Source organism: Soehngenia sp. (assembly GCF_055108775.1).
Genome location: NZ_JBSQIL010000005.1, coordinates 1 through 47628, shown reverse-complemented (window position 1 = coordinate 47628; position 47628 = coordinate 1). Strand labels below are relative to the sequence as shown.

The following is a 47628-nucleotide window of genomic DNA, read 5'->3' as shown; positions in this document are numbered from 1 at the left end:
GGACTTCATCCTTTCTGGGAGGTATTTGTTTGTTGCAAAAACATTGTACCATAGAGAGTTTGGAGTCCTCAATTTTCATTTAAGTTTACAAAACGTATAAGGATAAAAGGAGGTTTTTATGAAAAGGGTATTTGGATTTGGTACGTTTACTAATAAAACTATATGTTCGGTTTTGCTTGTATTAAGTTTTATACTTTCTTATAGTTTTATATATTTACAAAACTACACCATTGACTCAAACGGTAGCCAACTTGCGATGGATATATACAGCTTTTATTGGACATACTTACTACCTATTGTGCTTTTAGTATGGGTGAAATTCATTTGTGAATTTCTTTATAAACTATTAGAAAAAGAATAAACTCTTTAATGATTTAAATGTTTTGAGTGATAAATTTATTTATAAACATTTAGATAAATCATTATATTCCCCTATTTTTTAATTTAAGCATCTGAAAATACTAGCGTAAGAATAACCATCCTTTTAAGAGATAACATTAATATCTTAAAAGGATGGTTATTTTTCTATCAATCTCAAAGCTTGACATTAGCTGATTTAGAGTAATACTATAAAAATATAAAAGGAGGGAATATTTTGAAAAGTAGAAAAACGTTTTTCTCGATTTTGTTGTCATTGATTCTTGTTTTAAGTGCTTGTACTTCAACACCGGTAGAAGAAAATATAAGTCAGAACAACACTGAAAGCAATACTGAAAATGAAACGACGGCTCCTACTGGTAGCATTATCTTAGCTACAACAACTAGCACACAGGACACAGGATTATTAGATTATTTACTTCCATTATTTACAGAGGAGACAAATATCGAGGTTAAAACAATTGCGGTTGGCTCAGGAAAGGCAATCCAAATGGCTAGAGATGGAGAAGCAGATGTGCTACTAGTCCATGCAAAACCAGATGAATTAAAACTCGTGGAAGAAGGTTTTGCGACTGAAAGAAGAGACGTAATGTACAATGACTTCATTTTAGTTGGACCTGCTGATGGCAAACTGCAAAAAGGAAATGATATTTTAACAGCTTTAAAGGAAATAAATGACAACGAGTATACCTTTGTATCTAGAGGCGATGACTCAGGCACACATAAAAAAGAATTAGCTCTTTGGAAGCTAGTTGGGATAGAACCAACTGGAGAATGGTATATCGAAACTGGCAGTGGTATGGGGGATACACTTAAAGTTGCTGATGAAAAGAGAGCCTATACTATTGCAGATAGAGGTACTTATTTGAGTTTAAAAGACACGTTGGATTTAGATATTATCGTCGAAGGCGACGAGAACTTATTCAACCAATATGGCGTATTGCCAGTAAATCCAGAGAAGTTTGAAACGATAAATTATGAAGGCGCTGTTAAATTTATGGAATGGATTACAAGAGAAGACATTCAAAAGCTAATCGGAGAATATGGCGTAGAGGAATACGGTCAACCATTGTTTATTCCTAATTATAAATAGCAAATAAATGCTAAGAGGTGCAATATGAATTATATCTGGGATGGGTTTTTAAAGGCAATAGAATTATTGATTAGTTTCGATAAAGAGATTTATGAGATAATTGGACTTTCACTTTTTGTTTCAACATCTGCAACATTAATTGCCTCGTTCATATTTGTACCATTAGGTTGTTATTTTGGATTAAAGGATTTCAAACACAAGAGGGGTTTTTCTAGATTAGTTTACACATCTATGAGCATACCATCCGTCATAGTGGGGTTAGTTGTAGCCCTTTTATTTACGAGAAATGGGCCTTTGGGATTTTTGGGTATAATGTACACACCAAAAGCTATGGTACTAGCGCAGACACTTTTAGTATTGCCATTGATATTTGGGCTTACATATAATCTTGCAATGCACAGAGGTATGGACTACAAGCGAGTAGTAAAAACTTTAGGTGGAGGAGATTTTCACTCCACCATTCTTATAATTAGAGAATTGAATTCAGACATCATAGCAAATATCGCGACTTCTTTTTCAAGGGCAATTTCTGAGGTTGGTGCTGTTATGATTGTCGGCGGGAACATAAAAGGGCAAACCAGAGTAATGACTACGACTATATCTATGATGAATTCAAGAGGAGACTATCCAATGGCTATAGCTCTTGGGATTATACTATTGGTGATATCATTTGCCATTCACAGTATAATTTATTCTTTCAACGTGGAGGATTAAATGGAAGTTAAGGTAAGAAACTTAAAGAAGTATTATAAAGAAAATTTAGTTTTAGATATAGCTGATTATACATTTAAAGCAGGGCAAATAATCGGACTAAGAGGGCCAAATGGAGTTGGTAAAAGCACATTATTAAACATCATTGCTGGTTTGGATCCACAATTTGAAGGAGAAGTGCTCTATGACGGGAAACCCTTAGATGAAAAAATACAAAAAGAAATTACAGAAGTTTTTCAAAAACCATTTTTATTTAAGCGAAAAGTCAAAGATAATATTAAGTATCCAATGCTTTTAAGAAAATTAGACAAAGTTGAAATTGAAAGAAGGACTTTAGAATTAGCTAAAGCTTTAGAGATAGAAGATTTGCTAAATAAGAGAGGAAATCAACTATCAGGTGGAGAAGCTCAGAAAGTCGCTTTAGCAAGGGCTTTAGTGATAAGGCCTAAGTTATTGCTACTTGATGAACCCACTTCGAGTATTGATGAAGAAGCTATGATTACTATTGAAAATTGCATACTAGATTTTCACAAACAATCAAATGCTACTATAATCATTGTTACACACGATGCTATTCAATCAGATAGAATCTGTGATGAGGTAGTATTTTTAGAACGAGGGAGGATTTCTTAGTGGAATTTTTTAAAACTATTTTGATTGAAGAAGCAGTAAATATTATAAAAGAGGAGTTTAAAGACTATAAATTGGAATCAGAAATTGTAGATTTAGATGATGCTTACGATAGAGTGCTTTATGAAGATGTAATATCAAATGTGTTTGTACCAGAATTTGATAGATCAACAGTTGATGGATATGCAATAGTAGCAGAAGATAGCTATGGATCAACTGATACTATACCAACGGTGCTGGAAATCATAGGAGAAGTTAAAATGGGGGATAAGACAGAACTAGTGGTTAGCAGTGGAAAATGTGCTTATGTTCCAACTGGGGGAATGATACCCAAAGGAGCCAATGCCGTCATAATGATTGAAAACACTGAAAAGATGGATGAAAAAACTCTCTTGGTCCAAAAACCAGTGAGGATTCAGGAAAACATAATTAAACGAGGGGAAGATATTAAAGAAAATGAAGTTGTAATAGAAAGAGGGAAAAAATTAAATCCTGCTCATATCGGTGCTTTAGCAAGTCTAGGGATATCAAAAGTACAGGTATTTAAAAAACCTAAAGTTTTCATCATATCAACAGGAGATGAGATAATAGGAATAGAAGATAAATTAGAATTTGGGAAAATAAGAGATATCAATTCATATAGTTTAAAAGCCCAATCTAAAAAAGTAGGGTTAGAAGTTGTGGGAAATATAATTGTAAAGGATGATTTTATTCAATTGAAAGAGGCTATATCAGATGGATTAGAAAAAAGTGATATAGTACTACTTTCGGGGGGAAGTTCAGTAGGAGAAAGAGATTACACTAAAGAGGCAATTAATTCTCTGGGAGGAAAAGGCGTGCTTGCTCATGGAATCTCAATAAAACCTGGAAAACCCACACTTATTGCTAGTGCAAAAGGAAAACTTGTCATTGGCCTTCCAGGACATCCAGTATCTGCAATGACTGTATTTATGGCAGTTGTAGAGCCGTTTATAGAACAACTTTACAGCTTAAAAACTATAAAACCCACCATATTTGCAAAGATGACTGCAAATTTTCCATCTGCTCCAGGTAAAGACACATATGTCTTTGTGAACATAAAGAAAGAAAATGGAGAGTACTATGCTACGCCTAAATTTGGGAAATCAGGAATGATAACAAATCTTTCAAAAGCTGACGGATATATTGTTATTAAAATTCATGAAGAAGGCGTAAATAGAGGTGATTTAAGAGAGGTATATCTATTGTAGGAGGAGAAGCGATGAGTAGAAAAACTTATATTGACAATATAGATGTAAATATAGCAATTGATAAGTACTTCAATAAATTAGAGATAAAGCCCAAAGAAGAATCGATAAAGGTAAGAGATGCTTTAAACAGAGTAACTTCAAAAGCGGTGTATGCAAAACTCTCATCGCCGAGCTACAATTCTGCTGCTATGGATGGCATAGCTGTAATATCTGCTAATACTACAGGAGCAACAGAAAGTGAACCTAAGACATTGAAACTAAAACGTGATTTTATCTATATAAACACTGGAAATCCTGTAAAAGAGCCATATGATGCAGTGATAATGATAGAGGATTGCATAATAAAAGATGAAGATACAATCGAAATTTTATCTCCAGCTTATCCTTATCAACACATAAGGCAAATTGGGGAGGATATAGTAGCAACAGAGATGATACTGCCTTCTAAACATAAAATTAGACCAGTGGATATTGGAGCGTTGATATCAGGTGGGATTGATGAGATAAGTGTTTATGAAAAGCCAAAAGTTGCCCTTATCCCTACGGGGAGTGAAATAGTTGAAAATGTGGAGGAAGTAGTAGAAGGAAAGATCATAGATTCAAATTCATATGTATTCGAAAATCTAGTTTTAGAATTAGGTGGAATTCCCAACAAGGGTTCGATAGCAGTAGATGAATACGAAACAATAAAAGCAATGGTTTTAGAAGCTGTTGAAAAAAACGACATAGTATTAGTAAATGCAGGTTCATCAGCAGGTACAATGGACTATACAGTAGATGTAATCGATGAAATTGGAGAAGTGGTAGTGCATGGAGTAGCCATGAAACCGGGGAAACCAACTATTTTAGGAATAGTAAAGGGAAAACCTATCATAGGAATACCGGGATATCCCGTTTCTAGTTATTTAGTGTTTGATGTTTTTGTAAAACCAGTTATATTAAAATTTTTAGGACTTGAAGATGACAAGGATGAAATAGCAAAGGCCACCCTTACTAAAAGAGTAGTTTCATCTCTCAAAAATGAAGAAATAATCAGAGTAACTCTAGGGTTTGTTGATGATAAACTCATTGCAACACCCCTACAATCTGGAGCTGGAGTTATAATGAGCTTAGTAAAAGCAGATGGACTATGCAAAATACCAAGGAATGTAGAAGGTTATGACGTTTCAGATACAGTAGATGTGAAACTACTAAGACCACTCAATCAGATAAAAGAAAGTCTTGTTTCCATAGGAAGCCATGATATATGCATGGATATAGTAGCCGACATGATGAAACTTAAATCCACTCATGTAGGTAGCATGGGAGGTATACTATCTTTAAGACGTAGAGAATGCCATTTAGCACCAATTCATTTATTAGATGCTGATACAGGAGAATACAATATCAGCTATGTAAGAAAGTATTTTAATGGGGAAAAGATGGCACTCATAAAAGGCTTAAATAGAATACAAGGCTTTATAGTAGAAAAGGGAAATCCTCTAAACATACAATCGGTCAACGACTTAGTAAGGGAAGATGTAGTATTTGCAAACAGACAAAGAGGCTCTGGAACAAGAGTGCTATTAGATTACGAGCTGGCGAAAAACAATGTGAACCCAGAGGAAATAAAGGGATATCAAAGAGAATTTTCTACTCATATGGCTGTTGCTGCAGCTGTTAAGAACAAGAGCGCAAATGTAGGCTTGGGTGTATATTCTGCAAGCAAAGCTTTAGATTTGGATTTTTATCCTTTAAAACCTGAGGAGTACGACTTTTTAACTTATGCTAAGAACTTAGAGCTCGACAGGATAAAAGAGTTCATAGAAATACTAAAAAGCGAAGAGTTTAAAAACAGAGTTGAAGCCTTAGGTGGATATGGCTTTGAAAACATTGGCGAAATAATAATAATAGAATGACGGTGATTATATGAAAGATGCGTTTGGAAGAGAGATAGATTATTTGAGAGTTTCACTTACTGATAGATGTAATTTAAGATGTGTTTACTGCATGCCTGAAAAGGGAATAGCAAATAAACTACCCCATGAAGAAATGCTTACTCTAGAGGAAATGTATGAGATAATAAAAGTTTTTGTAAATACTGGGGTAAAAAAGATAAGATTTACAGGTGGAGAACCATTAGTAAGGCTCGGAGCTGTTAACCTGATAGAAAGAGTAAGCAAATTAGAAGGCGTTAAAGAAATCACGATGACTACAAATGGTATATTACTTGAGGATTATATTGAACCCCTTAAAAAAGCAGGACTTAATCGAGTAAACATAAGCCTTGATAGTTTAGACGCAGAAAAGTACAAAGAAATCACAAGAGGTGGAGATATACAGAGGGTAAAAAGGGCTATAAAGAAAGAAATTGAATACGATTTAAACCCTGTAAAAATAAATACAGTATTGATTGGCGGATTCAATGATGATGAAATAGAAGATTTTGTAAATTTAACTATAAATCATCCTATAGATGTTAGATTTATTGAACTTATGCCTATTGGAGAGGCTAAAAACTTTGCTAAAGCTAAATTTATCCCAAACACTACAGTGCTTTCTAGAGTGAGTGCATTAGAAAAAATCGAGAATGATGACATTCACTCGCCTGCACAATACTATAAGCTTCCAAACGCTATTGGCAAAGTTGGCCTTATAAATCCTATAAGTTGCAAATTCTGCAAAGACTGCAATAGAGTAAGGCTAACTTCTACGGGGAAATTAAAATTGTGTTTACACTCGAATAGAGAGATAGATTTAAAAAAATACCTATATGAAGGTGAAAATTTAGAAGAAGTGATTAGAGAGGCTATTTTGTCTAAAGAAAAAGAACATGAACTAGAAAAGGATATCACTATAAATAGAAATATGAATGAAATCGGGGGATAATATGGAATTTACACATTTTAATGCTGAAGGTTTACCTAAGATGGTTGATGTTGGAGATAAAGAAGAAACCGAAAGAGTTGCTATAGCTTATGGGAAAATAACGGCTAAAAAAGAAACCATAGATTTGATTAAAGAAGGAAAGATCAAAAAAGGAGATGTTCTACCCGTAGCACAAGTAGCTGGAATAATGGCTGCTAAAAAGACGAGTGATTTAATTCCAATGTGTCACAATATATTTTTGTCTTCTGTTGACATGACATTTAACTATGGAGAAAATTATATTGAAGTTTATTCTAAAGTAAAGACAACTTCTAAAACAGGGGTTGAGATGGAAGCATTAAATGCAGTCACAACATCATTACTCACTATATATGACATGGCAAAAGCAATCGATAGAGAGATGAGTATAGAAGAAGTAAAATTAATTAAAAAAACAGGAGGAAAATCAGGAACATTTTTGAGAAAATTAAAAGGCGAAGTAGTCTCTGTAAATATTTCTGATAAAAAGGGGGTTGTAAAAACTCCCATAGCAGAGGGCGAATTCATAGAGGACTTTGGACTTAAAAGCGATGCTCACGCAGGGAAATGGCATAGACAAGTGAGCTTGCTTGGAATTGAGAGTATAGAAAAAATGAAAAGAAATGGACTGGATGAACTGCAATTAGGAGATTTTGCAGAAAACATAACTACATCAGGCATACTACTTTATGAACTTCCCATAGGAACTCGATTAAAGGTCGGGGAATGTGAACTCGAAGTTACCCAAATTGGCAAGCAATGTCATGCTGGTTGTGCAATAAAACAAAAGGTCGGGGATTGTGTTATGCCAAGAGAAGGGATTTTCGCTAGAGTGATTAAGGGTGGGAAAATAAAAGCTGGAGATGCCATTGAAATATGTTGACAATATAATACGATTTTGTTAATATAATGACAAAGAATATTTTTCCGTTTTTTCGAGGGTATCCTTGATTGAATGGAATAAAATTTAGCTAATACCTAGGCTTTGAGAGTTGTCTTTAAGCTTTGAGGGATTTAGGGTTTTGTCATGACTTTAACTTCCCTTAGGGGAAGTTTTTTTTAGGGGTGATAATGTGAAAAAAATAGCAATGATTAGTGCTTTACTTGAAGACAGTGCAAATACACAGTATGAGTTTAATAAAATCGTAGCAAATTACAAAGACATAATTAAAGGAAGGATGGGGATTCCTTTCAATGAATATGATGTGGCTGCTATTACTTTAGTTGTTGTTGGAGATATAGACGAAATAAATAGCTTTACTGGCAAACTAGGGAATTTAAAAAATTGCTCAGTAAAGACATCTATATCTAAAAAGGAAGTGTAGCTATGGAGGAAATTTTAGAAAAGCTTTATGAGAATAAAAGCATTACAAAAAGAGAGCTAATTTATTTAATAGACAATGCAGATGAAAAGACAAAAGATAATATTAAAGTAAAGGCAAAAGAATTAAGTCGAAAAATTTATGGAAATAAAATCTACATTAGAGGTCTAATTGAGTTTTCAAACTACTGCAATAAAAATTGCATGTATTGTGGCTTAAGAAAGGATAATGAAAAGGCTGATAGATTTAGACTTACAAAGAATCAGATAGTGGATTCAATCGGGAAAGCTTATGATTTTGGATATAGGTCATTTGTAATGCAAAGTGGAGAAGATGAATATTTCACAAAAGAAATTCTATCGGATATCATAAAGACTTTAAAAGACAACTTCGAAGGGATAGCGATCACTCTATCGATTGGAGAGAGGAGCTTTGAAGAATACGAAGCATTCAAAAAAGCTGGAGCAGATAGATTTTTATTAAGGCATGAAACAGCAAATGAGAAACAGTATGGAAAGCTTCATCCTGGGATGAGCTTTGAAGAAAGAGTGAGGTGTTTACACGATTTAAAATCATTAGGGTATCAAGTTGGAGCAGGTTTTTTAGTAGGACTGCCAAACTCAAATTCTGAGACAATGGCAGAAAATCTCATTTTTCTAAAAAACTTACAGCCACATATGGTAGGCATAGGGCCTTTAATCATACATAATGACACACCACTTAAGAACTATATGAATGGTTCAGTGGAAGATACTATGTTTTTTCTATCACTAACTAGACTTTTATTACCAAAGGCAATGCTCCCAGTTACTACTGCAGTTAACACTTTAGATAAGAATGGGCTGGAGAAGGGAATACTCTCTGGTGGAAATGTACTTATGTTAAATCTTTCACCACCAGAGGTAAAAGAGAAATACAAACTTTATGAAAATCGAGAGACCAAAAGTGTCTACGACTTAGATAAAGTAAATGAAAGGCTAAAAAAGATAGGATATGAAGCTTACATTAAAAGAGGAGACCATATAGACTGGTCAATTTAGGAGGAATATCATGGAAAATAGTAAAAAGGAAGTTAAAGATTTTATCGATGACGAAAAGATATTTTCATTATTAGAGGAAGGTAAAAATTCAACAAGAGAAGAGATATTAAAAATCATACAAAAGTCACTATCAAAACAGAGGCTAAAGCCAATAGAAACTGCTAAACTCATAAATGTAGAAGATAAAGATTTACTTGATGAAATATTTAAGGCAGCTAATATATTAAAAGAAGAAATATATGGAGATAGAATAGTATTCTTTGCACCTCTTTACATTGGTAATAAATGCATAAACAACTGCAAATACTGTGGATTTCAAAGGGATAACACTGCCATAGAGAGAAAAACTCTAACTTTAGATGAGCTTAGAGAGCAAGTAGAAATCCTCGAAAGCAAAGGCCACAAGAGACTGATTTTAGTATATGGGGAGCATCCAGACTACGATGCTGATTTTATCGCTGAGACAATGAGAACTGTTTATGATACTAAAATTAACAATGGCGAAATAAGAAGAGTAAACATAAACGCAGCACCTATGGAAGTCGAAGACTACAAGAAGCTCAAAGAAGCAGGTATAGGCACATTCCAAATATTCCAAGAGACATATCATCACGAAACCTATAGTTATCTTCACCCCGAAGGCGACATGAAAGGAGATTATTCATATAGGCTATATGGGCTTGATAGAGCAATGGAGGCTGGGATAGACGATGTTGGCATAGGAGCACTTTTCGGTTTATATGACTGGAGATTTGAAGTCATGGGGCTTTTGTTTCATGCAATTCATTTGGAAGAAAAATTTGGAGTTGGACCTCATACTATTTCATTTCCTAGAATAGAGCCAGCTTTAAATAATGAATATTACAATCAAACTCAATATAAAGTTTCTGATGAAGACTTTAAAAAGATTGTTGCTATTTTAAGGTTGTCAGTGCCATATACAGGAATGATCTTAACTGCTAGAGAGACAAAAGAGGTTAGAAAAGAGATAATCCCTTATGGCATTTCTCAAATTGATGCTGGTTCAAGGATTGGAATTGGCGGATACACACTGGATACTTTAGCTCCAACAAAAGAGCAATTTCAACTAGGAGATACTAGGGAATTAGACGATGTTGTGCGAGAGATGTCAGAGATGAATTTCTTAAGCTCATTTTGCACAGCTTGTTATAGGTCAGGAAGAACTGGCGAGGACTTTATGTGTATAGCAAAACCCGGAGATATTCAACATTTTTGTGCAGCAAATGGAATACTGACTTTCAAAGAATATCTAATAGACTATGCAAGTCCCGAAACTAGAGTTCTAGGGGAGAAGATGATTGAGAAAGAACTTGAAAGAATTGGAAAAGAAAGTCCTAACAGAAGAAATTTGATAGAGAATAAGATTAAGCTCATAGAACAAGGGCAAAGAGATGTATTCATATAAGAGGGGAAATTATGGAAAAGACGCCAAATTCAAATAGGATTACCATATCAATCTTTGGGAATAGAAATGCAGGTAAGTCATCGATACTAAATTCAATAGCTAATCAAGAGGTTTCTATAGTAAGCGACATAAAGGGAACAACCACAGATCCAGTAAAAAAAGCAATGGAACTTATTCCAGCAGGCCCAGTGCTGTTTATAGATACTGCAGGGATTGACGATGAAGGGGAATTAGGTAGTTTAAGAATAAAGAAGAGCATGGAAATTTTAAGAAGGACTGATATTGCACTTTATATACTGGATGCTTTAGAAATTGATGTTTTGAGCTTAGAAAGACTTGAAAATGAAGCAAGATACTATGAGATTCCGTTATTGAAGGTTATAAATAAAACAGATCTATTAGATGAAGCTAAACTTAGCGAATTAAAAGAAAAACATACCGATGCCATATTTATATCTACAAAAAAAGAAGAGGATATAGAAAAATTAAAAGAAGAACTTATATCAATTATAAAATCAGTAGACGAAGAAAAACCTCTAGTAAGCGATATACTAAAGCCAAATAGCAATGTTATTTTAGTAATTCCGATAGACAAACTAGCTCCAAAGGGAAGGCTTATCTTGCCACAAGTTCAGACATTGAGGGATTTGCTTGACCATGGGATAAAGAGTTTTGTTGTCAGAAATACTGAACTAGAAAGCGCATTGAAAGACATCAATAAAGTGGATTTGGTTATAACAGATTCGCAAGCATTTAAAGAAGTGGATAGAATTGTTCCAAAAGAAATACCTCTCACAAGCTTTTCAATACTTTTTGCAAGACAAAAGGGCGAACTTTTTGAATTTGCAAAAGGGGTTAGTGCCATAGACAAATTAAAAAAAGGCTCTAAAGTATTGATAGCTGAAAACTGTACACATAATACAAATCATGAGGATATTGGCAGAAAGAAAATTCCTAATTTAATAAGGCAAAAGATGGGTTTTGACGTTCAATTTGATTTTAAAAGTGGATTCAACTTTGAAGAAAATTTGAGTCAGTACGACTTAATCATTCACTGCGGTGGATGCATGGTTAATAAAAGAGAGATTTTATCAAGGATAAGATTGGCAAAAGAAGCAAATGTACCAATAACAAACTATGGCATAACACTAGCATATCTCAATGGAATATTAGATAGGAGTATAGAAATATTTAAAGAAAGGGTATAAGGAAGGTCTTATACCCCTCTTTGCCTTTCTCTCAATATATTTTCTGATACTTCTTTTCCAATATCGATTCCATCTTCTTTAGGATTTAGTCCTAAATCCTCCCTTAAATCATCTGGAAGATCATCTACATCATAATTTTCATCTTTTTCTAACACTTCTTTGTCCTCAATTGGATAATACAGACCATCTTCTTTAAGTTCGTATTTGCTTTTGTAATTTGGATCTACCAATAGTATTAGTCTTCCATTTTTTACTTCATCATAATATTTTTCTTTCTCATCTTGAGATAAATCTAATCGGTTTAGGGCATCTATTACAGAGTCTTCTCCGCTTAAAAAACTTTTAAACCTATCCCATATAGATTCATCGTCTTCTTTTATTATCACATCTGTACTTCCTTTAATCATTGAAATATCTTCATCTTTGCTGGCTATAACATACATATCTTTTTCTTCATAGCCAAGAAGTTCAAGTTCAGTAACTCTTTTTAAAAGGCTTATCTCATCATCGAATACTTCGATTTTTTTATCTAACATAATATCACTCTCCTTTTTTTATACATACCCAAAAAAACAAAACTAAAAAAGCCGGTATGTATACCGACTTTTCTAGTAGGAGGAAAAAAGACTACCCATATCATGCATAGGCCTCATCAACTTTTATATAGCTGAGTTCTTTAGTATCTTTTATTATTTCATAACCAATATATCCTTGGTCAATCAGGGATTTTTGTACTTCTAGATTTGCCCATTTTGATAATACCAAATCAACAGGATTATAATATTTTTTATCTAAGTCATTGTGAAGAATAAATCTCCACAATCCATCTGAATCATCTGCTTTTGTTCCGTATTTTTTCTTTAAGGCTTTTATTTTTAATCCACCGCGCATGACATTATACAGACTATAGAAATTGTATGGAGAGACAGTGCACATAAAATGCTTAAAGCCTTCTTCTTTTGCTAGATCTTTTGCTTTTTCCAACGTGATTATCTGCAGACCATTTCCTCTATATAATGGATCAACAACAGTTGTTTCAAGGTGAACAACTTTATCTAGCTCATATTCAGGTAAATTTATATCATAACCTAAGTTTCGTTTTTCTTTTCTAGGGAAAGAAATATATCTATAAGCAATTAATTTATCTTGACTGTTTAATACACCTATAATCTTTGCTCCATTTTCAATATCTCCAAGCATATCCTCATACGAATCCATAAACAATACATCTTTGTTAGGAAGGTTCTCATAGACATAATGTTGAAGTTCAACTACTTCTCTTAATCTATCTTTTCCTATTAATTTCATTTTATATTCTTCTAACTGCATATCGGGTTTATGTTTATTTTTTATTAAAACTCCCTTTCCAAGCATCATACTATTACCTCCTTTTTTAAAAACTATCTATATTAACACATTTAATAGCAACTTACAACTTATATACAAGTTGTAAGTTTATTATACCCTTTTTTTATAAAATTATCAAGTTTTTAAAAAAAATTTATAAAAAAAATAACTTAGAGATTTCTCTAAGTTATTTAAATTTTAAGTAGCAATTTTATCCTAATAGATTAGGGACAGCTAAATGTATTATGAGCAAGACCAAATCGACAAACATCATTCTTTTATGCCATAAATAAAGTGGCTTTTTTTTCGTCTTATAATATGATATTCCTAAAATAGCGGTAATTAATATCCCTGAATATAAAACGAATCCAGTATGCAATCTAAATTCACCTAAAATCAGTCTTCCATGTATAATAGCTATAATTGCAATTAGTACTCCTGCTTGTTTATGGTATTTTCGAATTCTCTTTGACCATTTCATAAGTCCTTGATTTTGGTAATTATAAAAGCGTTTGTTGATGGTGTTTAATACAAAAGGACAAATCAAAAATAAAAATAAAAATGCACTTAGTGAACCCAAAGCTTTATACATAACAATTCCCCCTTTTTATTCATTTTTTATTTTTGTTATTATACCCTTATTTTTTGGGTATTTATCGAAAAGACAGTTTAAAAATTAATATTTTTCAATAATTAGAATTAATTGATTTTTTTTATTATTTGTTGATTTATTGATTTTGTTGTAATAAAATTAAGAATTAGAATGGGTATATTTTTGATATTTTAAGCTGGAGGTGATACAGTGGCAAAAGAGACTATAGAAATGATTAAAAATGCAGAGGATGAAGCTTTAAAATTGATTGAAGATGCTAAAGCATATGCAAAAAAAACTTTAGCTGATGCTCATTTAAAAGTAGAAGAAGAGTATAAAAAAATAATTGAAGAAGCAGAACTTAAGGGAAAAAATATAATTGAAGAAGCAAGAGAAAATGGTGAGTATATTGCTAATCCAATTTTAGAAGAAGGAAATAAGAAAGCTGAAAAGATTAAAAATATAAGTGATGAGAAATTAAAAGAAGCTAGTAATATTATTATCGAGAGGATTGTGAACAGCTATGGCAATAGTTAAAATGAGTGAGTTTAGCTTATTTGCTTTTGATATAAAAAGAGAAGATTTGCTAAAGACTCTTCAAAATTTTGGGTATGTACATTTTAACAATCTCAATGAAGAGCTCGAAGACGAAGCATTAAGCATAGAACCAGTAAGAGATTCACAAAAGATAACAGAAGTTGAAGCAAAATTATCTAAAGTTTCATCTGCTGTCAATATTCTCTCTAGATATGAAAAGAAAGAATCTGGATTAAAAGCTATGATGGATGGCAACAAGACTTATGATTTTAAAGAACTAGAACAGATAGTTGCAGATTCTAAATACATGGAATATGCAGATGAAGTGTTAGATATTTCTAAGAAAAAAGAAAGTTTGCGACAGAATATAGAACATTTAAAAGCAGAGATAGTTGAGTTAACACCTTGGAAAAATCTTGGAGTAAATGTAGATTTGATTTATGACACTCATTTTTCAGATATCTCTATAGGGACCGTACCAAAGAAATTAAAAGATAAGTTCTTAGAAATAATTCGAGATCAAAACAATCTATACTATGAAATTTTAAATGAGGATAAGACAAATCTATATCTATTATTGATAACACATAAATCAGATACAGAAGAAGTGATGGATACTCTAAAAAATGTAAGTTTTTCCAAAGTAAAACTTGATGGAAAACTTACCCCGATAGAAGAGATAAAAATAAGAGAAGAAAAGATACAAGAATATCAGAAGGAAATTGAAAAATTAGAAGAAGAATTAACAGATAAAGTCCGCTATTTAGAGGATTTAAAATTAGCTTTTGATTATCTAAACAATATCAAACTCAGACTTTCTGCAACTGAAAATTTTATAAAGACTGAAAAAGTAGTATATATAAAAGGATATATTCCAACAGAAAGGCTAGAAGAGTTTGAGAAAAGTGTAAGAGATGCATTAGGCAATGTATACTATTTAGAAGTGAAAGATGCTGAAAAGGACAATCCAAAAGTTCCTATATTGTTAAAGAATTCAGCATATGCTGAAACTTTTGAATCTCTCACAGGAATGTATGCTTTGCCAAAATACAACGAAATCGATCCAACTCCTTTCTTAGCGCCATTTTATACGATTTTCTTTGGTATGATGGCTGCGGATGTCGGATATGGTTTGATTATGCTACTTGGCACATTTTTTGTATTGAAAAAGTTTAATCTATCTCCAAGCCAGAGAAAATCAATAAAATTCTTTTATTACCTAAGTTTTTCAGTAATCATATGGGGATTCATCTACGGTTCAATGTTTGGAGATGCTGTCAAAATTCCTGGCCTTGTTGATCCAGCAACCGACTATAATACACTTCTAGTCTTGTCTATCGCATTTGGAGTAATTCATGTCTTTTATGCACTAGGGATCAAAGCATATATGCTTATCAGAGATGGGAAAGCCTTAGATGCAGTATTTGATGTAGGATTATGGTATGCAGCAATAGGTGGAGCTATTTTATTTTTAGTAAGCTCTATTGTTGATATCCCAAGTGTTTTAAGCACGATCGGATTAGTGCTGATGGTTGGAGGGATGGCAGGAATAATATTGACTGGAGGGAGAAGCTCAAAAAGCATAGGAGGTAAAATTGCTGGAGGGCTATATTCACTTTATGGAATTACAGGCTATGTAGGAGATTTTGTATCATACTCTAGACTTATGGCATTGGGATTAGCAGGAGGGTTTATTGCAGGTGCTATAAACATGATTGCTAATATGGTTTCAGGAATGGGAGTAATTGGTTTTGTACTAGCAATACTCATTTTTATAGGTGGGCAAGTGTTCAACCTAGGATTGAGTTTATTGGGAGCCTATGTCCATTCTATAAGATTAACTTTTGTGGAATTCTTTGGTAAGTTCTACGAAGGTGGCGGGCAAAAATTTAATATTTTCAAAGCCAAACCAAAATATATTAACTTAAAATAAGGAGGAAATTATAATGACATTTACAGAGTTTATTGTATCAAATGGTGGAGTATTTTTTGCAGGTTTAGGAATAGCTTTTGCAGTACTTTTTTCAGGTATAGGTTCAGCAAAAGGTATATCAATCGTTGGACAAGCAGCATCCGGATTGATTATCGAAGAACCTGAGAAGTTTGGTAGATCTTTAATTCTTCAATTGTTACCAGGTACACAAGGTTTGTACGGTTTTGTAATTGGACTATTGGTTTTAGGAAGATTAAATGCAGATATGTCTTTAGTTGAAGGAATGTATTTATTTGCTTCATGTTTGCCAGTAGGATTTGTTGGATGGCAATCAGCTATAGCTCAAGGTAAGACTGCTGCAGCAGGTATTTCGATTTTAGCTAAAAATGAAGAACACAGTACAAAGGGTATTATTTACTCAGTAATGGTTGAGACATATGCACTTTTAGCGTTTGTAATCTCACTTATACTTGTAAATTCAGTAAGTTTCTAAACAGTAAGGATGTGAAGATATGTCAAACTTAGAAAACCTTACCCAGAGAATAATAGAAGATGCTAAAAAAGAAGCTGAAGAGATAAGAAAAGAAGCAGATGAAAAAAGCAAAAATATTATCGGTAGTAAGGTATCTTTAGCACAAAACGAAGCTAAAAAAATAATAGATAAGAGCAAACAAGAAGCAGTGCTGATTAAAGAAAGAGCTATTTCGGCAGCCAAGTTAAAATCGAGAGATCAAGAGCTAGAAGCAAAACAATATATTTTAGATAGAGCATTCGAAAAAGCAAAACAACAACTTAAAAATTTAGACGATCAGAGTTTTGAGAAATTATTATCTGAAGCTTTAAAAGACATTAAAGAAGATTCAAGTGTAACCGTCATAATATCTGAGGACAAAAAGAATTTAGTGTCTAAATTCAACAAAAATTTCAACGTAGAAATAGATAATACAATTGATGGTGGTTTTATCATTAAAGAAGATAATGTCTATTATAACTTTACTTTTGATGCAATGATAAACGGATTAAGAGAGGAGCTTGAAACAGAAATAGCCTCTATCCTCTTTAAAGGAGAGGAGTGATGTAATGGACCGCATGGATTTCACACAGAGTGTTACGCGAATAAGGGTCATGGAAAAAAAGCTACTAGACTCTGTGACGATAGATAAATTAGTAGATGCGAAAGACTTAGATGATGTTTTAAGAATACTTCAAGATACTGAATATGCTGATGCCATATCAAAGATTAGCGACAAGAAAGATACTGAGAAAATTCTTTCTTATGAGCTCAATAAAAGCTTTAAAGAAATGCAGGAATTGTCGCCAGATGAAAGCATCATAGACCTTTTAAAATTGAAGTATGATTATCATAATTTAAAAGTGATGCTAAAAGAATACTTTATGAACACTGACCTTTCAAAAATGTATATACCAATTGGCACTGTGGATTTTGAGAAATTAAAAGCTTTTTTCTTAAGCTCAGATTATAAAAACATACCTGAGAAATTCAGGGAAGCTATAAATACAGTCGTAAAAGACTATGAAGAGAAAAAAGATCCTCAAAGAATAGACATTATCCTTGACAAATTCTATTTTGAAGATTTATATGATCTAGCTATAAAAACAGAAATAGAGATGATTGTTAACTATGTAAAAGACAATATAGATTTTATAAACATATTGACAGCTCTTAGACTTAAAAAACTAGACAAGGACATTCAATTTCTGCGAGATATCTTGATTGAAAATGGGAATATTGATCCAGAAGAGATAGCTATCATTTATCTTGAATCTCCTGATAATATGGTTATGAAGTTTAAGAATTCTAGAATAAGCAAATGGTTAAAAAATGGTCTAGAAACATACAACTCATCAGGAAGGATTTCTGCTTTTGAAAAGAGCATGGACAATCACTTGATTAACTTGATTAAAGAGTCTAAAACAGTCGTTTTTGGGCCAGAACCAATCTTTGCTTATCTCGTGGCTAAAGAAATGGAAATAAAGGTTTTGCGCATCATAATGGTATCAAAATTAAACAATATATCACCTCAGGCAATTAGAGAAAGGCTGCGTGAGCTATATGTATAAAATAGGAGTAATAGGAGATAAAGATTCAATATTGGCTTTTAAAGCCCTTGGAGTCGATGTATTTACAGTTTCTGATAGAGACAGTGCTAGAAAAGCTTTAGACAGTGCTGCTAGGGACAAATACGGGATTATATTTATCACAGAACAGATTGCTAGTCTTATTCCAGATACTGTATCTAGATATGACAAAGAGATAGTACCTGCGGTAATCCTCATACCAAGCAATCAAGGCACATTTAATATTGGTATGAATAGAATCAATGAGAATGTTGAAAAAGCCGTAGGCTCAAATATTTTATAGAAAGAGAGGGCTTAACTTGAAAGTAGGAAAGATCATAAAAGTATCCGGACCTCTTGTTGTTGCAGAGGGAATGGATGAAGCGAATGTTTACGATGTTGTTGAAGTTTCTGAAAATAGATTAATTGGTGAAATAATTGAAATGAGAGGCGATAGAGCTTCTATACAAGTTTATGAAGAGACAACAGGAATTGGGCCTGGGGATCCTGTTTATACGACAGGGGAACCTTTATCAGTAGAATTAGGGCCTGGACTATTGGAGACCATGTTTGATGGTATTCAAAGACCACTTGAAGCATTTAGAGATGCTTCGGGGGATTTTCTAGTAAAAGGAACAAAAGTAGACAATCTTGATAGAAATAAGAAATGGCATTTCACACCAACTGTTAAAGTTGGAGATAAAGTTACTGAAGGAGACATAATCGGAACTGTTCAAGAAACCGCATTGATTCTTCATAAGATCATGGTTCCGCCAAATGTCGAAGGAACTGTTACAAAGATTGAAGAAGGAGAATTCACAGTAACAGAAGAAGTTTGCGTATTAGATGATAAAATATCGTTGACAATGATGCAAAAGTGGCCAGTAAGAAGAGCTAGAGGATTTAAAAGAAAATTAAATCCAACAATACCTCTAGTAACAGGACAAAGAGTAATAGATACATTTTTCCCTGTAGCAAAAGGTGGTACTGCAGCTATCCCGGGACCATTCGGTTCAGGAAAAACTGTCGTACAACATCAATTGGCAAAATGGGCTGATACCGAGATAGTTGTTTATGTTGGCTGCGGTGAAAGAGGAAACGAGATGACGGATGTTCTTATGGAATTCCCTGAAATCATTGACCCTACCACAGGTGAGTCTTTGATGAAGAGAACTGTTCTAATTGCGAACACTTCGAACATGCCAGTTGCTGCTAGAGAGGCTTCAATTTATACTGGTATAACTATTGCTGAATACTTTAGAGATATGGGATATTCTGTTGCTCTTATGGCAGACTCTACTTCTAGATGGGCTGAGGCACTAAGAGAGATGTCTGGAAGGCTTGAAGAGATGCCAGGAGATGAAGGATATCCAGCATACCTAGCATCTAGAGCTGCAGAATTTTATGAAAGAGCGGGAAAAGTAATTTGCAAAGGTAGTGACGATAGAGAAGGAGCTATCACTGTAATAGGTGCAGTATCTCCTCCTGGTGGAGATATATCCGAGCCTGTTTCTCAGGCAACTCTAAGAATAGTTAAAGTATTCTGGGGACTAGATCATTCACTATCATATAAAAGACACTTCCCAGCTATAAACTGGCTAAATTCTTACACTCTTTATCAATCAAGCATCGACAAATGGATGAATGATAATATAGATAAAGAATTTGCAAAAAATAGAATTAAAGCGATGTCATTGCTTCAAGAGGAAGCATCATTACAAGAAATAGTTAGGCTTGTAGGTAGAGACTCGCTTTCGCCTGAGGATCAATTAAAGCTTGAAGCATCGAAATCCATCAGAGAAGATTATTTGCAACAAAATGCATTCCATGATGTCGACACTTATTGTTCGCTTGAGAAGCAAAATCTGATGTTAAAAGTAATTCTTAAATTCTATGATTTAAGTCTAGATGCATTAAACAAGGGAGTATATTTAAAGGATATTGAGAATATGGCTGTAAGAGAAAAAATAGCAAGAGCTAAGTATATAGATGAAGAAAGATTAGATGAGATTAAAAATATTGAAAAAGAACTTGAAACAGAGATTGCAAAACTCATTGAGGAAGGAGGCCTTCTAGATGCGTAAAGAATACAATACAGTAAGAGAAGTAGTAGGCCCATTGATGATTGTAGAAGGAGTAGAAGGCGTAAAGTTCGATGAACTAGTTGATATTGAACTAAAAAATGGAGAAAAAAGAAGAGGAAGAGTACTTGAACTAAATGGCGACAGAGCTATGGTTCAGTTATTTGAAGGCTCTGCTGGAATAAATTTAAATTCTACTAAAGTAAGATTTCTAGGAAGACCACTTGAACTAGGTGTATCTGAAGACATGATTGGTAGAATATTTGATGGGCTTGGTAGGCCAAAAGACAATGGCCCAAAGATAATTCCAGAAAAAAGACTTGATATAAATGGTTCTCCGATAAACCCAGTAGCTAGAGATTATCCTGAGGAATTCATTCAGACAGGTATTTCTTGTATAGATGGATTAAATACACTTGTTAGAGGGCAAAAACTTCCTATATTTTCAGGTTCTGGACTACCACATGGAGAAGTAGCAGCACAGATTGCACGACAAGCAAGAGTATTAGGAAGTGGTGAAAAATTCGCCGTTGTATTTGCAGCAATGGGTATAACTTTTGAAGAAGCTCAGTTTTTCATAGATGACTTCACTTCAACAGGCTCAATAGATAGAGCAGTATTGTTTATGAACTTAGCTAATGACCCAGTTATTGAGAGGATTGCTACACCAAGAATGGCACTAACATGTGCAGAGTATTTAGCATATGAAAAAGACATGCATGTATTAGTTATATTAACAGATATGACAAACTACGCAGAGGCTTTGAGAGAGACATCCGCTGCTAGAAAAGAAGTACCTGGCAGAAGAGGATACCCTGGATACCTTTATACAGACCTTTCAACAATTTATGAAAGAGCAGGTAGAATAAGGGGAAGAAAGGGTTCAATCACACAAATCCCTATATTGACAATGCCAGAAGATGACATCACTCACCCTATACCTGACCTTACAGGCTACATCACTGAAGGGCAGATAATACTATCAAGACAACTATATAAAAGAGGTATTGAACCTCCTATAAATATAGTCCCTTCATTGTCAAGACTAAAAGATAAGGGAATTGGCAAAGGAAAAACAAGAGAAGACCATGCGGATACTATGAATCAAATCTATGCGGCATATACCTCTGGTATTGAAGCTAGAGAGTTAGCGACTATACTTGGTGAATCTGCTTTATCAGACGCAGATAAGGCCTTTGCAAAATTTGCAGAAGCTTTTGATGAAAAATATGTAAATCAAGGGTACCACAACAATAGATCCATTGAAGAAACCCTAGACTTAGGGTGGGAGCTATTGAAATTAATTCCAAGAACGGAGCTAAAGAGGATAAGACAGGAATATCTAGACAAATACTTGCCTGTTGAAGAAAAAGGGGATGAGTAGATGGCTGTACTAGAAGTTAACCCTACCCGAATGGAGCTTACTAGGCTCAAAGAGAGATTAAAAACAGCTACTAGAGGCCACAAGCTCCTAAAAGATAAACAAGACGAACTTATGAGGAGATTTATAGAACTCATAAAAGAAAATAAAAGACTTAGAGAAGAAGTGGAAAGAGAATTAAAGGAAGCTTTTGAGTCATTTTTGTTGGCAAGTGCAGTTATGAGTCCTGAAATTTTAGAGGAAGCTGTTGCTTTTCCTAAAGAGAGCATCTCTGTAGATATAAAAAAGAAAAATGTAATGAGCGTTAGAGTCCCTGTGATGAATTTTATAAGAAAATTAGAAAACGACGAGGGAAGCATCTACCCATATGGATTTGCTCAGACTTCTCCAGAGCTAGATGAAGCTATTTCTACACTGTATGGCATAATGCCAAAATTGTTGGAATTAGCTGAAGTAGAGAAAGCTTGTCAGCTTATGGCAGATGAGATTGAAAAAACAAGACGAAGAGTAAATGCTCTAGAATATAGGACAATTCCTGAACTTCAAGAAACAATTAGATTTATAAGGATGAAATTAGATGAAAACGAAAGAAGCACAATAGTAAGACTTATGAAAGTAAAAGATATCATAAATAAAGAAAGTTAAAGCACCTAAAAAGGTGCTTTAACTTTTGGTGGGTGGTATTGGACTCGAACCAACGACCTCCACGATGTCAACGTGGCGCTCTACCAGCTGAACTAACCACCCAAGTACTATTATGATAGCATAAAGATTTGAGTATTTCAATAAATTTGTGGGTATAAATATTTAAAATATTTTAGGAGGCTTCTTATGGGAAAAAATTGTTTAGTTGCTCAATCCGGTGGGCCAACCGCTGTTATAAATGCAAGTGTAAGTGGGGTATTAGATGCTAATCTAAAGCATGAACATTTTCAAAAGGTATATGGAGCAAGAAATGGAATAGAAGGAGTTATGGCTGGGAACCTAATTGACCTTTCTGTTTTAAACAAATATGAGATTGATCTTTTAAAACATACGCCAGCAAGCGCTTTAGGCTCATGTAGGCACAAGATGAAAGATTTTAATGAAGACGATAGCGAATACAGGATGATTTTAGAAACGCTAGAAAAATATGATATAGATACATTTTTTTACATCGGTGGAAACGACTCAATGGACACAGTTCATAAATTGAGCTTATATGTTAAAAACAAGGGAATTGATAAAAAAATAGTTGGAATTCCTAAAACTATAGACAATGATTTAATGGAAACAGATTTTACACCAGGTTTCGGATCGGCTGCTAAATATATTGCCACTACTGTTTTGGAAACCTATTTAGATGCAAGTGTGTACAAAGACAATGGAGTGTTCATTGTCGAGACAATGGGTAGAGATGCTGGCTGGCTTGCAAGTTCAAGTATATTGGCTAAAATCAATGGAAGACCAGTGGTTGATTTTATATATCTGCCTGAAAATGAATTTGATAAAGAAAAATTCTTAACTGATGTCAAAGCATGCTATGAAAACAAAAAACAAGTCTATATCGTTGCTTCAGAAGGTTTAAAAGACATGAATGGAGATTATGTATTTAAATCAAAGACTGTTGAAGTGCATGATAAATTCGCCCATGCTCAATTAGGTGGAGTAGGGAGCTACTTAAAAAGCATAATTGAAGAATCCAACATCACAAAAAGGGTAAAAGTGCTCGAATTGGGAACAGCACAAAGAGCAGCGATGCATTGCGCAAGTTTAACTGATATAAACATTTCTCACCTTTGTGGATATAGGGCATATGAAATGGCGTTAGAAGGAAAATCAGGGTTTATGGCAGGGATAAAAGTGAAATCAAAGAGTCCTTTTGAAACTGAAATCGTAGAGATAGATCCATCTTTAGTAGCTAATAAAGTAAAAGAAATACCAAAAGAGTGGATTACAGACAATTTCGTAAAGGAAGAACTGATAGAATATTTAACTCCTCTAATTCAAGGGCAACCTCAAGGAGTATATGAAAATGGCTTGCCAAAGTACATCAAATTAAGCATTTAATAATAACTCATTAAATGGTTTGCATTTTTTCAAATAGGGTAGTAATAAACTGTACAAAAAAGTTTATGGGAGGTAGTAAGTATGAGTTATAAGTTAAATGCAGAGATAAGAGAAGAAATAGGCAAGAATAAAGCTAAGAAAATAAGAAAGGAAAATGAAATTCCAGCTATAATATATGAAAGGAACAAAAAATCAATCCCATTGAAAGTTGATAGTATAGAATTTATGAAAGTATATAGAGAAGCTGGAACTTCAAACCTTGTTGATTTGAATTTAGGTAATGAAAATATGCCTGTCATAATCAAGTCTATTCAAAAAGATCCAATAAAGGGTAATGTAATTCACGTAGATTTTCAAAAATTAGATATGAAAGAAAAAATAAAAGTTGAAGTTCCTATTATTCTTCACAACAGAGACAAGATTAAAAAGCAGCCATCGGTATTGATGCAAATGATAGAAAACATTGAAATCGAATGTTTACCTAGCGATATACCAGAGGCTATAGAAATCAATGTTGAGGATTTAGATTTTAATGAGCCGATAAAGGTAAAGGATTTAGATATAATAAACAATCCAAATCTAAGGGTAATCACAGACCACGATACGACAATATGCGTACTCAATAGACCAGTTGACTATAAAGAAGAAGAGGAAGAAGAAATTGAAGGGTCTGAACCCGAACTAGTTAAGGATGATAAAGAATAAAAATGGGCAGACCTTCGGGTCTGCTTCTTAATTATGGAGGTGATAAAATGAAAGGTTTGGTAAGTGCATATATCTCCCCTCATCCACCGATAATAGTTGAGAATATAGGTAGAGGTGAGGAGAAAAAATGCATAGATACCATAAATGGATTGATGAAAATAGCAGAAGACATAGAGAATAAAAAACCTGAAACCATAATTGTAATAACTCCCCATGGACCACTATTTTCGGATGCTATAGCAATGTCTATAGGGGAAGAACTCTATGGAGATTTTGGTAATTTTGGACATAGTGAGCTCAAATATCATTTTAAGAACGATTTAGAAATAGTGCAAAACATCTATGACATGGCGAAGAAAGAAGGAATTCAGATTGCTCTGATGAATAAAGAGATGTATGAGATGTATGGGTTAGAAGATACTCTTGATCATGGAGTTTTAGTACCAATGCATTTTGTAACTAAGAAATATACAGATTTTAAGTTGGTGCATATAACATATGGACTTTTATCACCAATAGAATTGTATAAATTCGGAAATATAATAGAAAAAATAGCTAAAGGGAAAAGAAATATATCTATCATAGCTAGCGGAGATTTATCACATAGATTGTTAGACAGTGGGCCTTATAGTTATAGCCCAAAAGGAAAAGAATTTGATGAAAAAATCATATCTCTATTCAAAAACAAAGACTTAGCAGGAGTGATAAGTTTTGACTTGGATTTAGCCAAAGAGGCTGGTGAATGTGGGTTAAGATCTTTTATGATACTTGCAGGAGCATTGAGTCAGCATGATTTTTATCCACATATACTATCCTATGAAGGTCCATTTGGCGTTGGGTATATGACAGCTATATTTGAGATAATGGGAGAAAGTTCAAAAGACTACATCGAGGAAATAAAACAAAAAATAGATGAAAAAATTAAATCAAAGAGAGCCAATGAAGATAAATATCAAAGATTAGCTAGAGAGAGTTTAGAGTATTACATTAAAAATAGGAAATACATGGATATTCCTGAATATGTAGACAGTGAAATGTTGTCTTTGAGAATGCCTGTTTTTGTTTCTATTAAAAAATTTGGAGAGCTTAGAGGATGTATTGGCTCAACTTCGCCAATAAAGAGAAATATAGCAGAGGAAATAATATATTTTGCAGTAGAGGCTGGTACAAAAGACCCTAGATTTTCACCTGTCACAGAAGAGGAGTTACCTTTTTTGTCTTATTCAGTAGATGTTTTATATCCTCCTAAGAAAGTGAAATCAATAGACGAACTCGATCCTAAAAAATATGGAATAATTGTTGAAAGTGGGTTTAAAAAGGGGCTATTGCTTCCTGATATAGAGGGAGTTGACACTGTAAGAGATCAAATAAGAATAGCTTTAAACAAAGCTGGAATAGATGAACATGAGAAATACGAGATATCCAAATTTGAAGTCATCAGACATGGATAGAGGTGTTTTGTATGAAAGAAGCTAAATTCTATGAAAATAAAGGGGAATATGTATTTTGTGTGCTTTGCCCTCATAATTGCAAAATCAAAAACGGCTCAACCGGGATATGCAAAGTCAGAAAGAACATAAACGGAGTATTATATAGCTTAAATTATGAGAAAATAACTTCTGTTGCACTTGATCCTATTGAAAAAAAGCCGCTGTTTCATTTCTATCCCGGTACGAAGATTTTTTCAATAGGAAGTTTTGGCTGCAATTTCCGATGCGACTATTGTCAAAATTATGAGATAGTTTATGGAGAGAATTTGGCAATAGATTTAAGCATAGAAAAAATAATTCAATTAGAAGAAGAATCAGATTCAATAGGCATGGCTTATACTTACAATGAACCTACCATTTTTTATGAAATGGTAGAAGAGCTAGCAAAAGAGATGAAAAACAGGGGTAAGAAAAATGTCCTTGTGACAAATGGTTTTATAAACAAAGAGCCACTTCTTAACATACTTCCTCTGATTGATGCTATGAATATAGATTTAAAGGCTATGACAGATGATTTTTATAAAAAAATATGTAAAGGGCAACTAGATCCGGTACTTGAGACGATTAAATTAGCTGCAAGTAAGACTCATGTAGAAGTTACAACACTTTTAATTGATGAATACAACACAAGTGAAGATGAAATCGAGAAGCTTTCATATTTTCTCTCAAATATAGATAAAAATATTGTCTTGCACTTTTCGAGGTATTTTCCAAAACATAAGATGACGAAACCAGCGACGAATTTAAACACTCTTATTAGAGCAAAAGAGATAGCGCAAAGACACCTAAATTATGTGTATATAGGGAATGTATTTGGATTTGACAACTCCACTTATTGCCCTAACTGTCATGAAAAATTAATTGACAGAAATTTTAAATTAGAGATTGTTGGGATTGAGAAAAACAGGTGTATTCACTGTGGGTTAGAGATTCCTGTTATATATTGATAAAAATAGTTTAGAAATAGTAAAATTTTTATTTAATTTTAGTAAGACATAAGTTATAATTAAAACATTGTTTATATACTTTAAAATTTTAGGAGGTAGATCAAATTAAGATGAAAACACCTGTATTGGAAGCATTAACAAAACTGATGGAAGAAAACAGCGTTTCTTTTCACATGCCAGGGCATAAGGGTAGAAATTCGCTTATAGAATGGGGCAAATATATTCCCTATATAGATACGACAGAAACATTCGGAATGGATAACTTGCTTGAGCCAAGAGGAATAATAAAAGAGTCTCAAGAGTATGCTGCACAAGTTTTTGGCGCAAAATCAACAATTTATGCAGTAAATGGCTCTACTGGAAGCATACACATAAGCCTTGCCGCAATAACAAAACCTGGGGATAAAGTTTTGATTCAAAGAAATTGTCATAAAGCAGTTTACAATGCTTTAATTATAAATAGATTAAATCCTGTGTATATATATCCAAACTATAATGAAGAGTACAATGTTCTAACGGGAGTATATCCAGAGGATATAGATGAGGCTTTAGCAAATGATAAAGATATCAAAGCCGTAGTTTTGACATATCCAAATTATTATGGAGTTTGTTCTGATTTAAAAACAATTGCTGAAATAGTACACAAACATAACAGGATACTTATGGTAGATGAAGCTCATGGACCACATTTATCTTTTTCAGACAAACTACCAATATCAGCACTTAAAGCTGGAGCGGATATAGTGATTCAAAGCACACATAAGACTTTGCCAAGCTTTACACAGACTTCTTTAATTCATGTTGGTTCAGATAGAATAGATTTAAATAAATTAAGAGATAGGTTTCAGCTTTTTACGACTACTAGTCCATCTTATCTTTTTACATTGTCAAACGAAATATCAATTGCATACATGGACAATGAAGGTAGAGAGAAACTTGACTATACAATAGGAAAAGTTGATGAGATCATAGAAAGACTCAAAAAAATCGATAGAGTAAATGTGTTCACTGGTGATGAAAATGACGAAACCATATATGCTAAAGATAACACAAAGATACTCATAAGCATAGACGGCATGACTGGATCAAATCTAAAGAGAAAGATGTATAAAGACCACAACATAAGATTAGAAATGGCTGATTATTATTATGCTTTGATGTTAACTAGTGCTATGAACACTGAAGAGGACTTTGAAAAAGCAGTAGAAGCTATTGAAAAAATTGCAAAAAATGAGCCTTATGAAGAAATAAACAAAGTAAGCATAAAGATGCCAACACCGAAAGTAAGAATTTTGCCATCTGAAGCATACTTTAGCCAAAAACAACAAATAATGCTAGAAGATGCTGTGGGCAGAATTGCGGCAGCGCCTGTTATTCCATATCCGCCAGGAATACCTCTAATTGTGCCAGGAGAAGAGATCACTAAGGAAATTTCTGAACATTTGACATTTTTAATGGAAAATGGGATTGAAGTAGTTGGACTCATGGGTGAAAATAAGGATAGCATAGTGGTAGTTGAATAGGAGCTGTTTAAATGAAAGGCATATTTATAACATTAGAAGGTCCGGATGGCTCTGGTAAGTCAACCATTTCAAACCTCATTGGTGATTACTTTGCCAAACTGGGTATAGAATATGTAATAACTAGAGAGCCAGGAGGAACACAAATAGGGGAGAAAATAAGAGAAATAATTGTAGACAATGAAAACAAAGCTATGGGGGCAGAGACAGAAGCTCTATTATTTGCTGCATCTAGGGCTCAGCATGTACATGAAAAGATATTGCCAAGCCTTGAAGAAGGGAAAATAGTAATATGCGATAGATTTTTATTCTCTAGCCTTGCATACCAAGGTGTAGGTAGAGGCTTAGGGATTGATAGAGTAAAGATGATTAATGAATTTGGACTTAAGGGAATAAAACCTGATTTAATAATATTTTTCGATTGTGATCCAAAATTGACTATTCTTAGAAAGACAAAGAATGGTGGGGATAGACTGGAGTTATTGGGAAGTGAATTCCATGAAAAAGTCTATGAAGGATATAAAGAGATAATAAAAAAATACCCCGAAAATGTAGAAATAGTAGATGCTAGAAAACCTAAAAGAGAAGTGTATGAAGAAGTCATAAAACTAATAGACTCACTTCTTAAAAAAAAGGAGGTATTTCAATGAAGTTGATAATTGCAATAGTACAAGATCAAGACGCTCCTGGATTAATAGAAGAGCTAATGGATAAAGATTTTAGAGTAACTAAGTTGGCTTCCACAGGTGGTTTTTTAAAAGCTGGCAATACTACTTTGTTAAGTGGAGTTGAAGATGATAAAGTTGATGAAATATTAAAAATCATTGAAGATAACTGCAAAACAAGAGAAATAACGACTTCTCTTCTTACTGTAACTATGCCTGGAGATACCTATATGCCATATCCACTTGAAGTAAGAGTAGGAGGGGCTACTGTATTTATAGTAAATGTTGAAAAATACTTGCGAATTTAGGAGGAAAATCATGAAACTAATCATAGCTATAATACAGGATGAATATGCAAACAAAGTCATCAAAGAGTTAACGGATAAAAAATTTAGAGTTACAAAATTGGCTTCCACAGGAGGTTTTCTAAAAGCTGGGAACACAACATTGCTTATAGGATCCGAAGATCATCAATTAGAGTCAATTGAAGAACTGATAAGAAAAAATTGTTGTAAAAAAGATATAAAATCAGATACAAAAGAAGTAAATGTAGGTGCGAATTTATTCATAATTCCTGTCGAGAATTATAGAAAGTTTTAGTGGTGAAAAGATGAATTATCAAGATATAATTGGTCATAAAATAGAGATAGAAAGCCTTCAAAGAGCTGTTAAAAAAGGTCATATAAGCCATTTTTACCTCTTTGAAGGGGAAAAAGGCATAGGTAAAATGACAACTGCAAAAGTTTTTGCAAAACATATCTTATGTAGAAGTCAAAATTTAGAAAGTCCCTGTGGGGTTTGTGCTTCATGTAGGAAATTCGAATCAGGCGCACATCCTGACTACATAGAAATAGCCCCTACAAATGGCATTATTAGAAAAAATGAGATAGACAATATTAAAAAACAAATTTCTTTTAGTCCATTTGAGTCAGCAAGAAAAGTGATTTTGATAGATGATGCTGACAAGATGAATAAAGAAAGCCAAAATGCACTATTAAAAATTTTAGAAGAACCTCCATCATACATAAATTTAATTCTAATAAGTTCAAACACTAAACTTCTTTTGAATACCATATTGTCTAGAGCGGAAAAGATTCATTTTAAGCCAATTAATGCTAGCGATATGGTAAATTTTTTGACCAATAAAGAAAATATCGCTTTAGATAGAGCAAAACTAATTTCGGATTATTCTCAAGGCTCGATAGGAAAAGCCTTTGATTTAATTAAATCTGAAGAATTTATATTATTGAGAGACGATGTGCTTAAATTAGTAGATTATTGCATCTTTGGGCGAGATTACATGGTTTTTGAAATGAGTGAAAATTTCACTAAAAACAAAGAAATATCGGAAAATGTATTGCTTATACTCCTTTTATATTTAAGAGATCTTTTCATATATAAATCAACTCAAAGTGAACTTTTTTTAATTAACAAGGATAAAATAGAGTTAATTAAAAAACATTCAATTTTGGAATTTGATAAAATAAATGATATAATAGAGAAAATATATTATACAAAAGAGAGCATCGACTTAAATGTCAACAAAGAGCTCTTATTTGAAGCGCTATTTTTTAGCATACAGGAGGAGTATTGATGGTAAATGTAGTTGGCGTGAGATTTAAGAGATCAGGGAAAATTTATTATTTTGACCCTGACAATTTAGATATAAGAAAAAACGATTTCGTTATAGTTGAAACATCACGAGGAATAGAATTTGGGCTAGCAGTTATAAAGCCTAAAATGGTAGATGAGTCTGAAATAGTACCGCCATTAAAGAAAGTACTTAGAGTTGCCACAGAAGAAGATATTGAAAAATTCAAAGAAAACAGAAAAAAAGCTAAAGAAGCTCTAAAGATTTGCAATGAAAAAGCTAAGGAACATGGGTTGGAAATGAAATTAATAGATGCCGAATATACATTCGATGAAAACAAGGTCATTTTCTATTTTACATCAGACGGCAGAGTTGATTTTAGGGAATTAGTTAAGGACTTAGCTTCAATCTTTAGAATGAGAATAGAGCTTAGACAAATAGGTGTAAGAGATGAAGCTAAGATGATTGGCGGATTAGGGCCTTGCGGACAGCCTGTATGTTGTTCGAGATTTCTGCCAGAGTTTGCTCCAGTGTCAATCAATATGGCAAAAGAACAGAATTTGTCTTTAAATCCTGCTAAGATATCAGGGCTTTGCGGGAGACTGATGTGTTGCTTAAAATATGAAGAAGAAGTATATAAAGACATATTAGAGTATATGCCAGAAATAGGTCAGATAATAGAAACTCCAAGTGGAGAAGGAGTCGTCATAGACAGACAGATAATAAAAAACAAAGTAAAGGCAAAAGTAAAGCTCTCAGATGGAACAGAAGATTTGCTATACTTTGATGTAAAAGATATTGTCATAACTGATAAATTCGATCATAATTATAAAAAAGCAGAAGAAAAAATAGATGAGAAAATAAAAATATTAGAAGAATAATATTGCTTTTAATTTTTGTTTATTTCTGTTAGAATATAGTCAAAAGATAAAACATCTTGGAGGTGTTATAAATGGCATATGTAATAAATGAAGATTGCATAGCTTGTGGAGCATGTGAACCAGAATGCCCAGAAGGAGCAATTAGTGCTGGCGACATTTATGTTATAGACCCAGATAAATGCACTGATTGTGGTACATGCGCTAGTGTCTGCCCTGTAGATGCACCACAACCAGAGTAATACTTATTAAACTTAAAGGCCCTTTTGGGTCTTTTTGTGTATCAGGAGTGAAAAATGGGAGAAAATAATATTCAAATTGATTTTGTACCAGGAACAGGATATAAAATATTTCAAAACCGACAATTTTTTTCGTTTGGTGTGGACGCCATAATTCTATCAAATTTTGCACAACCCAAAGGCATAGTTTTCGATTTAGGTACAGGAAATGCTATTATACCATTGAGGATTGTAAATAACAGCGAAGTAAAAAAAATTTACGGCATTGAAATCCAAAAAGATGTATATGAGCTTGCTAAAAAGAGTATTGAGATAAACCAATTAATTGATAAAATAGAATTGATAAATGAAGACATAAACAATCTGCCCCAAATTTTCCCAAAAGCAATAGCAGATACAATAATTACAAATCCTCCATATATGAAGCTTGGGAATGCTTTAATTAACACGAGCATAAATCATGCAATTGCAAGACATGAGATAAATTTATCTCTAGAAAAACTAATAGAGATTTCTAATTATTTGTTAAAGCCAAATGGGAAATTTTTTATGATACATAGACCTAATAGAATGGTAGATGTCATGTATATGATGAGATACTACAATATTGAGCCAAAATATCTGAGAATGGTAAAACCAAAACCTTCAGCTAATCCAAATTTATTTCTAATAGAAGGTTTAAAAGGTGGCAACAAAGAGCTTAGGGTATTAAATGAACTTTCAGTCTATGATGAAAATGGAAATTACACAAAAGAAATGATAGAAATGTATAAGTAGGAGATAATTATGGCAGGAACACTTTATATTTGTCCAACACCAATTGGAAACTTAGACGATATAACTTTTAGGGTAATTGATACATTAAAAAAAGTAGACTTAATAGCAGCAGAAGACACTAGACATTCGATTAAGCTATTAAATCATCTTGAGATAAAAAAGCCAATGACTAGTTACCATAAACACAATATCGCACAAAAAAGCGATTATTTAATCAATAAATTAAAAGAAGGATCAGATATAGCACTGATTTCTGATGCAGGTATGCCTGGGATTTCAGACCCTGGCGAAGAATTGATTAAAATGGCGATAGAAGAAGGAATAAATGTAATAGTATTGCCAGGTGCAAGTGCTTTTTTATTAGCGCTAGTAAAATCCGGGTTTCCAACAAATAGATTTTGTTTTGAGGGATTTTTACCGCAGAAGAAAAAAGACAGGCAAAAACGTTTAATGGAAATAAAAGAAGAAGAAAGGACATTGGTGTTTTATGAAGCTCCACATAGAATAGCTGATTTTCTAGAAGATATGCTCGAGATATTTGGAGATAGATTAATTTCTATATCAAGGGAGCTAACAAAGATGTATGAGGAAACACTCAGAGGACATATAAGCGAAATCCTTTCAGAAATTATAAACAGAGAATTAAAAGGGGAAATAGTCATTGTAGTTGAAGGGTACAAAAAAATTGAACAAGAAATCAATATCAAGGAAGAGCTAGAAAAACTAACAGCTAAAGGAATAACAAATAAAAAGGCAGTGGAAATGGTCGCTAAAGAATTTAATTTACCCAAAAATAAGGTCTACAAAGAGAGTTTAAATAAATAAAAGAAGCACTTATTTCTAAGTGCTTTATTTACCCTATTTATTTGTCAGTTCTTCTATACATTTAGGGCAGACATTTTTGCCTTTAAATTCGATTACATCTTTAGTTTCATTGCAGAACGTACATGAAGGAGAAAACTTTCTTAAAATGATTTTGTCATCTTCAACGAAGATTTCCAATGGATCTTTAACAGAGATATTTAAAGTTCTTCTGAGTTCTATTGGAATTACGATTCTTCCTAGTTCATCGACTTTTCTAACTATGCCTGTAGATTTCACAATACCACCTCCTGTGGATTTACATAACCTTCTTTCTAATAGATTAACATATTTGTCAAATAAAGTCAATAATATTTCAAGATAATATATTAAAGTGGGGTCTGAGTATGCTTGATATCAATGAGGAATTAAAAACGAAGATAATTGGCCTAAATGAGGTTATTACAAGGAAATATTCTTCTATATTAGATAAAAATTTTGATTTGAGAAAATTTTTGGAAGAAAATATTGGTTCAATATTAAAATTGGAAAAATTAACTTTGAATGAGTTAAATGAGATAAAAAGAAAAGGTGGAATAGTTGCAGTAGACGGTTCAACAAACAGAAAAGGCGGTAGCTTTCCTCATTATATTGAACTTTTCCAAGGGCTTGCAAAATCTACTGATAGAGAAGTAAAAGATGTATTTCTTACAGATATATATACTCCGCTATTATCACAAGAAAAAAACAATCCTCTTGAAATTATAGCTGAAGAAGAAATAGATGAAAAAAACAGGAGATTAGCACAAATTGAAATAAAAGTAGCACTAGAAAGTGCCAAGAGAAAGAAACCTTTTGCCATAATAATGGATGGTGGCCTTATTCGGTATAAAATTTATGCTAAAGACCTTTGGAAAGAGCTAGTAGACTATTGTATTTTAAATAACGTGATATTATTTGGAACGATTAAAGACATAAAAACTCAAATTATTGGAGAAGAAATAAAAAATAAAAATAAAGATGTTAAAGGGCTAATTTACGATAGGGAAATGCTATTCGGAACCCTTCAATATAAAGAAATGCTGCTAATTTATGATGAATTAAACAAAAAAGAGCAAAGTGGATTTAGTTCAGGGTTTATTAGAAGCTCATTAAGCCCAAATGTTGTGGGTATTGATATAATAGAAGAACAAAGCGATTTATTAATCCATATGGCTAGGCTTATCATAACGCTGACACCTGAAAACTCAAGAGGAGTTCCACTGTTTCTAGATATAGTGGATAAAGAGGTAAAGATATCAGATGATTTAATTGAAGCTTTGCTTGAAAAGTATCTAGACCGGGGCATTTATGAAAGGTTATTCATTTCTGAGAGAGACAAAAGAAATCTATAAGGGGTGTAAAGATGAAAGTATTGGGAATAACTACTCAACAAGAATTTTATGTTGGCTCGAAAGAGAGAAATTTTAGGATAAACGAATTTTTAGTTGTGCAAGACGTACAGGGAGATTTAATCGGAGAAGTTGTAGAAGCTCAAACTTTTAACAGATATATTCCTTTAAATGTGTATGGAGATTTTATAGATGCTTCAGTCATTGAGAGCATGAAAGCTCTAGGATATGATGTAGATGAAGAGACAATATATGTAGCGAAACTTAGATTGCTTGAGGAAGCGCTGTATCCTGTGGAAACCGGCTCAGATGTAAGGATTCCAAGGTTTAGTGAAATAAAAAATTTGATGCTTAGAACTAAAATAGAGGACGGACTATGTTTGGGTGTTATACGAAACACAGACACTTTGTATGAAGAATGCGAAGAAGAGTATAAGGATTTATTATATACCTTTGAAGAACAAGGGCTTGTAAAACAGAAAGAATTGCCTTATATTATGGATTTAAAGTCAATGCATCATTATCCTCATATAGGCGTATTTGGTGGATCTGGTTCAGGAAAATCATTTGGACTTAGAGTGTTTTTAGAAGAACTCATGCAAAAAGGAATTCCTACTATAGTGCTAGATCCCCATTATGAAATGGATTTTTCAGATACTCCTGAATACTTAAAGGAGGAGAAGAAAGATTTTAAAGGAAGCTTCAAATGTCTCCAAGTAGGAGTTCATGTGGGGGTCAAATTTGAAGATTTATCTGCAGGAGACTTAAAAAATCTATTAGATGCTTCAAGTCCTCTCTCTGATGCGATGAACAATGTAGTAGATGTTTTATTTAAAAACAGGGATTCGTATTTAAGTTTTTCGAATAGACTACAAGCACTTACAGAAGCTCAAGAAGAAGGTTCTATTCAACGTATTCAGCAAAAAATTGACAATGCAAAAAACAATGATGAAAAAGAAGCTTGGGAATTTAGGAAAGAGCTATTCACACAATATGATAAAACATGCCCATACAATTCAGTAAAAGGGATACTTTGGAGGCTCAGAAGACTTTACAATGAGGGTATCTTTTCTAAAGATTCAAGAGATATAGAGAACTATTTAAAAGATGGACTTTTAGTAGTCATTCAAGGAAGCACGAGAATTTTACAAGTATATAGCACATATTTGTTAAATAACATCTATCATAAGAGAAGAGAATTCAAAGATGCACAATACAAAAAAGCTGAAGCAGAATACTTTCCTCCATTTATTGTCGTTACTGATGAAGCTCACAACTTTGCTCCTAAAGGGTATGAATCTCCATCGAAATCAATATTAAAAGAAATTTCTCAAGAAGGAAGAAAATATGGAGTATTTTTAGCTTTGGCTACACAGAGGCCTACGCTTTTAGATGAAACTATAACTGCACAACTTAATACAAAGCTAATATTTAGAACTGTACGTGCATCTGATATCGACACCATCAAAGAGGAAACAGACATAACTTCAGAAGAAGCCAAAAGACTTCCATATTTGAGAACAGGGGATGTTTTCATATCATCTGCAGTAGTAGGCAGAACTATATTTGCCAGAATAAGAGCAGCATACACTATTAGTCCTCACACACAAAATCCATTCGATGAATTGAAGATGAAAAAAGACGAAGATGATGAAAAACTTATGAGGATAGTATTAGACAAACTACCGATTGCAGAGATGGATATTTTAGACACTATTAGAGAGATAGAGAAAGATGATAAGGTAAGTTTTACTATAGAAGAATTTACACAAAAGCTAGAAAACCTATATAAAAAGAAACTAATAGGGAGAGAAGAAACAATTTTTGGGTATAGATATATAAAACTTTAGCAATTCCAACAAAGGAGGGTTTGGTTATGAGTGAATTGAATTTTTTTTATCCAAATGAGGGTGAACTCGATGCCTATCTATTTCATGAAGGCACTTATTACAAAGCATATGAATTCATGGGGGCTCATCCATACAAAAAGAGAAATTTTAAAGGTTATAGATTTGTAGTATGGGCACCTAGAGCAAGGGAGATATATTTAACTGGAGACTTTAATGAATGGAATGAAACATCACTGCCAATGCAAAGAATAGAAAACAGCGGACTTTGGCATATAGTGGTTGAGGGAGTAGAAGAATACGACAAATATAAATATAGAATTATCACTGAATACGGAGAAGTAAGATATAAAGCTGATCCATTTGCTTTTCACTCTGACACTAGACCACTTACCGACTCAAAAGTTTATGATATCAAAGGATACAAATGGAATGATAAACAATGGCTTAAGAAAAGAGGGAAAAATCTATATAATAGGCCAATTTCGATATATGAAGTACACCTTTTATCTTGGAAACAAAAAGAGGGGGGTGTGGTCTATTCATATAGAGAACTCGCAAAAGAACTCGTAAATTATGTTAAAAAAATGGGATATACTCACATTGAATTATTACCTATAACAGAACATCCGCTCGATGCTTCATGGGGATACCAAACCACAGGCTATTTTGCTCCAACAAGTCGCTTTGGAACCCCTAAAGATTTTATGTATTTTGTAGATGAATGCCATAAAAATGATATCGGTGTAATTTTAGACTGGGTACCAGCTCATTTTTGCAAAGATGATTTCGGATTGGCAAGATTTGATGGTACATATTTATATGAATCATTGGATAGAGCTAAGGCAGAAAATGAGCAGTGGGGAACTTTAAACTTTGATTATACTAAACCTGAAGTTCATTCTTTCTTGATTTCAAATGCTATCTACTGGCACGACTATTATCACATAGATGGGCTCAGGATAGATGCAGTAGCTTATATGCTCTATTTGGATTTTGGGGGTAAAAATGTTAGAAATATTTATGGAGGAAGAGAAAATTTAGAGGCCATAGACTTTATAAAGAAGTTAAATACAGCTGTATTTAAATACTACCCTGATACCATGATGATTGCAGAAGAATCTACAGCATGGCCGAAAGTTACATATCCTGTAGAAGATGGAGGGCTAGGATTTAATTTCAAATGGAATATGGGATGGATGAACGACATATTAAAATATATGGAACTTGACCCCTTATTTAGAAAAGATCACCACAATGCCCTTACATTCAGCATGATGTATGCCTTTTCTGAAAATTATATTTTGCCTTTAAGCCATGATGAAGTAGTCCATGGGAAAAAATCTTTAATCGATAAAATGCCCGGTTATTATCAAGATAAATTTGCTAATTTAAGATTATTATACCTTTATATGTTCGCTCATCCAGGCAAGAAACTTCTATTTATGGGTGGCGAGTTTGGACAATTCGTTGAATGGAGATTTTACGAAAGCTTAGAGTGGCATTTGTTAGATTATGAAAAACATCAGAAACTGCAGAAATTTGTTCAGGATTTAAACAAGATATATAAGGAAGAAACTTGTCTTTACGATATAGATACAAGCTATGAGGGGTTTTCTTGGATAGAGCATGAAAATTATTTAGAGAGCATAATATCCTTTGAAAGAATAAATAAAAAAGGAGAAAGAATTATAGCTATCTTTAATTTTACTCCAGTTCCTAGGGAGAATTACCCTATTGGCGTGACAGAAGAGGGCGTTTATCAGATGATAATAACAAGCGACCACCAAAGATATGGAGGAAATACCAAAAGAATTAAAAATTACAAGACAGTTAATGAGCCATTTCATGGCAGAGAACAAAGCATAAGGGTAGATTTACCTCCCCTTGGAGGAATGTATCTAAAGAAAAAGGAGCCAAAAATCTAGGAGGGATAATATGAGAAAAGGCAAAATTGTAGCCATGCTTTTAGCGGGTGGTCAAGGGACTAGGCTTAAAGAGCTTACTAAAAACATAGCTAAACCTGCTGTACCATTTGGAGGCAAGTATAGAATTATCGACTTTGCACTTAGCAATGCGGCAAACTCTGGGATTGAGGACATTGGGGTATTGACTCAATATAAACCTTTCATATTAAATTCACATATTGGCATAGGTTCTGCTTGGGATTATGACAGGAATGTAGGTGGATTAAGAATACTCCAGCCTTTTATGTCTGAAAAGGGAGGAAGATGGTATAAAGGTACTGCAAATGCCATTTATGAAAATATGAATTTCATAGATGAACAGGACCCAGAGTATTTACTCGTACTTTCAGGAGATCACATCTACAAGATGAATTACAATGATTTATTAGAAGGACATAAACAAAAAAATGCAGAAGTTACTATCGCAGTGCTGAGAGTACCATGGGAAGAGACAAATAGATTTGGAATAATCAATATAGATGAGGACAATAGAATAGTGGAGTTTGAAGAAAAGCCCAAAAAAGCAAAAAGCAACTTGGCTAGTATGGGAATATACATGTTCAATTGGCCGATTCTAAGAGAATATTTAATTAAAGATAACGAAGACAAGAATTCAGATAATGATTTCGGCAAAAATGTTCTTCCTCTTATGTTGAGAGAAGGCATAAGGATGTATACGTGGGAGTTTAAAGGCTATTGGAAAGATGTTGGGACAGTAAAAAGTTATTGGGAAGCCAACATGGATTTATTAAATCCAGACAATACATTGAATTTATATGATAGAGATTGGAAAATTTATACTAGGACAAGAAATTTACCACCTCAATACATTCATAAGACTGCAAAAATAGTAAATTCGATGATCAACGAAGGCTGTTACATTGAAGGTACAGTGGAAAAAAGTGTATTATTTGGAGACGTAATAGTAGAAAAAGGAGCAGTTGTTAAAAACTCAGTTGTACTATCAAATACTATAATTAAAAAAGATGCTAAAGTTTATAATTCTGTTGTCATGGAAGGTGTCGTTGTTGAAAGCGGAAAAGAAATAGGAATAGAAAATGATGACAAGATATACATGGTAACAAATGACAAGGTAGTAGCGGAATAGGGGGGAGAAAAATGGTAAGAAGCCTTGGGATTATCAGTACAGCAAATATAGAAAACAATTTCGGAGTGCTTTGTAAACACAGACCAGTATATATGCTTCCATATGGTGGCAGATACAGGCTTATAGACTTTAGCTTATCTAACATGGTAAATCATGGGATTAGAACGGTAGCAGTTTACACTGGAGAAAAGATAAGATCAACTATGGACCATTTGGGCGATGGTAGACCATGGGATTTAAATAGAAGAATAAATGGACTCTATATTGTTCCGCCTATTACACACGGATATACTATAAGCAGATACGGAGATATTCCACAATTTTTCAGCACTCTAGAGTTTATAGAACAATCCAGAGAAAAGGTAATCTTGATAAACGAACCCAATATAATAGCTAAAGTTGATTTGGATGATGCTATGGAATATTTTCTTGAAACTGATGCTGACATAACATTGTTTTACAAGAGAATACATGATCCACTCGGGAATTATATAAATTGTGAAAAGATGAGTATATCAGAAAATGGAGATATGATAAATATAGGTTTAAATTTGGGTACTGAAATTGATTTTAACATGTATTTGAGAATGGGATATATTAAAAAAGAGGTATTTATAAAATTAGTAAAAGAGTCGATAGAGAAAGGAGACGCAGATTATATTCAAGAAGCGATCATAAAGAACAGACATAAATATAAGATAAACACTTATGAATTCAAAGGGCATGTCGAAAATATAAGAAATTTAAAGAGCTATTATGACGCTAATATGAATTTACTTAAAAAGAGCATCTCAAATTCAATATTTCAAGAAAATGGAGTAGTCCTTACTAAAACCAAAGATGAACCATCAACAATTTATACAGAGACTGCACATGTTCAAAATTCATTGATTGCTAATGGATGCATCATAGAAGGGAAAGTAGAAAATTCTATAATTTTCAGAGGCGTTAAAGTAGGCAAAAATGCTATAATAAGGAACTCTATAGTCTTGCAAAAGTCAGAAGTCTTAGAAAATGCATCTGTTGTAAATTCTATTTTAGATAAACAGGTAATTATAACAGAAGGAGTAAGGATAGCAGGTACTAGATCTATACCTTATGTAGTTGAAAAAAATCAGATAATAGGAAGGGATTGAAGTCTATGGATATAGTATATGTATCCTCGGAAGCAGCGCCGTTTATTAAGACTGGCGGTTTAGCAGATGTTGCAGGTTCGTTACCTAAAGCAATCAGAGAAAAGGGAGAAAAAATAACTTTGGTAATACCCTTATACTCTCAAATTGACGATAAATTTAGAGAAAAAATGGTTAAGGTAAAACATTTTTTCGTGGATCTTCAATGGAGACATGTGTATGCGGGCATACTAAAATATGAAGATGAAGATAATGATGTAGATGTATATTTTATAGATAATGAATATTATTTCAAAAGAGATGGACTATACGGATATTTTGATGATGGAGAAAGATTTGTTTTCTTTAACAAAGCTGTGTGTCAAATGTTAAAGGAATTGAATTTAAAACCAGACATAGTTCATGCAAATGATTGGCATACAGGATTGATTCCACTTTATATTAAAGATTTTGCCAAAGGAGACTCTTTTTATAAAAATATCAAGACAGTATTTACGATACACAATTTAAAATATCAAGGTGTATTTGACAAAGAAGTGCTCTCTATAGCTGGATTAAGTTTTGAATATTTCACAAAAGATGGATTAGAGTATTACGATAAAGTTAACTTTTTAAAAGCAGGGATAGTTTACTCTGATTCTTTAACCACTGTATCAAAGACCTATGCAGAAGAAATAAGGTATGATTTTTACGGAGAAAACCTTCAAGGCATAATCAGACAAAATGAATACAAATTAGTAGGCATAGTAAATGGGATTGATTATGATATATATAATCCTGAGACAGACAAAAATATTCCTTATAATTTTTCTACAAATAATTTGGAAAATAAAAGAAAAAACAAAATTGAATTACAAAAATTATATAATCTCCCTCAAGATGAAAACATACCTGTCATATCAGTGGTGTCTCGATTAGTTAGCTCTAAAGGGTTCGACTTAATAAGATATATATTGGATGAACTATTAAAAGAAGACATTCAATTTGTAGTGCTTGGTACAGGGGACAGAGAATATGAAGATATGTTTAAAATGTATGCTTGGAAATATGAAAACAAATTGAGTGCACATATTCATTTCAATCAAAAGGAATCTCATCTGGTATATGCGGGTTCAGATATTTTTCTTATGCCATCTTTGTTTGAACCATGTGGGATATCACAGCTTATAGCTATGAGGTATGGCACTATCCCTGTGGTTAGAGAAACTGGAGGCTTAAAAGATACTGTAATACCATATAACAGATACACATCAGAAGGGACAGGTTTTAGTTTTGCAAACTATAATGCACATGAATTGTTATTTGCTATTAAAGATGCGCTTAATTTATATAAAGATAAAGATAAATGGGAAAACCTAGTAATACAGGCAATGAAAGCAAAACACGATTGGGAGAATTCATCGATTGAATACATCAAATTATATGAATCTCTTTTAAACAAATAGAAGGTGAATGAATGCAAAATGAAATAAGAAACATAAGAAAAGACATACAAGACATATTATATCAACATCAAGCAACAGTGCTCGAAGAAGCTTCTAAAGGGGAGATTTATCGTGCAACTTGCTATTATTTAAGGCAGACCATAGGAAAGAATATATTTGATACTCAAAAAGCTATGGCAGACAGAAAAAGATATGTATTTTTATCGCTAGAGTATTTGCCAGGGGATCTATTGAATAAGCATATAAATTATATGAAAGTCTATGAGGAGATTCAAGAAGCCCTATCTAAAGAAATTGTAAATTTAGATTCGATTTTAAAAGAAGATAGAAGCATAGAACTTGGGAAGAGCTATATGGGATTATATACTGATTCCATAATGGATAGCTTTTCAAACCTCGGGATAAACTGCATCGGTTATGGACTATTGTATAGAGATGGCTATTTTAAACAGCTAGTCGATGAAAATGGGCAAAATGAGTTAAAAGATGATTGGTGGAGTAGAGGTAAAAACTGGCTTTATAAAAAAGAACATAGATATTCGGTAGATTTGTATGGTAGAGTTGAAACCAGATTTATAGATGGTAAATATAAATTCGATCAGGTTGAGACAAAGAAACTTGATATACGTTGTTATGATCTACCTTATGCTTCTAAAGAAAGTGATTTTTATTTAAAAATCAGGTTATTTGAAGATCTTAATTACACTAATAAGATGATGCCTAAATCTGCCAACCAATCAGACAGAGAAAGAAAACTCATTCAGAGATATATATTGGTATCTTCTAGCCTTAAAGATTCCATCAGAGAATATTTAGATACGAATCGAGATATAAGAGATTTTGCATCATATTACAATGTTTTATTGGCAGATTCAAATTTATTGATAGCTCTTCCTGAATTTATGAGAATTTTATTAGATGAATACAATTTAGAATGGGATGAAGCTTGGGAAATAACTCAAAATGCTTTTAGCTATATCAAATTAAAGGAGGATTATTTGCAAACCGAGGGCAATCTTTTGATGAAAGTGTTGCCTAGAGTTTGGATGGTTCTAGATGAAATTCATCATAGATATATTAGGAAAATAACTAATGAAAATCCTTCTGGGCAGATCGAAGAAAAATCAATTCTTTGGGACGGTGAAGTAAGGCTAATAAATTTGGCTAAAGCTACTAACACTAAAATAAAGATAATTGATCCCAAAATTGCTATTTCACACAGAAAGTTTTTGGAACAAGGAAACCCTGACCTATTTAAATTCCTAGAAAGACAGATAGGAGATAATCTTTCCAAAGATATAAATTCTATAAATAAGTTACTAGAACTATCAGAAGATCCCATTATAGTAGATGAAATAGGCAAGATAAAACAGAAACATAAATTTGAAATTGCCCAAATGGTGTTCGATCAATATAGAATCAAAATAAATCCATATGCATTGTTTGATGCACATATCATGCAGGTGGATGAAAAGAATAGGCAATTGCTAGAAGCCTTATATATCATAAATGAGTATATAAATCTTTTGGAAAACCCTAATAGGGATATTGTTCCTAAGGTGTTTTTTATAGCTGGAAAAGCTGACTCAAACGATATGATTGGAAAATTAATAATAAAATTGCTATTTAAATTGTCTCTAAAGATCAACAAAGATTTTACGATTAAAGACAAGTTGAAATTATTTTTCCTAGATGACATTGGGATGAGAAATTTATCTAAAATATATACATCTATAGATATAGCTGAAAATCTATCTACACCGACAAAAGAGAAAGTCAATCTATTTATACTGATAAGCATGATAAATGGAAGTCTTGCAATTGGATCAAAAAATAAGTACAATTTAGATTTTGCAGAATTTTCAAAGGACTCTATGTATCTTTTCGGGCTAGAGGAAAAAGAAGTAATTGGGATATATGAAAAATTAAGCTACAATTCCCATGATTACTACTATAAAAATATTAACTTAAGAAAGAGTCTAGACGCATTAAATGGAGCATATGGACTTTTTAATCAAGATGAGTTCAAAGATTTATTTGATTTGTTAATTAAATACAACGATATAAATTTGGTACTAAAAGATTTTGATGACTATGTGACTACTAGAAGAAAAATTGATTCGGACTTTTTAAACAAAGAAGACTGGTATAAAAAATCAACATCAAATATATCTTTGATTGGAGAATATTCTTCAGATATAGTCGTTAAGAAGCAGTTTGAAGAATTATTTTAAACATGGAAGGGGTAACACAGCTTGGAACTTTATTGTGATAAAGAATTAGGGGCAATATATCAATCAAACAAAACTATATTTAGGACATTTGCTCCAGATAAAAACAACATAAAATTAAGGCTTTTTAAAGATGCGCTTAGTTTGGAATTTACTGAATATAGGATGATAAAAGATTTAAATGGAATATTTGAAGTAGAAATAAATGGAGATTTAGATGAGTATTATTACACATATATAGTTGAAAATGAATATGAAGTAACTGATCCTTATTCTATAGCTTCATCAATTAATTCAAATAGATCTTGCATATTAGATTTATCAAAGACAAACCCAGAGGGGTTTTTACAGCACAAAGAGCCTCCGATTATTAATCCTACAGACTCAATTATATATGAAGTGCATGTTAAAGATTTTACCTCACATCCAACTTCAAATATAACGAATAAAGCTAGTTTAATTGGAATGGTTGAAGAAAATACTCAATATAATGGATATAAAACTGGGATAGACCACCTAGTAGAACTTGGTATTACTCATGTTCATTTAATGCCGATATATGATTATTTGACTGTTAGAGAGGAAAGGGAATTTGCTTTTGATGATGATAATTATAATTGGGGATATGATCCTGAATTATACAATGTAGTAGAAGGAAGTCTTGTATTATATCCTGATGAACCTAAAAAAAGAATTTTAGAATTCAAGAAAGCAATTATGGGATTTCATGAAAAAGGCATCAAAGTAGTTATGGATGTGGTTTATAACCATACATTTAGAGGGAAAGTATCGAATTTCAATGTATTAGCCACCAATTATTACTATAGACAATGGCCTGATGGAACTTTTTCAAATGGTTCTGGTTGTGGAAATGAATTTGACACTCAAAAGCCCATGGCTAGGAAATTCATAATTGATAGCTTAAAATACTGGGTAAAAGAATTCAGAGTCGATGGCTTTAGATTTGATTTAATGGCTCTAATAGATATTGACACTATAGAGATGGCAGTAAAGGAATTGAGAGAGATTAAACCAGATATTTTAATATACGGTGAACCTTGGATGGCAGATAATACACCACTACCGTCAAACAAAACAACTTCTAAGGGAACTCAATCTAAGATGTCCTTTGCACTATTTAATGATAATTTTAGAAATGCCGTAAAAGGTGATAACGATGGATATTATCTAGGATTTGCACAGGGCAATTTAGATGAAATAAGGAATGTAGAAACTGGAATAGCAGGAAGCATTTTTTATGACACTGCAAGAATAGGTTTTACTCAAAAGGCAAGAGAAACAATTAACTATGTGAATTCTCACGATAATTTGATATTACAGGATAAGATATTGAAGGTATTCCCAAATAAAACAGAAGCTGAAATTAAAAACTACAACAAATTTATTCATTCCATATTGTTTTTATCCCAAGGCATACCTTTTATACATGCAGGAAATGAATTCTTAAGGAGCAAAAATGGAAATCACAACTCATATAATGCACCTCTAAAAATAAATGCTATAGATTGGTCATTGAAGGAAAAAAATATTGATGTTTATAATTATATAAAGGAATTGATAGAATTTAGGAAAGCCAATGAAGCTTTTAGACTTGATGATGACGATGAGATACGAGAGAAGTTAAAGTTTTTTAAGCATGTTGAAAATTGCCCGACCATTGCATATACGATAAAGTCAAAAGACGGATTTTTATTGGTCATACACAACGCAAATAGAACTTCTTGCTTATTGACGTATCAGAACATTAAAAATCATATAGCAGAATGTTATTTAGAAAAATTCAAAGATATGACCGTTGGAATTTTGTTTGATGAAAATGGTATAGTAAGGGGAAATATCAATTCAAACCATCCGCATGGAGTTCAGACAAAAGCTATCTCAACATATGTATACAAAGTCAACATTATAAAATAAAAAATTCGGGAGAAATCCCGAATTTTTTTATTCTAAAATATATACTTTTACTTTTCTTCTTCCGAAGTTTTTAACTTCCCAAGATGTATTAAAGAATAAATCAATCTTGTTGCCTTTGATAGCGCCTCCTACATCTTCAGCTATAGCAAATCCATAGTCTTTGGATCCATCGAGTGACTCAATATAAAGCTTTGTGCCTAGAGGGATTACTCTCGGATCCACAGCAACAGTTCCAGGACGAGCATAAGTACCTGAAGCAGTTATCCCATAATAAGGATCGCCAGGTCTTTTTCCTGTACTAGCATACGAGTTGTCATATGCGGTTGCTGTCATAATCAATGATTTTTTAAATCTTGTGCTTCCTCGTGATGTAGAAATGACATTTTTTGTTCCTTTTTCAATAACTTGAGCGACTGGTTCTTCAATTATATTGTCGCTTATTATTATGCTTGATACAAGATTGCCATCGACATACTTTTCAATTACTTGGGTTCTCTTTAAACCCTCTTTTCCAGTTTGAAGAGTTTTTGTTATACCAACATCTAATCTTGAATTATCAATTACTTGTTTATCAAAAGGTATTTTTTCTTCAGTTGTTACTATCTTTTCTTCAACTCTATAAACTCTGATAGTTCCTTTGTCATTTACTTTTGATTCAAGGCTAGGGTTTGTTTGATCAAGTGAGCTTAAAACCACTCCAGCCTCTTTTAAAATGTCTTTGGTTTTAGTTTTGATGGTCGTTATTTCTATGCTCTTACCATCTACTAAAATAGTGTAATCTTTTGGATTTATTATGATAATCTCTAAGTTGTTTTCAATCTCGGTATCGATAGAAGGACTAACAAAAGCACCTTCTTCAATAACTATTCCCTCATCATCAATCAACTCTTTTACTGTTTGGGCATAGGTGGTTATAGTATTAACTTCCCCATCTACATTTAAAATGACATTGTTTTTTTGTAAAAATGTCATTCCCAAAGACAGTAACATTGCTATAGCTAAGAGTACGAGGACGGCTATTTTACTGAAAGAATCA

General features: G+C 33.0%; 46 protein-coding genes, 1 tRNA gene and 1 pseudogene. 42 read left to right on the top strand and 6 right to left on the bottom strand.

Translation table 11 applies throughout. The features are described 5' to 3' along the window. Window positions 1-595: 595 nt before the first annotated feature. From ACTB1H_RS01655 to hydF, 12 genes and pseudogenes are all read left to right on the top strand, one after another. A complete protein-coding gene (locus ACTB1H_RS01655; RefSeq protein WP_463261094.1) occupies window positions 596-1471 on the top strand; it encodes an ABC transporter substrate-binding protein in 876 nt (291 codons plus the stop codon). 24 nt (window positions 1472-1495) lie between these two features. Beyond that, the gene (locus ACTB1H_RS01650) at window positions 1496-2185 is read left to right on the top strand and encodes an ABC transporter permease (RefSeq protein ID WP_463261093.1); all 690 of its coding nucleotides are present in this window, start codon (window positions 1496-1498) and stop codon (window positions 2183-2185) included. Further along, window positions 2186-2815: an ABC transporter ATP-binding protein gene (locus ACTB1H_RS01645; protein ID WP_463261092.1), complete on the top strand. Its 630-nt coding sequence runs from the start codon at window positions 2186-2188 to the stop codon at window positions 2813-2815. Beyond that, complete coding sequence (locus ACTB1H_RS01640) at window positions 2815-4041, top strand: molybdopterin molybdotransferase MoeA (RefSeq protein ID WP_463261091.1); 1227 nt, start codon at window positions 2815-2817, stop codon at window positions 4039-4041. The genes ACTB1H_RS01645 and ACTB1H_RS01640 overlap by 1 nt, the downstream gene beginning before the upstream one ends. 11 nt (window positions 4042-4052) lie before the next feature. Further along, window positions 4053-5939, top strand: a complete 1887-nt coding sequence (locus ACTB1H_RS01635; RefSeq protein ID WP_463261090.1) for a molybdopterin biosynthesis protein — start codon at window positions 4053-4055, stop codon at window positions 5937-5939. A 10-nt stretch (window positions 5940-5949) separates the two neighbouring features. Then, window positions 5950-6909, top strand: coding sequence for a GTP 3',8-cyclase MoaA (moaA, locus tag ACTB1H_RS01630; RefSeq protein WP_463261089.1), 960 nt, complete (start codon window positions 5950-5952; stop codon window positions 6907-6909). After that, a pseudogene (gene moaC, locus ACTB1H_RS01625) lies at window positions 6893-7360 on the top strand (cyclic pyranopterin monophosphate synthase MoaC); the annotation flags it as partial. The gene moaA and the pseudogene moaC, both read left to right, overlap by 17 nt. 6 nt (window positions 7361-7366) lie before the next feature. Further along, window positions 7367-7810, top strand: coding sequence for an MOSC domain-containing protein (locus ACTB1H_RS01620; RefSeq protein WP_463261095.1), 444 nt, complete (start codon window positions 7367-7369; stop codon window positions 7808-7810). 190 nt (window positions 7811-8000) lie between these two features. Beyond that, a complete protein-coding gene (locus ACTB1H_RS01615) occupies window positions 8001-8252 on the top strand; it encodes a TM1266 family iron-only hydrogenase system putative regulator (RefSeq protein WP_463261088.1) in 252 nt (83 codons plus the stop codon). Window positions 8253-8254: 2 nt separating this feature from the next. Next, a complete protein-coding gene (gene hydE, locus ACTB1H_RS01610; protein ID WP_463261087.1) occupies window positions 8255-9289 on the top strand; it encodes a [FeFe] hydrogenase H-cluster radical SAM maturase HydE in 1035 nt (344 codons plus the stop codon). A 10-nt stretch (window positions 9290-9299) separates the two neighbouring features. Next, window positions 9300-10715, top strand: a complete 1416-nt coding sequence (hydG, locus tag ACTB1H_RS01605) for a [FeFe] hydrogenase H-cluster radical SAM maturase HydG (RefSeq protein WP_463261086.1) — start codon at window positions 9300-9302, stop codon at window positions 10713-10715. A gap of 11 nt (window positions 10716-10726) precedes the next feature. Then, a complete protein-coding gene (gene hydF / locus ACTB1H_RS01600) occupies window positions 10727-11923 on the top strand; it encodes a [FeFe] hydrogenase H-cluster maturation GTPase HydF (protein ID WP_463261085.1) in 1197 nt (398 codons plus the stop codon). A gap of 8 nt (window positions 11924-11931) precedes the next feature. Here the strand turns inward: hydF and ACTB1H_RS01595 are convergent, their stop codons facing one another. The 3 genes from ACTB1H_RS01595 to ACTB1H_RS01585 form a co-directional block, all read right to left on the bottom strand. Then, on the bottom strand, window positions 11932-12459 hold the full coding sequence (locus ACTB1H_RS01595) for a general stress protein (protein ID WP_463261084.1): 528 nt from the start codon (window positions 12457-12459) through the stop codon (window positions 11932-11934). A gap of 100 nt (window positions 12460-12559) precedes the next feature. Continuing rightward, a complete protein-coding gene (locus ACTB1H_RS01590; RefSeq protein ID WP_463261083.1) occupies window positions 12560-13300 on the bottom strand; it encodes a GNAT family N-acetyltransferase in 741 nt (246 codons plus the stop codon). 181 nt (window positions 13301-13481) lie between these two features. Then, window positions 13482-13862, bottom strand: a complete 381-nt coding sequence (locus ACTB1H_RS01585) for a hypothetical protein (protein WP_463261082.1) — start codon at window positions 13860-13862, stop codon at window positions 13482-13484. 210 nt (window positions 13863-14072) lie between these two features. Between ACTB1H_RS01585 and ACTB1H_RS01580 the strand changes: the two genes are divergently transcribed. The 9 genes from ACTB1H_RS01580 to ACTB1H_RS01540 are packed head-to-tail and all read left to right on the top strand — an operon-like array spanning window position 14073 to window position 22518. After that, on the top strand, window positions 14073-14399 hold the full coding sequence (locus ACTB1H_RS01580) for a hypothetical protein (protein ID WP_463261081.1): 327 nt from the start codon (window positions 14073-14075) through the stop codon (window positions 14397-14399). Beyond that, window positions 14386-16332 carry a V-type ATP synthase subunit I gene (locus ACTB1H_RS01575; RefSeq protein ID WP_463261080.1) on the top strand — a complete coding sequence of 649 codons (1947 nt, stop codon included), beginning with the start codon at window positions 14386-14388 and terminating at the stop codon, window positions 16330-16332. Before ACTB1H_RS01580 ends, ACTB1H_RS01575 begins: the two co-directional genes overlap by 14 nt. Before the next feature lie 13 nt (window positions 16333-16345). Further along, window positions 16346-16825, top strand: coding sequence for a V-type ATP synthase subunit K (locus ACTB1H_RS01570; RefSeq protein WP_463261079.1), 480 nt, complete (start codon window positions 16346-16348; stop codon window positions 16823-16825). Window positions 16826-16844: 19 nt separating this feature from the next. Continuing rightward, a complete protein-coding gene (locus ACTB1H_RS01565) occupies window positions 16845-17408 on the top strand; it encodes a V-type ATP synthase subunit E (protein WP_463261078.1) in 564 nt (187 codons plus the stop codon). Window positions 17409-17412: 4 nt separating this feature from the next. Then, on the top strand, window positions 17413-18414 hold the full coding sequence (locus ACTB1H_RS01560) for a V-type ATP synthase subunit C (RefSeq protein WP_463261077.1): 1002 nt from the start codon (window positions 17413-17415) through the stop codon (window positions 18412-18414). Continuing rightward, window positions 18407-18715, top strand: coding sequence for a V-type ATP synthase subunit F (locus ACTB1H_RS01555; RefSeq protein ID WP_463261076.1), 309 nt, complete (start codon window positions 18407-18409; stop codon window positions 18713-18715). Before ACTB1H_RS01560 ends, ACTB1H_RS01555 begins: the two co-directional genes overlap by 8 nt. Before the next feature lie 16 nt (window positions 18716-18731). Continuing rightward, window positions 18732-20495, top strand: coding sequence for a V-type ATP synthase subunit A (locus tag ACTB1H_RS01550; protein ID WP_463261075.1), 1764 nt, complete (start codon window positions 18732-18734; stop codon window positions 20493-20495). Then, window positions 20488-21876, top strand: coding sequence for a V-type ATP synthase subunit B (locus tag ACTB1H_RS01545; protein ID WP_463261074.1), 1389 nt, complete (start codon window positions 20488-20490; stop codon window positions 21874-21876). Before ACTB1H_RS01550 ends, ACTB1H_RS01545 begins: the two co-directional genes overlap by 8 nt. Then, entirely contained in the window at window positions 21877-22518 is a 642-nt protein-coding gene (locus ACTB1H_RS01540) for a V-type ATP synthase subunit D (protein ID WP_463261073.1), read from the top strand. Window positions 22519-22544: 26 nt separating this feature from the next. Here the strand turns inward: ACTB1H_RS01540 and ACTB1H_RS01535 are convergent. Continuing rightward, window positions 22545-22620: transfer RNA gene (locus ACTB1H_RS01535), tRNA-Val, on the bottom strand. 84 nt (window positions 22621-22704) lie between these two features. Between ACTB1H_RS01535 and ACTB1H_RS01530 the strand changes: the two genes are divergently transcribed. The 13 genes from ACTB1H_RS01530 to rsmI all read left to right on the top strand — a co-directional run bounded on the left by ACTB1H_RS01530 (window position 22705) and on the right by rsmI (window position 33559). After that, window positions 22705-23922: a 6-phosphofructokinase gene (locus ACTB1H_RS01530; RefSeq protein ID WP_463261072.1), complete on the top strand. Its 1218-nt coding sequence runs from the start codon at window positions 22705-22707 to the stop codon at window positions 23920-23922. 81 nt (window positions 23923-24003) lie between these two features. Continuing rightward, a complete protein-coding gene (locus ACTB1H_RS01525; RefSeq protein WP_463261071.1) occupies window positions 24004-24627 on the top strand; it encodes a 50S ribosomal protein L25 in 624 nt (207 codons plus the stop codon). Between the two features lie 47 nt (window positions 24628-24674). After that, complete coding sequence (gene amrA / locus ACTB1H_RS01520) at window positions 24675-26078, top strand: AmmeMemoRadiSam system protein A (RefSeq protein WP_463261070.1); 1404 nt, start codon at window positions 24675-24677, stop codon at window positions 26076-26078. A gap of 11 nt (window positions 26079-26089) precedes the next feature. Further along, on the top strand, window positions 26090-27064 hold the full coding sequence (amrS, locus tag ACTB1H_RS01515; protein ID WP_463261069.1) for an AmmeMemoRadiSam system radical SAM enzyme: 975 nt from the start codon (window positions 26090-26092) through the stop codon (window positions 27062-27064). 110 nt (window positions 27065-27174) lie between these two features. Continuing rightward, entirely contained in the window at window positions 27175-28587 is a 1413-nt protein-coding gene (locus ACTB1H_RS01510; RefSeq protein ID WP_463261068.1) for an aminotransferase class I/II-fold pyridoxal phosphate-dependent enzyme, read from the top strand. A gap of 11 nt (window positions 28588-28598) precedes the next feature. Continuing rightward, a complete protein-coding gene (gene tmk, locus ACTB1H_RS01505; protein WP_463261067.1) occupies window positions 28599-29234 on the top strand; it encodes a dTMP kinase in 636 nt (211 codons plus the stop codon). Further along, window positions 29231-29557, top strand: coding sequence for a cyclic-di-AMP receptor (locus ACTB1H_RS01500; RefSeq protein ID WP_463261066.1), 327 nt, complete (start codon window positions 29231-29233; stop codon window positions 29555-29557). The genes tmk and ACTB1H_RS01500 overlap by 4 nt, the downstream gene beginning before the upstream one ends. A 10-nt stretch (window positions 29558-29567) precedes the next feature. Beyond that, a complete protein-coding gene (locus ACTB1H_RS01495) occupies window positions 29568-29849 on the top strand; it encodes a cyclic-di-AMP receptor (protein WP_463261065.1) in 282 nt (93 codons plus the stop codon). A 10-nt stretch (window positions 29850-29859) separates the two neighbouring features. Then, window positions 29860-30843, top strand: a complete 984-nt coding sequence (gene holB / locus ACTB1H_RS01490; RefSeq protein WP_463261064.1) for a DNA polymerase III subunit delta' — start codon at window positions 29860-29862, stop codon at window positions 30841-30843. Beyond that, on the top strand, window positions 30843-31721 hold the full coding sequence (locus ACTB1H_RS01485) for a PSP1 domain-containing protein (protein WP_463261063.1): 879 nt from the start codon (window positions 30843-30845) through the stop codon (window positions 31719-31721). Before holB ends, ACTB1H_RS01485 begins: the two co-directional genes overlap by 1 nt. Window positions 31722-31792: 71 nt before the next feature. Next, window positions 31793-31960: a 4Fe-4S binding protein gene (locus ACTB1H_RS01480; RefSeq protein WP_463261062.1), complete on the top strand. Its 168-nt coding sequence runs from the start codon at window positions 31793-31795 to the stop codon at window positions 31958-31960. Window positions 31961-32014: 54 nt separating this feature from the next. Continuing rightward, a complete protein-coding gene (locus ACTB1H_RS01475) occupies window positions 32015-32734 on the top strand; it encodes a tRNA1(Val) (adenine(37)-N6)-methyltransferase (protein ID WP_463261061.1) in 720 nt (239 codons plus the stop codon). A gap of 9 nt (window positions 32735-32743) precedes the next feature. Next, the gene (rsmI, locus tag ACTB1H_RS01470; RefSeq protein ID WP_463261060.1) at window positions 32744-33559 is read left to right on the top strand and encodes a 16S rRNA (cytidine(1402)-2'-O)-methyltransferase; all 816 of its coding nucleotides are present in this window, start codon (window positions 32744-32746) and stop codon (window positions 33557-33559) included. Window positions 33560-33592: 33 nt separating this feature from the next. Here the strand turns inward: rsmI and ACTB1H_RS01465 are convergent, their stop codons facing one another. Then, the gene (locus ACTB1H_RS01465) at window positions 33593-33835 is read right to left on the bottom strand and encodes an AbrB/MazE/SpoVT family DNA-binding domain-containing protein (RefSeq protein ID WP_463261059.1); all 243 of its coding nucleotides are present in this window, start codon (window positions 33833-33835) and stop codon (window positions 33593-33595) included. Between the two features lie 107 nt (window positions 33836-33942). Between ACTB1H_RS01465 and ACTB1H_RS01460 the strand changes: the two genes are divergently transcribed. Genes ACTB1H_RS01460 through pulA form a run of 8 tightly spaced genes read left to right on the top strand, consistent with a single transcriptional unit; the run spans window position 33943 to window position 46592 of the window. Further along, window positions 33943-34929, top strand: coding sequence for a DNA double-strand break repair nuclease NurA (locus ACTB1H_RS01460; RefSeq protein WP_463261058.1), 987 nt, complete (start codon window positions 33943-33945; stop codon window positions 34927-34929). 11 nt (window positions 34930-34940) lie between these two features. Then, the gene (locus ACTB1H_RS01455; RefSeq protein WP_463261057.1) at window positions 34941-36776 is read left to right on the top strand and encodes an ATP-binding protein; all 1836 of its coding nucleotides are present in this window, start codon (window positions 34941-34943) and stop codon (window positions 36774-36776) included. Between the two features lie 26 nt (window positions 36777-36802). After that, window positions 36803-38701, top strand: a complete 1899-nt coding sequence (gene glgB, locus ACTB1H_RS01450; protein WP_463261056.1) for a 1,4-alpha-glucan branching protein GlgB — start codon at window positions 36803-36805, stop codon at window positions 38699-38701. A 10-nt stretch (window positions 38702-38711) separates the two neighbouring features. Next, window positions 38712-39848, top strand: coding sequence for a glucose-1-phosphate adenylyltransferase (locus ACTB1H_RS01445; RefSeq protein WP_463261055.1), 1137 nt, complete (start codon window positions 38712-38714; stop codon window positions 39846-39848). A gap of 11 nt (window positions 39849-39859) precedes the next feature. Beyond that, window positions 39860-40984, top strand: coding sequence for a glucose-1-phosphate adenylyltransferase subunit GlgD (gene glgD / locus ACTB1H_RS01440; RefSeq protein WP_463261054.1), 1125 nt, complete (start codon window positions 39860-39862; stop codon window positions 40982-40984). Between the two features lie 5 nt (window positions 40985-40989). Further along, window positions 40990-42426: a glycogen synthase GlgA gene (gene glgA, locus ACTB1H_RS01435; RefSeq protein WP_463261053.1), complete on the top strand. Its 1437-nt coding sequence runs from the start codon at window positions 40990-40992 to the stop codon at window positions 42424-42426. Window positions 42427-42437: 11 nt separating this feature from the next. Then, a complete protein-coding gene (locus ACTB1H_RS01430) occupies window positions 42438-44660 on the top strand; it encodes a glycogen/starch/alpha-glucan phosphorylase (RefSeq protein WP_463261052.1) in 2223 nt (740 codons plus the stop codon). A gap of 21 nt (window positions 44661-44681) precedes the next feature. After that, window positions 44682-46592 (top strand): type I pullulanase, encoded by a 1911-nt coding sequence (pulA, locus tag ACTB1H_RS01425; protein ID WP_463261051.1) that lies wholly within the window; start codon window positions 44682-44684, stop codon window positions 46590-46592. 27 nt (window positions 46593-46619) lie between these two features. Here pulA and ACTB1H_RS01420 read toward each other — a convergent pair. Then, window positions 46620-47628, bottom strand: a 1009-nt coding sequence (locus ACTB1H_RS01420; protein ID WP_463261050.1) for a 3D domain-containing protein, incomplete at its 5' end; no start/stop codon positions are given.

Coding starts and splice junctions, on each gene's coding strand:
- hydF (WP_463261085.1), top strand. CDS start 10,727: ATGGAAAAGACGCCAAATTCAAATAGGATTACCATATCAATCTTTGGG.
- holB (WP_463261064.1), top strand. CDS start 29,860: ATGAATTATCAAGATATAATTGGTCATAAAATAGAGATAGAAAGCCTT.
- ACTB1H_RS01585 (WP_463261082.1), bottom strand. CDS start 13,862: ATGTATAAAGCTTTGGGTTCACTAAGTGCATTTTTATTTTTATTTTTG.
- ACTB1H_RS01495 (WP_463261065.1), top strand. CDS start 29,568: ATGAAACTAATCATAGCTATAATACAGGATGAATATGCAAACAAAGTC.
- ACTB1H_RS01445 (WP_463261055.1), top strand. CDS start 38,712: ATGAGAAAAGGCAAAATTGTAGCCATGCTTTTAGCGGGTGGTCAAGGG.
- hydG (WP_463261086.1), top strand. CDS start 9,300: ATGGAAAATAGTAAAAAGGAAGTTAAAGATTTTATCGATGACGAAAAG.
- ACTB1H_RS01485 (WP_463261063.1), top strand. CDS start 30,843: ATGGTAAATGTAGTTGGCGTGAGATTTAAGAGATCAGGGAAAATTTAT.
- ACTB1H_RS01595 (WP_463261084.1), bottom strand. CDS start 12,459: ATGTTAGATAAAAAAATCGAAGTATTCGATGATGAGATAAGCCTTTTA.
- glgD (WP_463261054.1), top strand. CDS start 39,860: ATGGTAAGAAGCCTTGGGATTATCAGTACAGCAAATATAGAAAACAAT.
- ACTB1H_RS01530 (WP_463261072.1), top strand. CDS start 22,705: ATGGGAAAAAATTGTTTAGTTGCTCAATCCGGTGGGCCAACCGCTGTT.
- ACTB1H_RS01525 (WP_463261071.1), top strand. CDS start 24,004: ATGAGTTATAAGTTAAATGCAGAGATAAGAGAAGAAATAGGCAAGAAT.
- ACTB1H_RS01475 (WP_463261061.1), top strand. CDS start 32,015: ATGGGAGAAAATAATATTCAAATTGATTTTGTACCAGGAACAGGATAT.
- ACTB1H_RS01430 (WP_463261052.1), top strand. CDS start 42,438: ATGCAAAATGAAATAAGAAACATAAGAAAAGACATACAAGACATATTA.
- ACTB1H_RS01480 (WP_463261062.1), top strand. CDS start 31,793: ATGGCATATGTAATAAATGAAGATTGCATAGCTTGTGGAGCATGTGAA.
- ACTB1H_RS01510 (WP_463261068.1), top strand. CDS start 27,175: ATGAAAACACCTGTATTGGAAGCATTAACAAAACTGATGGAAGAAAAC.
- ACTB1H_RS01575 (WP_463261080.1), top strand. CDS start 14,386: ATGGCAATAGTTAAAATGAGTGAGTTTAGCTTATTTGCTTTTGATATA.
- ACTB1H_RS01570 (WP_463261079.1), top strand. CDS start 16,346: ATGACATTTACAGAGTTTATTGTATCAAATGGTGGAGTATTTTTTGCA.
- ACTB1H_RS01645 (WP_463261092.1), top strand. CDS start 2,186: ATGGAAGTTAAGGTAAGAAACTTAAAGAAGTATTATAAAGAAAATTTA.
- ACTB1H_RS01650 (WP_463261093.1), top strand. CDS start 1,496: ATGAATTATATCTGGGATGGGTTTTTAAAGGCAATAGAATTATTGATT.
- ACTB1H_RS01555 (WP_463261076.1), top strand. CDS start 18,407: ATGTATAAAATAGGAGTAATAGGAGATAAAGATTCAATATTGGCTTTT.
- ACTB1H_RS01560 (WP_463261077.1), top strand. CDS start 17,413: ATGGACCGCATGGATTTCACACAGAGTGTTACGCGAATAAGGGTCATG.
- ACTB1H_RS01500 (WP_463261066.1), top strand. CDS start 29,231: ATGAAGTTGATAATTGCAATAGTACAAGATCAAGACGCTCCTGGATTA.
- ACTB1H_RS01455 (WP_463261057.1), top strand. CDS start 34,941: ATGAAAGTATTGGGAATAACTACTCAACAAGAATTTTATGTTGGCTCG.
- ACTB1H_RS01590 (WP_463261083.1), bottom strand. CDS start 13,300: ATGATGCTTGGAAAGGGAGTTTTAATAAAAAATAAACATAAACCCGAT.
- ACTB1H_RS01540 (WP_463261073.1), top strand. CDS start 21,877: ATGGCTGTACTAGAAGTTAACCCTACCCGAATGGAGCTTACTAGGCTC.
- ACTB1H_RS01635 (WP_463261090.1), top strand. CDS start 4,053: ATGAGTAGAAAAACTTATATTGACAATATAGATGTAAATATAGCAATT.
- tmk (WP_463261067.1), top strand. CDS start 28,599: ATGAAAGGCATATTTATAACATTAGAAGGTCCGGATGGCTCTGGTAAG.
- amrA (WP_463261070.1), top strand. CDS start 24,675: ATGAAAGGTTTGGTAAGTGCATATATCTCCCCTCATCCACCGATAATA.
- glgB (WP_463261056.1), top strand. CDS start 36,803: ATGAGTGAATTGAATTTTTTTTATCCAAATGAGGGTGAACTCGATGCC.
- glgA (WP_463261053.1), top strand. CDS start 40,990: ATGGATATAGTATATGTATCCTCGGAAGCAGCGCCGTTTATTAAGACT.
- amrS (WP_463261069.1), top strand. CDS start 26,090: ATGAAAGAAGCTAAATTCTATGAAAATAAAGGGGAATATGTATTTTGT.
- moaA (WP_463261089.1), top strand. CDS start 5,950: ATGAAAGATGCGTTTGGAAGAGAGATAGATTATTTGAGAGTTTCACTT.
- hydE (WP_463261087.1), top strand. CDS start 8,255: ATGGAGGAAATTTTAGAAAAGCTTTATGAGAATAAAAGCATTACAAAA.
- ACTB1H_RS01545 (WP_463261074.1), top strand. CDS start 20,488: ATGCGTAAAGAATACAATACAGTAAGAGAAGTAGTAGGCCCATTGATG.
- ACTB1H_RS01565 (WP_463261078.1), top strand. CDS start 16,845: ATGTCAAACTTAGAAAACCTTACCCAGAGAATAATAGAAGATGCTAAA.
- rsmI (WP_463261060.1), top strand. CDS start 32,744: ATGGCAGGAACACTTTATATTTGTCCAACACCAATTGGAAACTTAGAC.
- ACTB1H_RS01460 (WP_463261058.1), top strand. CDS start 33,943: ATGCTTGATATCAATGAGGAATTAAAAACGAAGATAATTGGCCTAAAT.